Origin of the sequence: Streptacidiphilus neutrinimicus (assembly GCF_000787815.1) — a bacterium.
GTDB lineage: Bacteria > Actinomycetota > Actinomycetes > Streptomycetales > Streptomycetaceae > Streptacidiphilus > Streptacidiphilus neutrinimicus.
Window position 1 is genome coordinate 3,045 of record NZ_BBPO01000052.1, and the last position, 45,830, is coordinate 48,874.

A 45,830-nucleotide genomic window follows, 5' to 3' on the forward strand; every position below is an offset into this window, starting at 1 on the left:
GTACGGGGCGGTGCCGGGCCGCGGCCGGTGCCGACGGTCAGCGGCGGGGGCGGAGGGCTCGCCGCGGGCGAGGCGGCGGAGGCGGGCGGGGCGGTCGCGCCGCGGTGCCGCAGGGTGCTGCCGCGGTCGAGTTCCTCCATCAGGCGGCTGGTGCGGTGTTCGAGGTCGAGCTCGTCGAGGATGCGGTCGATCTCGGCCAGGAGCGCGCCGTGGAGCTGCCAGGCGAGCGGGTGGTCCTGGATCTGGCGCAGCAGGAGCGCGGCCACGTGGTCGCGGCTCGCCCACGCGGCGTGAAGTTCGGCGGCGAGGCGCTCCTCCGCGCCCTCGGCGTCGCGGCTGACCTGCGTGGTGACCAGGACGCCGAAGCTGACGAGCGCGCCTCCGAGGTGTCCCAGCACGTCGCGCAGCCCCGCGGCGATCTCCGCGTCGAAGAGGGGTTCGTCGGAGCTGCGCCGTTTGGCGAGGTCCGTGAGCGAGCGGGCGAGGACCCGCACGACCACGACGCAGATCTCCAGGGTGTCCAGCCCGGTGCGCAGCACGACGCGGGACAGCAGCGGCTCGCTGGCGCGCGGGTTGAGGCGGAGGCTGTCCTCCGCCTGGCGGAGGGCGCCGTCGACCTCGGCGATGTACTGGTCAAGGCGCCGCGCCTCGTGCAGCCGCTCCGCCGCCTGCGCCACGGGGATGGGACGGTCGAGCTCCTCCCCCAGCCGCAGTAGCAGCTGACGGACCCGCCGGGCGAGGTCCTCGATCGACTCCCCCGCGCTCTCCACCCAGACGGGCGGCGCGAGGAACAGGTTGAAGGCCAGCCCGACGCCGGCGCCGATCAGGGTCTCCAGCACGCGATCCCAGGCCTGGGAGGTGAGCTGGGTGACCCCGAGCACCAGCATCGCGCTGATCGCGACTTCCTGGACGAACTCACCCACCCGGATGAACTGTCCCAACGTCAGCGCGGCCAGGATGATCAGCCCGAGGCTCCACCAGGAGAGCCCCACCACGGAGCTGAACCCGATGGCCAGCACCACTCCGGCGACCACGGAGACGACGCGCCGGACACTCGTCGTCAGCGTCGAGTAGAGGGTCACCTGGACGACGAGGAGCGTGGTGAGCGGGGCGGTGAGCGGGGCCGGTTGGTTGCTCAGCCGCTCCGCGACCGCGTAGGAGAGCGTCGCCGCGACGGTGGCCCGCAGCGTCTGGACGACGACGGGGTCACGACGGGCTCGACTCAGCGCTCTCGGGATGCCGGACATCTCTTACGTATGCCCCCACCAGGCGATGCGATCCCGCTGGTGATCCCACTGACGACCCGCCCGGAGGCGTGGTGGACGGTGCGACGGCAGCAGCGACGAAAGAAGAAGGGACGAAAGAAGAAGGGACGTGGGGAGTCGGGCCCCGCCGAGAAGAGGCGAGTCGAACTGGCGGGGCCCGGGCCGACCCGCGCGGTCTCCGGTGCGCGGGCCTCCGAGCACCATCGTGCCCACTCGAGCGACCGGATCCGACGCAGCGCGCCATGGTTCACGCGTCCGCCACACCACCCACACCCCACCCCGCAGGAACACGCCCCATGTGTGTCGGACACAGATGCGGGCAGGCGCGGCTTTGATCGCCCGGCCCCCTGCGCACTGTGACGGGCGACGTTGCCAACGACTCACCTAAGAACGCGCAAGCTCGAGAAGGGAGCACGGCATGACCTCCGTCGCCACTTCCGCAGGCCCCGACGAAGCGCCGCTGCCGCCGCGGCCGACCAAGCCCGGTCCACCGTCGGTCCCGAAGCAGCCCACGACGCCGGACCCGCCCAGGCCGCCCGGCGCGCCGGACGCCCCGTTGCCCGACCAACCCCCTGGCCAGTCCGATCCGTCGCCGCCCTCGACTCCCGAGCCCGGCACGCCGAACCCGGAGGAGACGCCGGACTGAGCCGTATCCCTAAGCCCCTACGACGCGACGGTTTGCGGTCGCGGTCCCCCGGTTAGACGCGCCAACGTCCGATTTCTGGCAGCGGTGCCGAAGGGGGCCGGACCGGTCGTACCCCGGACCCCCGGACGGCCGCCACGGAGGGAGGGATGGCGTCGATGGGACACCCGAAACCGAAACTTCCGGGCTCCACGAGCTGGGCGTGGTCGTGGCAGGAGCGGGCGGCGTGCGCCCGCTTCGATCCACGGCTGTTCTTCCATCCGAGTGGGGAACGCGGCGAGGGGTCCCGGGCGCGGGAGCGGGCGGCGAAGCAGGTGTGCGCCACCTGCCCGGTCCTCGAACCGTGCCGGGTGTACGCGCTGGCCGTCCGGGAGCCGTACGGGGTGTGGGGCGGCCTCACCGAGGAGGAACGCGCCCACCTGCTGCGCCGCCGCCGTGCGGCGCGGGCGGCCTGACGCAGGCCGCACACGCAACGCCCGCACACGCAACGCAGGCGGCACAAGGGGCACAAGGGGCACAAGGGGCACAGGCAACGCAGGCTGTCACGGTTCGCGCCCCCAGCGGCGCTGTTCGCTCATCCTGCGCCGGATGACGAACAGATCCACGACCGCCACGACGGCGAACACCGCGCAGACGACGGCCGTGGCGACGTCGAACCCGACGTCAGCGGCAGGGTTCACCACCGCCAGGAAGCTGAAGAGGGCCGCGCCGGCGACGAAGAGGACGGCGAAGACCCTGGCGAGGAGACGGCGCGCGGGAAGGTCGCTGCGCGCCCAACGGGGTTCCTCGCCGGTGTGCCGCCAACGGAGGGCCGCCGCGCGCGAGCGGCGGTCGGCCATGCGCAGCCGCCACGCCCGTACAGGGTGTGCGTGATGCGCGTGGTGCGCACGGGGGACGACGGTGGGCGACACGGGCACGGCCTCCGATTCCCGCTGGCGGATTCCCTCTGGTTCCGGGCGAAGTCGAAGCGGCAACAAGTGGGCTTCCCGCGGGCCACCGCTTTACACCAGCGCAAACCCGTACACATACCGCCGGCTTAGCGGATGCGGCCGACCCTGCCCGCCCGGGCCTGGGCCTGGGACGGGCCGGGCTGCCCGTCCTCGGACGGCGCGGGCCCCGAGCCGGCGTCCGACCGCGCATCCGGCCGCGCGTCCGTGCGGGTGTAGCGGTGACGTCGCACGAGGAGCGGCAGGGCCACCCAGCACGAGGCGAACCACAGCAGCACCAGACCGGCGACGAGCCAGGCGCCCCAGCCCAGTCCCGCCACCCGCATGAGCAGGAGCAGTGCGCAGCCGATGGCCAGGGCGAGCAGGGTCACTCCCAGGCCCACCAGGCGGCTGACGGCGCGCACCATCCGGGGTTTGACGTGCTGCCCGGCGAGGATGCGGTGGTAGGTGACGGGGGCGATCAGGGTGCCGGTGGCCACCGCGCCGAGGATGACAATCGTGTCGTAGAGGGCGCGGTCGAAGCCGTGCATCCGGGCGAAGCGGTCCGTGAAGGCGACGGAGAGCAGGAACCCGAACATGATCTGGGCGCCGGTCTGGGCGATCCGGACCTCCTGGACGAGGTCGGTCCAGCGGCGGTCTGCCGACTCCTCGACACTCTCGTTCCGGCCTCCTGGCCGAGTGGTCATGATCGCCTCCCACCGCTCTCCGGTCGGCTCCCCTGTCCGCACATAACCGCCCGGGGCTCGGTCAAACCGGCCAGGGCCCGGCCGAACCGGTCGCCAGGCATGGCGCAGCCCGGCTCGCAGAGCGGGTCTGCTAGCGGGTCGCAGGGTGTGTCGCACGCACCCGGCTTGAACTTTCCGGCCAGCCCCGGAGGGCCGCCGGGTTCCCGTCGGCCACCACCGGTTTCAGGGAGTCGCCCTGGGTAGACGGCGCATATGGTCACCATCGGTATCGGTGTCGAGGCGGAGTACCTGCTGCTCGACTCCCTGACCGGTCTGCCGACGGCGGAGCGTCCGTGCGTGCGGGCCGTCGCCGCCGCGCTGCGGGGGTGGCCGACGAGCGCGCTGCCGGGGCTGACCGACGAGGCGGAGGTCGGGCCGGAGCAGCTGAAGGCCCAGATCGAGATCTCCACACCCGTGTGCGACGCCGTCGACGAGGTCGGCTCGGAGCTGTGCCGCCTGCAAGGGGCCGTACACGCAGCGGCGCGGGTGGTGGGGTACGAGGTCGCGGCGACCGGTGCCGCGCCGGCGCGCGGCGTCGCGGTGACCCCGGTTGGCCGGTGAGCGGGCCGCCGCCCGCCTTCGCGGACGCTGCGGCGTGCCCGCGACCGGCCGCGGCGACCAGGAACCCAGAAGCGAAAAGGCGCGAAGCCAAGCGAGAAGAGCGAGAAGAGCGAGAAGAGGATGGAGCAGCGCATGCACCACAACGGGCTCGACCAGCTCACCCAGGCCGGAGTGTCGGTGTGGCTGGACGATCTGAGCCGCGCGCGTCTCAGCGACGGCAGCCTGGCCGCGCTCGTACGCGACCGGCACGTGGTCGGGGTGACCACCAACCCGACGATCTTCGCGAAGTCGATCCAGGGCAGCGACCTCTACGATGCGCAGATCGCCGATCTGGCGCTGCGCGGCGCGACCGTGGACGAGGCGCTGCGCGAGATCACCGCCTTCGACGTGCGCTGGGCCTGCGACGTGCTCCACAAGGTGCACTCGGAGACCGGCGGACGGGACGGCCGGGTGTCGATCGAGGTCGATCCGCGCCTGGCCCACGACACGGACCGCACGCTCGCGGAGGCGCGGGCGCTGTGGTGGCTGGTGGACCGGCCGAACCTGTTCGTGAAGATCCCGGCCGCCACGGCGGGTCTGGAGGCGATCAGCGCCTGCCTCGCGGAGGGCATCAGCGTGAACGTGACCCTGCTGTTCTCGCTCGACCGCTACGACCAGGTCGTCGAGGCGTTCCTGTCCGGGATGGAGGCGGCCCGCGAGGCCGGCCACGACCTGAGCAGGATCTCCTCGGTCGCCTCGTTCTTCGTCTCCCGCGTGGACACCGAGGTCGACCGCCGTCTCGACCGGATCGGCGGCGAGCGGGCGGAGGCGCTTCGTGGCCGGGCGGGGATAGCCAACGCCCGGATCGCGTACGAGCACTACGCACGCGCGTTCGCGACCGACCGCTGGCAGTCGCTGAAGGACGACGGCGCCCGCCCGCAGCGACTCCTGTGGGCCTCGACCGGCGTCAAGGACCCGCGCTACGAAGACACCCGCTACGTCACCGGCCTGGTCGCCCCGGACGTGGTCAACACCATGCCGGAGGCGACCCTCGAAGCGGTCGACGACCACGGCAGCGTCCCGGTCTCGGACCTGCGCCAGGGCTACGAGGAGGCCCACAAGGTCCTGCGCGACCTCCCCGACGTCGGCGTCGCGTACGACGACGTGGTGCGGGTCCTCGAGGAGGAGGGGGTCGCGAAGTTCGAGGCGAGCTGGGAGGAGCTGAGCCGCGCGCTCGCCGTGCGCCTCGACACCCCGCGGCGGCAGGGCATCCGGCACGGCCGAGCCGCCTGAGCCGGAAAGCCGGAAAGTCGGAAAGTCGGAAGGCCACTGCCCCAGACTCGGATGACTGCGCTGCGGATGACCGCCTGAGTCGGCGAAAAGAAGCGAAGGGTGTCCCGGCCGTCCCCCCACGGTCGGGACACCCCATCGCTCCATCGCTCGCTGACGGCGAGTGATCGGAGCTCATCCTGCCCGCTGCGGCGCGCGGCCCAGTACCGCTGTCCGGAGGTAGTCGGCCCCGCCAACCAGGGGCTTCACCTGCGCGAACCGAGTACCCGCGAAATCGGGTACCCCCTCGCCCCCCGGACACGCACAATCACCGGCATGAGCGAACACGAGCGCACCGGCAATCCGACAGAAACCCCCGACCGCCACCGCGCCGACTTCCGGCGCAAGCCCACGCTCACCGGGGAGCTGGTGGTCCTCCGCCCGTTCCGGGTCGAGGAGGACGTCGAGGTGATCCGGGACTTCCTCACAGACCCCGAGGTGCTCCGCTACACCGACGGCAGCGCTCACGCGGAGCGTCCGGCGTGGGACGAGGAGCAGGAACGGCGGATGCTCGACTGGTACACCACCCGCGCCGCGCAGCCGGACCGGCTGGATCTGGCCGTGGTCGACCGGGCCACCGGACGCTGCGTCGGCGAGGCGGTGCTCAACGAGTGGCAGCCGGAGAACCAGAGCTGCAACTTCCGCATCCTGCTGGGAACGGCCGGGCGGGACCGCGGGCTGGGCAGCGAGGCCACCCGCCTGATCGTCGGATACGGCTTCGAGCGGCTCGGGCTGCACCGCGTCTCGCTCACCGTCTACGGCCACAACCCGCGCGGGCGGCGCGCCTACGAGAAGGTCGGCTTCGTCCACGAGGGCACCCGGCGGGAGGTGCTGCGGTTGGGCGGCGCCTGGATCGACGACCACGACATGGCGATCCTGGCGCACGAGTGGGAGCGGCACCGCGGTCGGCCCGGCGCGGTACCGGTGGTGCGGGCCGGGTGAGAGGATGTGCGGCATGCCTCGTTATGACTACCGCTGCCGCACCTGCGGCGCCACGTTCGAGCTGAACCGGCCGATGTCGCAGGCCAATGCGCCGACGGTGTGCCCGACCGGGCACGAGGACGTCGTGAAGCTGATGTCGATGGTCGCGGTCACCGGCACCGCGGGGGCCGGCGGCGGCGCGCCGCAGGCCGGTGGCGGTGGCGGCGGTTGCTGCGGCGGCGGTTGCTGCGGCTGAACGCGGGTGACCGCGGGGCGGAACGGGCTGACGGACGGGCTTTCGCACGCGTCTCCCCGGGTGCCCCGCGGCGCCTCCCCGGATGTTGCACGGGGTGGGGGCGGGTCGGACGATGGAAGCCGGAATGCCGTCACCGCCCACGCGCGCCCCAGGGAGGCGGCCATGAAACTCCAGGATCACCTGCCGGTCGACCACCGGTTGGGCCAGGTCTACCGGTACAGCGCCGGGGCCATCGGCCTGTTCCTGATCGTCTTCGGCATCCTCGGTTTCACCAACAACGTCGGGTTCTTCTCCACGACCGGCGACCACGTCGCGGGGATGACCAGCAACGGTGCCCTGAGTCTGGTGTCGGTGCTGTTCGGCGCCCTGCTGGTGGGTGGAGCGGCGGTCGGCGGGAACTTCGCCTCGACGCTCAACATCTGCGTCGGCATCCTCTTCCTGATCAGCGGCTGGGTGAACCTGGGGCTGATCGCGGGTCCGGACAACATCCTCAACTTCCGCATGCGGAACGTAATCTTCAGCTTCGCGGTCGGCCTGGCCCTGCTGCTCTTCGGCATGTACGGGCGGGTGACGCTGCACCTGCCACCGGACAACCCCTACTGGCGCAACAGGCATCCCGAGGCCGCCAAGGCCAATCCCCTGCCCCCACGCGCCCTGCCGCACGGCTGACGGCGCGACCCACCGGCTGACGGACCGCCCGAAGGCCGACGTCCGACTGCCGACCGACTGCCGTCCGACTGCCGACCCACTGCCGTCGGACCGCCCGGGAGGCCACGTCCGGTTCCGCCGCCACGCGCGGGTACGGCAGGATGTCGGGCATGACCGAGGTCATGCCCAAGGGCTCCAACGCGCAGCTTCCTGCCGACGTGGCGGCGGTCCGGGTGGTGCTGCGCTGGCAGTTGCTGCCCGGCACCCCGGACGTGGACGTGTCGGCCCTGCTGCTGACCGCTCAGGGCCGCGTTCGCGAGGACGCCGACTTCGTCTTCTACAACCAGCCCCGCCACCCCAGCGGGCTGGTCCGGCACCGGGCCAAGGCGCGGCGGCCGGGCGAGGCGAGCGACACCCTCGACGTGGACCTGGACCGGCTGCCCGGCTGGGTGGACCGCGTCGTGCTGGGCGCGAGCGTCGGCGACGGCCAGGACTTCGCCGCCGTCGGCGGCCTGCAGCTGCTGCTCTTCGACATCGCCGGCGGCCCGGGCGCCGCCGCGCTGACCCGGTTCGACCTGTTCGACGTGCGCGGATGCGCCGCGCTGCTCTGCGGTGAGCTCTACCGGCGCTCGGGCGTCTGGAAGTTCCGCGCCATCGGCCACGGCTACCCGTCGGGGCTGGGCGGCCTGGCGCAGGACTTCGGCGTCACCGTCGAGGAGGACGAGGAGGAGGCCCCCGTGCAGCCGCTGCTCCCGCAGACCGGGCCGACCGGGCCGACTGCGCTGAGCGCGCCGACCGGGCCGGTCTCCGCGGGCGGCCCCGTCAGTCCGGCGCCGCAGGTGGAGCAGTTGCTGCCGGAGCCGGACGGGTTCCGGCTCCCGCCGCAGGGGCCCCAGTTCCTGCGCGCGTGACGGTCAGGCGGCCGCTGGCTTGAGCGTGACGGTCAGGCGCCCGCCGACCTGAGCGTGACGGTCAGGTGCCCGCCGGCCTGAGCGTGACGGTCAGGTGCCCGCCGGCCTGAGCGTGACGGTCAGGCGCCCGCCGGCTTGAAGCCGCGCTGCCACTGGAGGCCCCACCCGTAGAGCCGGTCCAGCTCCGCCTGGAAGCCGTAGACGTAGCGGACCTCACGGGTGATCAGGAACTCCCCGCCGCCCTTGTTCTCCATCAGCATCACCGCGCACGAGCGCGCCTGCCTCTCCCGCTCGTCCAGACGCACCTCGATGCGCGGGCCGGAGGTCGGGAAGAGCGTCACCACCGCGTGGGCGCGGTCGAACGCCGGGGTGTCGTCGTAGATGTAGACGAAGATGAGCAGCCGCTTGAACTGCTCGCGCTTGTCCATGTCGATGTACATCATCTCGCCGGTCGGCGCGCCCGAGCGGTCGTCGCCGGTGAGCCGGATGTACGGCGCGTGCTGCAGGTCGCCCATATAGGGGCCGAGGGGCTGGATCACGCCCTTGCTGCCGTCCGTCATCTCGTACAGGCAGCCCAGGTCGAGGTCGACGGCCAGCGGTTCGGCCCCGGACTGACCGAGCGTCACCGGTCGGAACGGGTTCGGGTTCAGCAGAGCCCGAATCTGCTCGCGGGCGCTCTTGCGGGGCGCCTCGAACTCGCGGGCCGTCCAGTGCAGATTGACCTGCATCGTCCCGGAAAGCGCGCCTTGTTCGGTCAGCGAGTAGGTGCGGCGCTTGCGGTCCAACGTGATTCGCTCGATGCCGACATCCAGACCACGATCGGCCCTGCGCAGCAGGTCCAGCAGCCCGGCCATTCCAACCGCCCCCTCAATCAACCCGGTTCACCTGCGGGTATACCCACAGCGCCGGGCCGCATGCGAGGCAGTGGTGGCAAGCCTGCGGGTAACTGACGGGCCTTGACAAGACCCGGTCGATAACACACCTTGCTCACGCGTACGATACGGAGTCTCCTGCCACACACCCAAGCCGAGGCGTCCCCGTATGAACCTCTCCTCCATACAACTGGTCTGGCTGGTCGTCGGGTGCGCGCTAGCGCTCGTCGTCCTCGTCGTCATGAGCCTGCTGCGCACCAAGAAGCCCAAGCACGCCGCCACCGAGGACTCCTGGGAGCGCAGCGAGGAGCGACGGCGTCGTAAGGAGGCCATCTACGGGGCCGCCTCCTACGTGCTGCTGTTCGTCTGCGCCGCCGTGGCCGCAGCGCTCTCCTTCCACGGCCTGGTCGGCTTCGGCCGTCAGAACCTGGGCCTGAGCGGCGGTTGGGAGTACCTGGTGCCGTTCGGCCTCGACGGCGCGGCCATGTTCTGCTCCGTCCTCGCCGTGCGCGAGGCCAGCCACGGCGACGCCGCGACCGGCTCGCGCCTGCTGGTGTGGCTCTTCGCCGGCGCCTCGGCCTGGTTCAACTTCGTGCACGCCCCGCGCGGCGGCGACCACAACGGCGCCCCGCAGTTCTTCGCCGGCATGTCCCTCTCCGCCGCCGTCCTCTTCGACCGCGCACTGAAGCAGACCCGCCGCGCCGCGCTGCGCGAGCAGGGCCTGGTCCCGCGTCCGCTGCCGCAGATCCGCATGGTCCGCTGGCTGCGCGCGCCTGTCGAGACCTACAAGGCCTGGTCGCTGATGCTGCTGGAGAACGTGCGCAGCCTGGACGAGGCGGTCGACGAGGTCCGCGAGGACAAGCGCCAGCGGGAGGCCGCAGCCGCCGCCCAGCGCAGCGCGGAGCGGCGCGAGCGCGCGGAGCTGAAGGCGATCGCGCGCTCCGCGCCGGTCAAGGAGCTGACCGCGCTGGACGCCTCGGCCACGGCCGAGGGCTCCGGCGCCTCCGCGCTGGAGCCGGCCGCGCCGCGCGGCGTGCTGCCGCGCCGCCGCAACGCCAGCGCGCTGACCGGCGCCGCGCAGGCGGCCGGCGGTACGGAGGACGAGGACTCGACCATGTCGCGGCTCGACTCCCTGGACCGCAAGCTGAAGGACCTGGAGCAGCAGTTCGGCTGAGCCGCTGCCCCCGGCATCGGACGTCGTCCCACGGCGTCCGAGGCCACCCCGACGGGACCCGAAGCCGGGTCCGCGGTCGGACTGGGACGATTGCGCCCGGTTCGCCCCGGACCCGGCTTTGGCGTATCTGTGCAGGTCCTGGGCTCCCCGGCCATCGTGCCTGGCCAGACCGTACAGTGTTGACCATGCTCGCCACCCCGTCCGGCCCCTCGGGGCCCGCCGTGCCGTCCGGACCGTCCAGGCCGGCGACCTCCGCCACGCTGCGGGAGATCAATCTCCGCACGGTCTTCGACATGATCCGCGCGCAGGCGCCCATCTCGCGTGCCGAGGTGGCCCGGCAGACGGGCATCTCCAAGCCCACCGTGTCCGCGCTGCTCCAGGACCTGCTGGACCTGGGCCTGGTCACCGAGACGGACCGCGACGCGCAGAACCACGGCCCGACCTACGGCGCGCTCTTCTTCGCCCCGCGCCCGGAGGCGGCGCACGTGCTGGCGCTCGATGTCGGCGCGCGCCGCCTGCGCGGCGCGGTCGCCGACCTGGAGGGCCGCCAGATCGCCCGCGAGGACGTCGACGTCGCGGGCCTCGACGCGCCGCGCATCGTCGAGGCGGCGGCCGCGCTCGCCCAGGGGCTGTGCGAGGGCGCGAGCCTCCCGGCCGACCGGATCCAGCACGCCGCGATCGGCGTGCCCGGCGTGGTGGACCTGCGCGACGGCCGCATCTGGCAGGCGCTCAACATCCCCGCCCTGGACGGCTTCCCCGCCTACGAGCAGTTCGGCGCGGCGCTCGGCTGCCCGGTCACGCTCGAGAACGACATCCACCTGGCCGCCCTCGGCGAGCAGCGGGCCGGACGGGGTCGGGACGCGGCGAGCTTCTGCTTCCTCTCGGTCGGCACGGGCGTGGGCGCCGGTCTGGTCCTGCGCGGCGAGCTGCACCGCGGTTTCGCGGGCGCCGCCGGTGAGTTGGACAACGTCTTCGGCGAGGACGAGATCGACCGGAAGGACCCCTGCGCGGAGGCTCTGCTGCGGTGCGCCGCCACGCTCTTCCCTTCCGGCTCGGCGCCCGCCTCCACGGAGGAGCTGTTCGCGTTGGCACGCGAGGGGGACCCGGCCGCGCTCACCGCGGTCGACGAGGAGGCCCGCCGCATCGCCGGTTACCTCGCCCCGGTGGCGGCGGTGGTCGACGTCGAACTCGCCGTCCTGGGCGGCGGCATCGGCCTCAACGAGGACCTGCTGCTCGACCGCGTCGCGGACCGCCTCGCCTCCCAGGTCCCCTACCCGCCGCGGCTGGAGGTCTCCGCCCTGGGCGAGGCCGCGGTCCTGACGGGCGCGATCGCGGTCGCGACCCGGGAGGCCCTGGAGCAGATCCTCGCCGCGCGCTTCACCGCGGGCCACCGCCGCCCCTGAGGCGCCCCTCACCGCCGCCGACGCCGCAGACGGTCCCGACTGCGGCCCGGCACGCCCAGACGCGATGAGGCTCGATGAGACGCGATGAGGCGCGCGATCAGGTGCGGTCAGGCGCGGGCGACGGTGACCAGGCTGCGGCTGCTGTCCGTCACCGGCCCGCCCTCCCAGTCCCCCTCGCGGCGCTCGACGGTGAAGCCCGCCTCCGTCAGGAAGGCGTCCAGCCGGGCCTGGTCCAGGAAGCGGAGCGTCGTGCTGTCGACGGAGAGGACCGTGCCGTCCGGGGTCGCGGTGGTCTCGCTGAAGGTGACCAGGTCCCCGGTCACGGAGCGCACCTCGTGCCACTGGCGCAGGTCCCAGCCGTTGCCCGCGATCGTGTGTACCACCGACGGGTTCCAGCTCTCCCACGCCCGCGCTGCGGGGTTGCGGGTCTCGAAGGCGAACCGCCCGCCGGGGCGGAGCGCGCCGTGGAGCGCGGCGAGGGAGGCGCGCAGTTCCTCGTCGGTGACCAGGCACTGGAAGGCGTTGCTCGCCATGGTGACGAGGTCGAACTCGCCGTGCCAGCGCGAGGCTTCCGACGCGCCGCCCTCGATCCACTCGATGTCCGTACGCCGACGGGCGCGCCGCAGGGAGGCGGCGTCGGGGTCGAGACCGACGAGTCGGCCGGTGTGGCCGTGCGCGCGGGCCTGATGGAGCATCATGCCCGTGCCGCAGCCGACGTCCAGGACGGAGTCGACCGCCATGACCAGCTGGTCGTAGAAGCGGTCCGTCGCGTTGGCCGCGCCGTCCCACCGGTACATCTCGTCGTAGAGCGCGACCGAGTCGTCAGCGGTGAAGTCCACCCGGGAACGTTAGAGCCCGATCGATCGGGAGGCAACGGGGTTTCCGCCGATGCCGCCGTCCTCGCCGTCCTGCCCGTCGTCGCCCCGCCCGTCGTCGTCCTGCCCGGCGTCCTCGGCGTCGGCCGGGGCGTCCGCACGGCGGTTGCGCAGCACCGAGCCGTACAGCGCCAGCGCGATGAAGGCGACGCCGATCAGGCCGGTGACGACCTCCGGGATCGTGTACCTGATCGAGGCCATGAGGATGAGGGCCAGTGCGCCGATCGCGTAGTGCGCGCCGTGCTCGAGGTAGACGTAGTCGTCCAGCGTCCCCCGGCGGACCAGGTGGACGGTGAGCGAGCGGATGTAGAACGCGCCGATCCCGAGCCCGAGGGCGATCTGGAAGATGTTCTGGCTGACCGCGAACGCCCCGACGACGCCGTCGAAGGAGAACGAGGCGTCGAGGATCTCCAGGTAGACGAAGAGCACGAAGGCCGCCTTGCCGGCCACATGCAGCGTCGAGCGCCTCGGACGCGGGACGGGCACGGTCGGGTGGGCCGCGTCGTCGTCCTCGTCGGGGACGCCGACGGCCTCGAAGCGGTCCGCGAGGCCCGTCGCGAGCAGGTAGGTGAGCACCCCGGCGACGCCGGCGAGCAGGACGGTCTCGGCGCGGTCGCCGGCGAAGAGGCGGGAGGCGAGCAGCAGGGCCGCGAGCGTGAGGATCACCGGCAGACGTTCGAGTCGGCCGAAACGTTCCATCATCCGTTCCAGCGGCCCGAACCAGCGCTGCTCCTTCTCACCGCAGAGGAACTCCAGGAAGATCATCAGCAGGAACGCCGCCCCGAAGGCGGCGATGGCCGGATGGGCGGCGTCGAGGTGCTCAGCGTAGCTGAGGCCGTGGTACGTCCGCGAGGAGTCCACCGCCAATTGCAGCACCGTGAGCGGCGCGATGTGCGCGGTGAGGCCGACCACCAGCAGCGGGAAGACCAGCCGCATCCCGAAGACGGCGACGAGCACGCCCACGGTCAGGAAGATCCGCTGCCAGAACGGGCTCATCCGCCGCAGCACGGTGGCGTTGATGACGGCGTTGTCGAAGGAGAGCGAGATCTCGAGGATCGCCAGGATCAGGACGACACCGAAGCCGTCCGCCCCCCACAGGTATCCGGCCGCGGCCAGTCCCAGCAAGGTGACCCCGAAGGACCATCCGAAGGTGCGGAGAATCACCGCGCGCCCACCCCTCTCGCTCCCGCCGTCGGTCGACGCTCACCCGGCCGCCGGTCGGCCGGGAGATGCCCCCAGCATCTCATGACGGATTCTTACGAAACGTTCACCCCAAAGTCTAGGGCGATGCCTCGCAATCCGGTCGCGTACCCCTGACCGACGGCGCGGAACTTCCACTCCCCGTCGTAGCGGTAGAGCTCGCCGAAGATCATCGCGGTCTGGTCGGACGCCTCTTCGGACAGGTCATAGCGGGCGAGCTCGGTTCCGTCCTGCTGGTTGACCACGCGGATGAAGGCTCCGCGAACCTGGCCGAAACTCTGCCTGCGGATCTCGGCGTCGTAGATGGACACCGGAAAGACGATCTTGTCGACCTGGGTGGGCACCAGGGCGAGCTGGACGGTGATCACCTCGTCGTCCTCCGCGCCGTCCCCGCCGCGGATGTCGTCGCCGTGGTGCTCGACCGAGCCCTCGGGGCTCTTGAGGTGGTTGTAGAAGATGAAGTACTCGTCACCCAGCACGCGGCCGCCGGAGCAGAGCAGAGCGCTGGCGTCGAGGTCGAAGGGCGCGCCCGTCGCCGACCGGGCCTGCCAGCCGAGCCCGATCCGCACCGTCGTCAGGTGCGGTGCCGCCTTGGAGAGTGAGACGTTTCCGCCCTTGGCCAGCGTGACGCCCATGGCTCGTGTTCCTGCCCCTCTGCCGCGCCGATCTCTCGTTGCTGGGCTCGATCGTAACGGGGCATCAGCAGATCGGCACAGGGCCCGGGGGCCCCGACGAACGGGTTCCCTCGGGCCCTGTGCCGAGTCGGCGGATCAGGCTCAGATGCCCTGCAGCGCCTTCAGGTACTCCTGCTGGTCGCGCGCGTCCGGCAGACCGTTGACGACGGTCCAGCGGACGACGCCCTGCTTGTCGATGACGAAGGTGCCGCGGACGGCGCAGCCCTTCTCCTCGTCGAAGACGCCGTAGGCGCGCGAGACCTCGCCGTGCGGCCAGAAGTCCGAGAGCAGCGGGTACTCCAGGCCCTCCTTCTCGGCGAAGACGCGCAGCGTGAACGGCGAGTCGTTGGAGACGGCCAGGATCTGCACGTCGTCGTTCTGGAACGACGGCAGCTCACGCTCGAGGCTGCAGAGCTCGCCGGTGCAGACACCGGTGAAGGCGAACGGGTAGAAGACCAGCACAACGTTCTTCTCGCCACGGAAGTCCGCGAGCGAGACGACCTCGCCGTGCTGGTTCTTGAGCGAGAACTCGGGAGCCGGAGAACCGACCTCGATAGCCATGCGAATACCCCTCATTGTCGTGGGCCGTGCCGGCTCCATCCTGCCACCTCGGGACGTTGCACTTTCCAGGGGCGCAGCAGGTGAACGTCAGCGGAGACCTGGAAGGCGGCTCAGCAGGGACACCGCGCCGACGGCCTTGCGGAGCAGGGGGCCGCCCGGGAGGTTGGGGACCTGGTCGACGAGCGGGGCCAGCGCGAGAAGGCCGCCGACGCGGCGCATGCGGATCTCGCCGCGGGCGAGCATCGTCGGGACGGATCCCGTGGAGACCAGGAGGTGGCGGGCCGCGCCCTCGACGCCGGGGAGGTCGTCCCCCGCTTCGCGGCGCCGCACGCGCCAGCCGTCCGCGTCGGCGGCGAACACCCAGCCGAGGCCCCCGTCGGGCTCCCAGAGGCCCGCCGAGGCCGGGATCCTGGCCCGCCATGCCAGCGCCCCGACCACGTCGACCATCGCGGCCAGGCCCGCGTCCGCGAGCGACGGCGGGACGGAGCCGGAGGTGTCCAGGACCGCCTGCGCGGCCTCGTGGCCCATGGCGTGGATCTGCGTCAGCACCGGCAGCGGGCCGAGTGGGGAGTCCACGATGCGGCGGCCGAGCTCCGGCGCGGCCAGGACCTCGTCCAGCGCCGCCACGACCCGCTCACGGGCCTCCGCCAGCGCGTCCCTGACGTCCTGGGGCGAAGGGTCGAAGGGCTTGGGGCGCCGCTCGGGGGCCGGCAGGCCGTGTGCCGCGGCCATGACGGAGCCCAGGACCGGCCGTCCGGGCCAGGAGCCCAGCGCGGCGAGCGGCCGCAGATTCCGGGCCTCTGGCTCGCCCCCGCCGGCCGTGCTCGACGCGGGCGACGCGCTCGGCCCACCGGCCGCGGCCTCGAGCACCGCGTCCCAGCCGCCGAGGACGCGCGCCCGCAGGCTCTCCGGCGGCTCGTCGGCGACGCCGCGCGGCCCGTGCAGGACCGGTCGGTGATCTTCTGCCATGCCGCCATTCTGCCGCCGAGGCCGCAAGCCCGGCATTTCGGCGCTTTCGCGCCCTGCCCGCAACCCAACGCAACGCAACCCAGCGCAACCCAGCGCCGCCGAACGTGCGAAGCGGGGCCCGGACGGAGGATTCCGTCCGGGCCCCGCTCGTCAGCTCGGGATGCTCGGCGAGCGCGTCAGCGCTTGCCGGCCTTGGCGGCCTTGGGCGTGGCCAGACGGACCGCCGACCACTCCTTGCTCACCGCCGCCGTGCTGGTCTGCGACAGGCCGGCCGTCTGTGCGGCGTCGGCGATGTCGCTGGCCTCGACGTGGCCCTCGCGCCCGGTCTTCGGCGTGAGCAGCCAGACCAGGCCGCCCTCCACCAGGTACTCCTGGGCATCGACGAGGGAGTCGGTGAGATCTCCGTCTTCGCTGTCCTCGCGGAACCACAGCAGCACGACGTCGGCGACGTCGTCGTAGTCCTCGTCGACGAGCTCGGTGCCGGTGAGTTCCTCGATGGACTCACGCAGGACCTGGTCGACGTCGTCGTCGTAACCGAGCTCCTGGACCACCTGTCCGGGCTCAAGGCCCAGCCGACGTGCCTGGCTGGTCTTGTCCTCCGCGGGGTCCGCGGTCGCGCTCACGGGAATTGCCTCCTATATCCGACCCTGTCTTCTGGTACCAGGGCTGTGCCGGTAGTCCACACGGGCGGGGCGCGGAGCGCAAGTACCCGGCCTCCGATCAGCCCCTGGCTACGGTGAGTCGCGGTGCGACACGCCGTCGGGAGTGACCGGGATCACTCCCATTTGCCCCAGTATCACCAGCAAACGGCGTTCCGCGCAGCGGATCGAACTTCCCCTTACCCGCTGTAGGCGTCGCTCACTCCTCGTAGGGATCGCAGCACGGAGCGCCGCGGGGCACGTCTCAGCAGTCGACCGTGTGACCGAGTAGTCCTTGACCAGGCGTAGAGTCTCCTGTTGGCCCTCCCCAGCCTGCCCACTCCACAACGTTGTGGGGACGGGTCGGGCCACCTCGTCGTGCGACACCGCGCACCTGGCGAGAACCGGCTTGATTGCCCCTAAGGGATTACTCCCATCAGGGCACGAATCGGTTACTCATGGGTAGAGATGACGTTTCTCCCCCTGCGGTCCACGATGGAGGCGGCGCGACACACCCTCCGCAACGACCGACAAGTGAAGGAACAGCGTGGCTTCCGGATCCGATCGCAACCCGATCATCATTGGCGGCCTGCCCAGCCAGGTCCCCGACTTCGATCCCGAGGAGACCAGCGAATGGCTGGACTCCCTCGACGCCGCCGTCGACGAGCGCGGCCGTGAGCGCGCCCGCTACCTCATGCTGCGGCTGATCGAGCGCGCCCGCGAGCGGCGCGTCGCCGTGCCGGAGATGCGCAGCACGGACTACGTCAACACCATCGCCACCAAGGACGAGCCGTTCTTCCCCGGCAACGAGGAGATCGAGCGCAAGGTCCTGAACGCCACCCGCTGGAACGCCGCGGTGATGGTCTCCCGTGCGCAGCGCCCGGGCATCGGCGTGGGCGGCCACATCGCGACCTTCGCCTCCTCGGCGTCGCTGTACGACGTGGGCTTCAACTACTTCTTCAAGGGCAAGGACGCCGAGGGCGCCTCCGGCGACCAGATCTACTTCCAGGGTCACGCCTCGCCGGGCATCTACGCCCGCGCCTACCTGCTGGACCGGCTCTCCGAGCAGCAGCTCGACAGCTTCCGCCAGGAGCACTCGCGCGCGCCGTACGGCCTGTCCAGCTACCCGCACCCGCGCAACATGCCGGACTTCTGGGAGTTCCCGACCGTGTCCATGGGCCTCGGCCCGCTGGGCGCGATCTACCAGGCGCGGATGAACCGCTACCTGCTGAACCACGGCATCAAGGACACCTCCGACTCGCGCGTGTGGGCCTTCCTCGGCGACGGCGAGATGGACGAGGTCGAGTCGCTCGGCCAGCTGTCCATCGCCGCGCGTGAGGGCCTGGACAACCTGACCTTCGTGGTCAACTGCAACCTGCAGCGCCTCGACGGCCCGGTCCGCGGCAACGGCAAGATCATCCAGGAGCTGGAGTCGATCTTCCGCGGCAACGGCTGGAACGTGATCAAGCTCATCTGGGACCGCACCTGGGACCCGCTGCTGGCCCAGGACCGCGACGGCGTGCTGGTGAACAAGATGAACACCACCCCGGACGGCCAGTTCCAGACCTACGCCACCGAGTCCGGCTCGTACATCCGCGAGCACTTCTTCGGCGGCGACCTGCGCCTGCGCGCCATGGTCGAGGGCATGACCGACGAGCAGATCCAGCACCTCGGCCGCGGTGGCCACGACCACAAGAAGGTCTACGCCGCGTTCAAGGCCGCGACCGAGCACAAGGGCCAGCCGACCGTCATCCTGGCCCAGACCGTCAAGGGCTGGACCCTGGGCCCGAACTTCGAGGGCCGCAACGCGACCCACCAGATGAAGAAGCTGACGGTCGAGGACCTCAAGCGCTTCCGTGACCGGCTGCACCTGCCGATCACCGACAAGCAGCTGGACGAGGGCTACCCGCCCTACTACCACCCGGGCAAGGACTCGGAGGAGATCCAGTACATGCACGACCGCCGCGCGGAGCTCGGCGGTTACATGCCGACCCGCAAGGTCCGGCCGCGCAAGCTGGAGCTCCCCGGCGACGATGCCTACAAGGTCCTGAAGAAGGGCTCCGGCCAGCAGTCGATCGCCACCACGATGGCCTTCGTCCGCCTGCTCAAGGACCTGATGCGGGACAAGAACATCGGCAAGCGCTTCGTGACGATCGCCCCGGACGAGTACCGCACCTTCGGCATGGACTCGCTCTTCCCGTCCGCGAAGATCTACGACCCGATGGGCCAGCAGTACGAGTCGGTCGACCGTGACCTGCTGCTCGCGTACAAGACGTCCCCGCAGGGTCAGATGATCCAGGACGGCATCACCGAGGCCGGCTCCACCGCCTCGCTGATCGCCGCGGGTTCGTCCTACGCCACCCACGGCGAGCCGCTGATCCCCGTCTACGTCTTCTACTCGATGTTCGGGTTCCAGCGCACGGGTGACCAGTTCTGGCAGATGGCCGACCAGCTGGCGCGCGGCTTCGTGCTCGGCGCGACCGCCGGCCGCACCACGCTGACCGGTGAGGGCCTGCAGCACGCCGACGGCCACAGTCAGCTGCTGGCCTCGACCAACCCGGCGGCCGTCAGCTACGACCCGGCCTACGGCTACGAGATCGCCCACATCGTGCAGGACGGCCTGCGCCGCATGTACGGCAGCAGCGCCGAGCACCCGCACGGCGAGGACGTCTTCTACTACCTCACCGTCTACAACGAGCCGATCCAGATGCCGGCCGAGCCCGAGAACGTGGACGTCGAGGGCATCCTCAAGGGCGTCTACAAGCTGGCGGAGGGTCAGGGCGGCCAGGTCCCGGCGCAGATCCTCGCCTCCGGCGTGGCCGTGCCGTGGGCGCTGGAGGCCCAGCGCCTCCTGGCCGAGGAGTGGAACGTCAAGGCCGACGTCTGGTCGGTGACCTCCTGGAACGAGCTGCGCCGTGACGCGGTGGAGACCGAGGAGTTCAACCTGCTCAACCCGGACGAGGAGCAGCGCGTCCCGTTCGTGCAGCGCAAGCTGACCGGCGCGGAGGGCCCGTTCGTGGCCGTCTCCGACTGGATGCGCGCGGTGCCGGACCAGATCGCCCGCTGGGTCCCGGGCCAGTACCAGTCGCTGGGCGCCGACGGCTTCGGCTTCGCCGACACCCGTGGCGCGGCGCGCCGCTACTTCCACATCGACGCGCAGTCGATCGTGCTGGGCGTGCTGACCGAGCTGGCCAAGCAGGGCAAGGTCGACCGCACGGCGCTGAAGGCGGCCATCGACCGCTACCAGCTGCTGGACGTCGCGGCCGCGCACCCGGGCAACGCGGGCGGCGACGCGTGACCGCCTGATCCGTAAGCAGCAGGGGCTCGGTGACGATTCGTCACCGAGCCTCTCCGTTTGCTGTGGGTTTTTTCTGTGGATTCCGGCAAACCACTCCCCCGCGTGGTGTCACTCCTCTACTTTGGCCGAACGCCGACAACAGATTCGGCATTTCGTGCGAGAGGAGCTCCATGCGTACGACCCGTCGCACCACCGCTCTGTCCGCCGCCCTGCTGGCCGTCCTCGGGACCGCCGCACCCGCCTTCGCGACCGCCGCCCCCGCGATCGCCAACGGGACCGTGCACAACCTGCACATCCACCTGCGCAACAGCTCCAGCTCCAACTGGTCCGGCTTCGCCGCCACCGGCGGCAACTTCACCAGCATCTCCGCGAGCTGGGTGCAGCCGACCGGCAAGTGCACCAGCGCCACGAGCTACTCCAGCTTCTGGGTCGGCATCGACGGCGACGGCAGCAACAGCGTCGAGCAGACCGGCTCGGAGGTCGACTGCTCGGGCGGCTCGCCGCAGTACTACTCCTGGTACGAGATGTACCCGGCCTACCCGGTCAACTTCTCGAACACCGTCAGGCCGGGCGACCACTTCACGGGTTCGGTCACCTACAACGGCTCGGGCAAGTTCACGATGAAGCTGAGCGACACCACCCAGGGGTGGAGCCGGTCGGTCAGCAAGACCTACTCGCCGGCCCAGCGCTACTCGGTCGAGGTGATCGCCGAGGCGCCGTCCAGCTCCACGGGCGTGCTGCCGCTGACCGACTTCGGCACGGTGAACTTCACCAACTCCCTTGCCAACGGCCAGGCTCTGGGCAACTACAGCCCGGACCAGATCAACATGGTCTCCGGCTCCACGACGAAGGCCACCACCTCCTCGCTCTCGGGCGGCGAGAACTTCTCGGTGACCTTCAAGCACAGCTGACAGCGGGTTGACGACCGGCTGACGACGGTGGGTGACGCCTGACGGCGTGGCCCACCGTCCGTGTGTGAACGGCTCGTAAGAATCCCGGGCCAAGCCCGGTCGATTGACGGCCATTGTGATGGTTGTCGCAGTTTGCTCCTGGCTCGTACAGCGTACGCAGCCGGATGATGCCCTTACGCTTGCGCAAAGCGTCTCGCATGGCGGGCATGTCGCCCCACGCCGTGACGCCCCGCACCCGCGAGACCACTCGGGCTGATCGCGCCCGCACGACGGTCGCCGGCATCCCCGAGGAGACACCTGCATGCGGTTCAAGCGCACCCTGGTGGCAGCGTTGGTCTCCTTCACCTGCCTCGCCGGCACGGGTGCCGCGGCCGCGGGAGCGGCCGTCTCCACCGAGCAGATCGCCGTCACCACCCCGCCCGCGGGCAGCACCGCCTGGCTGCACGACCGCAGCCTCGGCGTGACCATGCCGGACCCCGCGACGGCGAGCGCGACCGAGGTCGCCGCGTTCTTCGCCGGGCTCACCGACGCCCAGCAGCAGCAGCTCGTCGCGAACTACCCCCTGGTCGTCGGCAACCTCGACGGCGCGCCCCTGGCGCTGCGCTACCAGGCCAACCACCTGGCCATGCAGGCCGAGCTGGACCGGCTGACGAAGCAGGACCCGCAGGCGACCGCGCAGATCGCGATGCTGACCCAGCTGACCCAGCCCGGCCACCAGGTCATCGCCTTCGACCCGCGCAGCCGGGGCCTGGTCGCCGAGGTCTTCGGCGACCTCGCCACGGCGGAGAAGGTCTCGGTCGTCGTCCCTGGTTCGGACATCGACCTCGCCCACTTCGCCCGCGTCCAGAGCGAGGCGCAGGCGCTGCGCGCAGAGGAGCAGCAGGTCTCCCCCGGCACCACCACGGCCGCCATAGCCTGGGCCGACTACGTCACCCCCGTGGGCCTCGGCGCCGACGCCGCGACCTCGCGCCTCGCCGACGCGGCCGCCCCCCGCCTCACCCGCTTCCTGGCGGGCCTCGCGGTCACCGCCCACCCGAGCACGCCGCCGTCGCTCTTCTGCCACTCCTACGGCTCGGTCGTCTGCGGCGTCGCCGCCCCCACCCTGCACGCGACCGGCACGGTCACCGACATGGTCGTCCTGGGCAGCCCCGGCATGGACATCGACGACGCCTCCGCCCTCGGCGACGGCGTCCGCCTCTGGGCCACGGTGCGCAACGCCACCGACTGGATCGGCAACGTCCCCTACCTCGAGTTCGCCGGCCTGGGCCACGGCCAGGACCCCACCAGCCCCGGCTTCGGCTCCCACCTGGTCGCCTCCACCGGCGCCGCCGGCCACAACGGCTACTACGCCCCGGGCACGGCCAGCCTCCGCAACTACGCGGACATCGCCCTGGGCCAGTACGGCGACGTGACCTCCTAGACGTGACCTCCTAAAGGGCGGGGGGCTCTGCCGATACGCGGCTCCGCCGCGTGGGCGCGAGCAACCGCTGACGCGCGGAGGGCCGCGCTCGGCGCTCCACCGGCATGGGCGGCTTGTCGCGCCCACGCCGCGGAGCGGCACGTCGGCAGGGCCCCGCGCCCCTGAAGGTGCGGTCACCCGCCGGAGCGAGGTGATCGCGTCAGCGCGAGATGCTGCTCATGTCCGCGTAGCGCTCCCCGGCGACCTGGGCGGCGATGGGCTCCAGGGTGGCGAGCTCGACGTCGGTGAGGACCAGCGACGTGGCGGCGGTGTTCTCCTCCAGGCGGCTGCGCTTGCGGGTGCCCGGGATCGGGACGACGGCCAGGTTGTGGACCTGGGCGCGCTGGTGGACCCAGGCGAGGGCCACCTGGCCCACCGTCGCCCCCCGGTCGGCGGCGATCTTGTGGACCGGGGCGAGCAGCGCAGCGTTGTGCGCGGCGTTGTCGCCGGTGAAGCGCGGCTGGTAGTTGCGGAAGTCGTCCGCCGCCAGCTCGCCGGCGTTGCTGAAGGAGCCGGTCAGGAAGCCGCGGCCGAGCGGGGAGTACGCCACGAACGCGACGCCCAGCTCCGCGGCTGCGGGCACCGCGCTGCGCTCGACGTCGCGGGAGAAGAGCGACCACTCGGACTGCAGCGCGGTGATGGGGTGGATCGCGTACGCCTCCCGCAGCTCCTCGCCGTTGACCTCGGAGAGGCCGAGGTGGCGCACCTTGCCCGCGGTGACCAGCTCCGCCATCGCGCCGACGGACTCGGCCAGCGGGACCTCGGGGTTGCGGCGGTGCATGTAGTACAGGTCGATGTGGTCGACGCCCAGGCGTCGCAGACTCGCGTCGACGGCCTGGCGGATGTACGCCGCGTCGTTGCGGACCGCGCGGTAGGTCGGGTCGTCCTCACGGCGCTCGATGGCGAACTTCGTCGCGAGGACCACCTCGTCGCGGTGGGCCTGCACGAACGGGCCGACGAGCTGCTCGTTGCGGCCGTAGCCGTACATGTCGGCCGTGTCGAAGAGGGTGACGCCCAGCTCCAGGGCCCGCTCCAGCGTGGCGCGGGACTCGGTCTCGCCGGTGTCGCCGAACTGGTCGCTGTAGAACTCGCTCATGCCCATGCAGCCGAGGCCCTGGACGCCGACGACGGGGCCGTTCGCGCCCAGCGTGGTGGTCGGGATGGTGCTCATGACTCAGTCCTGCCTCTCGCCGTACTGACATTCTTGGCCGTACAAGTCGATCTTGTAGTCCAGGACCAGAAGGTTCGCCTGGAGGTCGCGGATCCGCGCCAGCACCTCTTCGCGGTGCGCGATCAGCAGCTCGCGCCGCTCGGCGCGCGTCCCGTCGCCCGCGCGGACCAGCTCGGTGTAGCGCAGCATGGCGGCGACGGGCATGCCCGTCGCGCGCAGGTTGCCCAGAAAGCCCAGCCAGTTCAGGTCGGCCTCGCTGAAGCGGCGCTGCCCGTGGTGGGAGCGGGCCGGGTGCTCCAACAGGCCGATCCGCTCGTACCAGCGCAGCGTGTGCGCACTCAGACCGGTGCGTTCGGCCACCTCGCCGATGGTGTAGCGAGCCTCGAACTCGCTGCCCGCAACTGCGGCCTGCGACATCTCCGGCCCCTTCCGATCGTGTCGTGATCGACGCTACTGACTTCGAGTGCACTCTAAGCAAGCCTCACTCTCTAGACTCGGCCCTCATGGAGAGCCTGCGCCTGATCGAACAGTGGCCCGTCCCCACCGCCGCGGCCGTCGTCGTCCGCAGCGACGGCAGCGTGGCCGGCAGCCACGGCCCGCAGCGGCACCCGTTCAAGCTCGCTTCGGTGACGAAGCCGCTGACCGCCTACGCCACCCTGGTCGCCGTCGAGGAGGGCGCGCTGGAGCTGGACGACCCCGCCGGCCCCGAGGGCTCGACGGTCCGGCACCTGCTCGCGCACACCTCCGGCCTCGCCTTCGACGAGCACCGCGCGATGGCCGCGCCCGGCACCCGCCGCCTGTACTCGAACGCGGGCTTCGACGTCCTGGCCGAGGCGGTCGCCAAGGCGACGGGCATGCCGTTCCCGCAGTACGCGGCGGAGGCGGTCTTCGCCCCGCTCGGCATGGGCGGTTCATGGCTCGACGCCGCGAGCAAGAGCCCGGCGGGCGCCGGCGGCGTCTCCACCGCCGAGGATCTGGCCCGCTTCACCGCGGAGCTGCAGGCTCCGCGGGTGCTCCACCCCGAGACCGTGGCCGAGGCGACCCGGGTCGCCTTCCCCGGCCTGAACGGCGTCCTGCCGGGCTACGGCCACCAGAAGCCGAACGACTGGGGTCTGGGCTTCGACATCCGCGACCACAAGGCCCCGCACTGGACGGGCCTCACCAGCTCCCCCGCGACCTTCGGCCACTTCGGCCAGTCCGGCACCTTCCTCTGGGTCGACCCGGCGGCGGGCGCGGCGTGCGTCGTGCTGACCGACCGCGACTTCGGCCCGTGGGCGGCGGAGCTGTGGACGCCGTTCACGGACGCCGTGCTGGCCGAGCTGAACCAGTAGGGCCGCGCCGCCTCACCCGTAGACGACCGGTGAGTCCATCGCCCACACCAGCAGCTCGACGCCGTCAGGGCCCGCCGTCGGATCGACCGGGGTGTCCCCCTCCGTGATCCGCACCGCGTCGCCCGCGGCCAACTCACGGCCCCGGCCCTTCGGGCCGCCCGACTCGCGGAAGCCGAGGCCGCCGCGGGCGACGTGCAGGTAGAGGTACGCCGCCCGCGGCAGCTCGGGAACGGGCAGGTAGGCGCTGGCCCGCAGCAGGTGCAGGGCGGCGTCGTCGCGCCGCAGCAGGCCCGCAGGCGTCAGCCGCACCGAGCCCGCCTCCCCGTCCACCTCCCGCAGCGCGTAGTCCGGTTCGGTGCCGAACTCGCCCGGCTGCAGCCAGAACTGCAAAAAGCGGACCGGTTCACCCGGCTCGTCCGTCGCCGCGTTGACCTCGCTGTGGCTGACGCCCGACCCCGCGCTGAGGTACTGGAGCTGCCCAGGGCGCACCACCGCCTCATGACCGCGGTCGTCGCGGTGCGCCAGCGCGCCCTCCAGGACCCAGGTGAGGATCTCGGTGTCGCGGTGGCGGTGCGCGGCGAAGCCCGCGCCCGGAGCGAGGAACTCCTCGTTGCAGGCCAGGAGCGCGCCGAAGGAGACGTTGGCGGGGTCGTAGTGCGCGGAGAAGGAGAACGCGTGCGCGGTGCGGACCCCGGGCTCCGGCTCGGAGCGGTAGCGGTGGCCGGCGCGGCGGATACTGAGCGGCATACCGCCACAGTAGGCACTTGTGACGGGCGTCTCCCGCGCCGGGTACCTCCCCGTGCACGGATCCGCGCGGCGATGGTGCACGCTTAGTCTGTGCCAGACCCAGTCGCCCAGAACCCCGCGAACCAGGCCGCCGAGGCAGCCCCCGGACAGACCGCCGACACCGGGGAGCGCCCCTCGGTGCGACGCGGCTCGCGACGCGGGACGGCCTTCGAGCGCAAAACCGTGATGGCCACGGCCGAGCAGCACGCGCAGACGCTGAAGAACCTGGAACGCGCCGCCGGCAAGATGGCCACCGCCGCCATCGCCCGGATGGACGACAACCTCGCCTGGTACCGCAACATGCCGCCGGAGCACCGCTCCTGGATCGGGCTGGTGGCCCAGGCCGGTATCGCGGCGTTCACCGAGTGGTTCCGCTTCCCGGACGCGCCGCAGGCGATCAGCACCGACGTGTTCGGCACCGCGCCGCGCGAGCTGACCCGCGCGGTCACCCTGCGCCAGACCGTGGAGATGATCCGTACCACCATCGAGGTCGTCGAGGAGGCGATCGAGGAGGTGGCCGCGCCGGGCGCGGAGGAGGCGCTGCGCGAGGCGGTGCTGGTCTACGCCCGCGAGATCGCCTTCGCCACCGCCCAGGTCTACGCCCAGGCCGCCGAGGCCCGCGGCGCGTGGGACGCCCGGCTCGAGGCGCTGGTCGTCAACTCCCTGCTGTCCGGCGACGCGGACGAGGGCGTGCTGTCGCGCGCCGCAGCGCTCGGCTGGGGGCAGCCGGACCGGGTCATGGTCGTCATGGGCAGCGCGCCCGCCGGGGACAGCGAGCTGGTGGTCGAGGCCATCCGGCGGGCCGCCCGGCACGCCAAGCTGCACGTGCTCACCGGCGTGCTCGGCTCCCGCCTGGTCGTGGTCGTCGGCGAGAAGAAGCCGCGCAGCGGCGAGCGGCTGTGGGATCCGGTGGTCGCCGCCCGCGCGCTGATCGGGCAGTTCGCACCCGGCCCGGTGGTGATCGGCCCGACCGTCTCCGACCTGCTGTCCGCGACGCGGTCCGCGCAGGCCGCCGCCGCGGGCCTGCGCGCCTGCTCGGCCTGGCCGGACGCGCCGCGCCCGGTGCTCGCGGACGACCTGCTGCCCGAGCGCGCGCTCGCCGGCGACGTGCAGGCGCGCGCCCAGCTCGTCGAGGAGATCTACACGCCGCTCGACGAAGCGGGTTCGGCCCTGCTGGACACGCTCTCGGTCTATCTGGAGCAGGCTTCCTCGCTGGAGGGCGCCGCCCGGATGCTGTTCGTCCACCCCAACACCGTCCGCTATCGCCTGCGACGTGTGACCGACATCACCGGCTACGCTCCGTCCGACGTGCGTTCGGCGTTCACCCTCCGCATCGCCCTGGCCCTGGGACGACTTCAGTAGGGATGAGCTGCGCTGATGCACCGCTGTAGGGAATCCACAACTCCGCTCGTGGTTCTTCGTCGCGGTCCTCACCCGCGCAGCACCGGCTCGACAAGAGAAGGTTGATGACGTGCTCGTACTCGTTGCTCCCGGACAAGGCGCCCAGACGCCAGGATTCCTCGCCCCGTGGCTGGAGGTCCCCGGCGTCGCCGACCGGCTTCGCCGTTGGTCCGACGTGGCCGGGCTGGATCTGGTGCGCGCCGGGACCGAGGCGTCCGAGGACGAGATCAAGGACACCGCCGTCGCCCAGCCGCTGCTGGTCGCCGCGGGCCTGGTGACCGCGTCCGCGCTCTTCGGGGACCACGCGAACCTCGCCCGCCAGGTCGGCGCCGTCGCCGGTCACAGCGTCGGCGAGATCACCGTCGCCGTCGCCTCCGACGTGCTGAGCGCCGAGGACGGCCTGGCCTTCGTCCGCGAGCGCAGCCTGGGCATGGCCGAGGCCGCCGCCGCGACCGCCACCGGCATGGTCGCCGTGCTCGGCGGGGACCCGGAGGAGGTGGCCGCCAAGCTGGCCGCCCACGGCGTCACCCCGGCCAACAACAACGGCGGCGGCCAGATCGTCGCGGCCGGCACGCTGGAGCAGCTGGCCGCGCTCAAGGCCGATCCGCCGGCCGGCGCGCGGATGATCCCGCTCAAGGTGGCGGGCGCCTTCCACACCGAGCACATGGCCCCGGGCCAGGCCCGGCTGGAGAAGCTGGCGCCGACGCTCACCGCCGCCGACCCGACAGTCCCCTACGTCTCGAACGCGGACGGCCAGGTCGTCGCCTCGGGCGCCGAGGTGCTCGCCCGCCTGGTGTCGCAGGTGTCCAACCCCGTCCGCTGGGACCTGTGCATGGAGACCCTGGCCGGCCTGGGCATGACCGCGATGATCGAGCTCTCTCCCGCCGGAACCCTCACCAACCTGGTCAAGCGCAACGTCAAGGGTGTCGCGACGCTGGCCCTGAAGACCCCAGCCGACCTCGACAAGGCCCTCGCGCTCATGGCCGAGCACGGAGCCGGGGAGCAGAACGCATGACAGCCCAGGCTCATCAGACCGCGCAGATCAAGCCCAGCACGGGGGCCCAGTTCTCGCGCATCCACGGCGTCGGCGGCTACCGCCCGGTTCGGGTCATCCCCAACTCCGAGGTGCTGAACTGGATCGAGTCCTCGGACGAGTGGATCCGCACCCGCAGCGGGATCACCGAGCGCCGCTGGGCCGGCCCCGAGGAGACCGTCGCCGAAATGTCGGTCCAGGCCGCCAGCAAGGCGATCGCCATGGCCGGGATCGCGCCCGAGCAGGTCGGCGGCGTCATCGTGGCGACCGTCTCGCATCTGAAGCAGACCCCCGCCATCGCCACCGAGATCGCCCAGCGACTGGGTTGCGGCACCGCGCCCGCCTTCGACATCTCCGCCGCCTGCGCCGGCTTCGGCTACGGCCTGTCGCTGGCCGACGGCATGGTCCGCGGCGGCAGTGCCGAGTACGTCGTCGTGATCGGCGTGGAGCGCCTGTCCGACCTCACCGACATCCACGACCGCTCGACCGCCTTCATCTTCGGCGACGGCGCGGGCGCGGCCGTGGTGGGCCCGTCCGACACCCCCGGCATCGGCAAGGTCGTCTGGGGTTCCGACGGCTCGCAGGCCGACGTCATCAGCCAGACCGCCGCATGGGACACCGCGTTCGCCAAGCCCGACGCCGTCAACGGCGCGGGCGAGGAGACCAAGTGGCCGGCCCTGCGCATGGAGGGCCAGACGGTCTTCCGCTGGGCCGTCTGGGACATGGCGAAGGCCGCCCAGCAGGCGCTCGACGCCGCCGGGATCACCGCCGACCAGCTCGGCGCGTTCATCCCGCACCAGGCCAACATGCGGATCATCGACGCGATGATCAAGGCGCTGAAGCTGCCCGAGTCGGTCCCGGTGGCCCGCGACATCGCGGAGACCGGGAACACCTCGGCGGCCTCCATCCCGCTGGCCATGGAGCGCATGCTCCAGTCCGGCGAGGCGAAGAGCGGCGACCTCGCGCTCATCATCGGCTTCGGGGCGGGTCTCGTCTACGCAGCCGCAGTCGTTACCCTCCCGTAGGAAACACCGTTCACCACAAGAAGGAGCCTTCAATGGCCACGCAGGAAGAGATCCTCGAAGGTCTCGCCGAGATCGTCAACGAGATCGCCGGGATCCCTGCCGAGGACGTTCAGCTCGACAAGTCCTTCACCGACGACCTGGACGTCGACTCGCTCTCCATGGTCGAGGTCGTCGTCGCCGCCGAGGAGCGCTTCGACGTCAAGATCCCGGACGACGAGGTCAAGAACCTGAAGACCGTCGGCGACGCCGTGAACTACATCGTCGCCAACTCCTGAGCGTTCACACGCTTCCCCGGGGGGCGCCGCCGGCCGGTGGCGCCCCCTCCCCAAAGAACCACCCCGGACTTCCTCTCGGACGCCCCGGACTTCCCTGCCAGGAGACTCAGCAGTGACCAGCGACAACCGCACCGTGGTCGTCACCGGGATCGGCGCCTTCACGCCGCTCGGCGCCGACGCCGCGTCCACCTGGGAGGGCCTGGTGGCGGGCCGCTCCGGCGTCTCGACCCTCGACGAGGAGTGGGCCGCGGACCTCCCGGTCCGCATCGCCGCCCGTACCGCGGTCGACCCCGGCGAGGTGCTGCCCCGTCCGCTCGCCCGCAAGCTCGACCGCTCGGCCCAGTTCGCGCTGATCGCCGCGCGCGAGGCGTGGGCCGACGCCGGTTTCACCGCCCCCGCGACCGAGGACGGCTCCCCGATCGCCCCCGAGCGCCTGGGCGCGGTCGTCGCCTCCGGCATCGGCGGCGTGACCACCCTGCTCGACCAGTACGACGTGCTGAAGGAGAAGGGCGTCCGCCGCGTCTCCCCGCACACCGTGCCGATGCTGATGCCCAACTCCCCCGCCGCCAACGTCGGCCTGGAGGTCGGCGCCCGCGCCGGCGTGCACACCCCCGTCTCCGCGTGCGCCTCCGGCGCCGAGGCGATCGGCTACGCGATCGAGATGATCCGCACCGGCCGCGCCGACGTGGTCGTCGCGGGCGGCACGGAGGCGGCGGTGCACCCGCTGCCGATCGTGGCCTTCGCCAACATGATGGCGATGTCCAAGAACAACGACCACCCGCAGCAGGCCTCGCGCCCCTACGACAAGGCCCGTGACGGCTTCGTCCTCGGGGAGGGCGCGGGCGTCGTGGTCCTGGAGTCCGCGGAGCACGCGGCGGCCCGCGGGGCCCGCGTCTACTGCGAGGCGGTCGGCCAGGGTCTCTCCTCCGACGCCCACCACATCGCCCAGCCGGAGCCCACGGGCGCGGGCGTGGCCCGCGCGATCGAGCAGCTGCTGGAGTCCACGGACGTGAACCCGGCGGAGGTCGTGCACGTCAACGCGCACGCCACGTCCACCCCGCAGGGTGACACCGCGGAGATCAAGGCGCTGCGCCGGGTCCTCGGCGACCACCTGGACCACATCGCGATCTCCGCGACCAAGTCCATGACGGGCCACCTGCTCGGCGGCGCCGGCGGCATCGAGACCGTGGCCACGGTCCTCGCCCTGCACCACCGCGTCGCGCCCCCGACGATCAACGTCGACGACCTCGACCCCGAGGTCGACGCCGACATCGTCATCGCCGAACCCCGCGCACTCCCGGCCGAGGGCAGCATCACCGCCCTCAACAACTCCTTCGGCTTCGGCGGCCACAACGTCGTCCTGGCCTTCCGCACGATCTGAGCCCTCCGCTCCCGCAGGGGCGCGAGGCTGTGCCGATGTGCGGCTCCGCCGCGCGGGCGCGACAAGCCACCCAGTGTGGTGAGTCGCCCAGTGGGCAGGGCCATCCGCACAGGGTGGTCGCTCGCGCGGTTCCTCGCACCCCTGACGCTTGAACTGTCTCCGGGAAAGGACCCGACTCGCTCCTGCCCGCGCTGCGGAGCCGCGTGTCGGCACAGCCTCGCGCCCCTTCGCGTGCTGCCTGACTGTTGCAACTTCCTGCAGGAGCGGTGGGTTCGGGTCTACCCTCGGATTTGAGCGAGTGCTCAAGAACGGGGGTGGTGCGGCGGATGGCGACGGCGGAGACGAGGGACGCGCTGGTCGCAGGGGCGATGGCGACCCTGCGGGAGAAGGGGCATGCGCACGCCAGCGCGCGGGAGATCGCGGGGCGGGCGGGGTGCAACCAGGCGCTGATCTTCTACCACTTCGGCTCCGTGGAGCGGCTGCTGCTCGCCGCGCTGGACCGCGTGGCGGAGCTGCGGCGGGAGCGGTACCAGGCGCTGGTCGACGAGAGCCGGAACCTCAAGGAGCTGGTCGCCGCCGCGCGGACCGTGTTCGAGGAGGATCTGGAGCTCGGCCACACGGCCGTCCTCGTGGAGATGATCGCCGCGGCCCAGGCGAACGCCGCCCTGCGGCCCGAGGTGGCCGAACGGCTGCGTCCCTGGCGCGGCTTCGCCGCGGACGCGTTGCGCGGGACGCCCGCCGCGCGGCTCGGGCCGCCCGAGGAGCTCGCCCACGGGGTGGTCGCGATGTATCTGGGCCTGGAGCTGCTGGCCGTGCTCGACGACGATCCCGCCCCCGCCGCTGCCCTGTTCGAACGGGCGGACTCCCTCGCCACCCTGCTCGACCTTTTCTCACTGCGGAGGCGGTCATGAGAGACACGAGGCGTGCGTGGATCTGGTTCCTGTCCTGGGCGGCGGTCGGCGCCGGGGGTGTGACGGCGCTGCTGACGGTGCTGACCGTCGGGCCCTACGTCGCGGTGCTCACCCTCGTCGCCGCGGTCCTGCTCGGCAGGGTGCCGCGCTCGCACGGCGGGCTGCCGGGCCTGGTCGCGGGAGCGGGGGTGCTGCCGCTCGTGGTCGCGTGGCTCAACCGCTCGGGGCCGGGGAACGTCTGCTCGGGCAACGCCTGCACCGAGGAGTGGAGCCCGTGGCCGTGGCTCGCCGCGGGCGTCGTGCTGCTCGCCGTCGGAACAGCGATCTGGGCCCGGCGGGGAGCGAACTCCCGCACCGGGCCCAGGCCGTGGTGATGACGAGACGAAGCGTCAGCCCTTAGTGGCTGAGACCCGACGCCCAGTCCCCCCAGAGGAAGGACCGCAGGTAGGACGCGGTGGGCGAGCCGACGCCGGTGGCGTCGTCGTAGCCGCGGGTCGCCTGGAGGCTGGTGTCCTCGCCGAAGGCGACGAGGCGCACGCGCAGCGAGCCGCCGATGACGCCGAAGTCGGCGACGTTGCTCAGCGGGGCCTGGTGGTGCGCGGCGGCCTGGTTGATCACGTCACGGAAGGCGCCGAGGCGCGACCGGTTGTAGATCTCCGGGTTGGCGAAGCCGATGGGCCGGCCGTGCTGGGCCTGGATCGCGTCGGCCTGGACCGCGGCGAACTCCGGGGAGGAGACGCTGGTGCCGCCGTAGCCACCCTCGCTGTACACGCCGCCGGTGGTCATGCCGACCAGGACGGAGGTGTACAGGTCGCCGTTCATGGCGACGTCGGGGGTGACGCGCTGCGCGGTGGCGCTGTGCTGACCGGTCATCAGCGTGTGCGACAGCCTGCTCGGGACGATGCCCTTCTGGTAGAAGGGCTGGGCGAAGTCCTCCGAGGTACCGCCGCCGCCACCGAAGTAGAAGGTGCCGGGGAGCGGGTTCCAGGACTTGCCGTCGGCCGACAGGGCCGAGCGGAGGGTGCCCATGGAGGTCTCGAAGCCGTACTTGCCGCTCTTGTCGGCCAGGCCGAGCGCGGTGCCGCCGACGTCGGTGACCCACGGGTCCGAGGACGGGTAGCCGACCTGGGCGCGGGGGGTGTCCGTCTGGCAGTTGGCGCCGGTCGCCGCGGCGGTGGGCGACTGGTCGCCACAGTCGCCGGCGGAGAACCCGAAGCCGATGCCCTCGATCGCACCCTGCTCGAAGATCTGCTCGTACGCCTGGATCTGAGCCTTCGTCATGTCACCCTGGTCGGTGGTGTGCATGATCTCGCTCCAGGAGTTGGAGACGACATCCGCCAGGTGGTGATCGACGATGTTCGCGAGAGCCGCCGACAGGTCGGCGTCCTCGCAGGAGTTGGCGCCGACGTAGACGACCTTGGCGTCGGGCGCGAGCCCGTGCACCATCTCGACGTCGAGGGCCTCCTCGCCGGCCCAGCCGGCGGGGCCGCCACAGGCGTCCTGGTTCGTCCACTGCGCCGGGGTGACGTCCTCGGTGTACTGGCCCGTGCGGAAGGCCTTGTCACCGTGGGCGGTGGCGAACTTGTTGGCGTCCGCCTGCATCGTCGGGGAGCCGTAGGCGTCGACGATGGCGACGGTCGCACCCTTGCCGGTGAGGCCGGTGGCGGTGATGCCGTAGGCCTTGCGCAGCTGCGACGGGACGAAGGAGCACTGGTCGAAGGGCACGGCGCCCTTGACGTAGCCGGCCGGAGCGCCGGTGGCCTTCTTCTGGCCCCAGTAGTCCGAGCAGGTCGCCGTGGTGGGCAGGCCACCGCCGGTCTTGCTGCCCGCACCGGCCGCGGTGGTGTTCACCTTGACCGAGTCCGGCGTGGCGTGCGAGCCGATGTTGGAGCTCATGCCGACGACGCCGAGCACGTACGAGGCGACCTGGGCCGGCACGACCACGTTGGCGGCGGGGGCGTGCGCCTCCTGGCCCTGGACGCGGTACTCGTGGATCTGGGTGCCGAAGGCCTTCGCCATCTGGGCGCTGGTGCCCGAGACGGTGATGGCGTGCCAGCTGCTGCTGACGACGGACAGGCCGGAGCCGGTGAGCCAGCTCTTGACCTGCGCGACGGCGGCGTCGGTCGGGCCGTAGGTGGTGCGGACCCAGTCGGCGCTCTGGTACTTGCCGTACTGCGGGTTGGCCGGGTCCGAGACCGCCTGCGCGTAGGCGGCGAGGCCGGCCTGGTCGCGGGCGGCGAGGTAGACCGTGCCCGTGAAGCGGGCGCTGGTCGGTGCGGTGCCCTGGTCCGCGGCGTGGGTGGCCCACTCCGGGTGGGTGCCGGTGACCGTCTTGGCTGCGGGGGCAGGCGCACTGGCCTGCGAAGGAGCGGCGAGAGCCAGCGAGCCGGAAGCCAGCGCGAGTGAAGCGGCGGCGATCGTGGCTATCCGGGCGCGGCTGACGCGGGAGTTGCTGCTTGTGCTGATGACGACTCCCAGGATGAAGGTCCGTCAGAGGGAAGGGAGCGACAGAGTTTGTTCGAACGCCCCCGGGGGATGTCTACACGGGCTCGGAATTGCAACGCAAGGGTCCCTTGGGGGTTGTTTTCCACCTTGCCACCACCGGGAGTGAATACAGACTTCACTTCCTGGACGCGCCAAACTGACCGTCCGCCAAGTGAACGCGACGGTACGCATATCGGTCGGACACAGGTCATCCGCCGTGCGACATCGAGGGCATACCCGGGCAAGTCAGCCGCCATGAGCGGGCCTGGATCATCGGCGCACGGCGGGGGCGCGCGTCAGCGCGCACTCCCCCCGACCGGGGGCCCCCAACCGGGTGGACTTTCTGGAAGGGCTGTGAACAGTTCGACGTACCGGCCGCGGGATCGGTTCCGTCCGCGCTCAGACCACCTGGTGCAGCCAGCGCACCGGCGCGCCCTCGCCGGCGTAGCGGAAGGGCTCCAACTCGTCGTCCCAGGGCTTGCCCAGGAGCCGGGCGATCTCCTGCTCGAGCTCGCCCTCGCCGAGCCGCGCGCGCAGCAGCGCGGCCCGCAGCCGGTCCTCGGGAATCATGATGTCGCCGTGGACGCCGATGACGGCATGGAAGATGCCGAGCTCGGGCGTGCTGGAGAAGCGCTCCCCCTCGGTGCCCGTGGTCGGCTCGGCGGTGACCTCGAAGCGCAGCAGCTGCCAGCCGCGCAGCGCGGAGGCCAGGCGGGAGGCGGTGTCGGGCGCGCCCTGCCAGGACAGCTCGGCGCGCCAGGTCCCGGGGGCGGCCGGCTGGCGGATCCAGTCCAGGCTCACCCGCTGGCCGAGCACGCCGGCCACGGCCCACTCCACATGCGGGCAGAGCGCGCGCGGCGCTGAGTGCACGTAGAGAACTCCACGAGTCGTCACCGGACCTCCAGTGTGGTGCGAGGGGCGCCTTCCCCAGCGGTCTCGCGCCAGCCTGGTGACGGTGTGTCCGTTTTTTCCGCTTGTTCCTGCTATGGGCTGACGAGTACCCCTCACGGGCTGCGTTAAACACGCACGAGACCTGACCCGTCGTCGAGACCGGGGTCGTGTGGAGAAACGGTACCGCTCAGCCGCCTCGCCGGAGCCCTCGTCCAGCACAACCACCCGGACGGCACGCTGATCCGCCCGAGTGGTCGCATGGGATGACCGATAGTCAGACTTTTGGTCCGCTCAGCCCAGCCGGACCAGCATCTTGCCGGTGTTGGCGCCGCGCAGCATGCCGAGGAAGGCGTCGACGGCGTTCTCGAAGCCGTCCACCACCGTCTCCTCGAAGCGCAGCTTGCCGTCGCGCAGCCAGCCGCCCATCTCGGCGACGAACTCCGGCTGCAGGTCGTAGTGATCGCCGACCAGCATGCCGGCCAGGGTCAGCCGCTTGCCGATCACCTGCACCAGGTTGCGCGGGGCGGCCGGCGGGTTGGTGTCGTTGTACTGGGCGATGGCCCCGCACAGCACCGCGCGGCCGTGCACGTTCAGGGCGCCGATCGCGGCCTCGAGGTGCTCGCCGCCGACGTTGTCGAAGTAGACGTCGACGCCCTCGGGCGCCGCCTTGGCCAGCTGGCCGGCGATGTCGCCGTTCTTGTAGTTGAAGGCGGCGTCGAAGCCGTACTCCTCGACCAGCTTGCGGACCTTCTCGTCCGAGCCGGCGCTGCCGACCACGAGCGAGGCGCCGCGCAGCTTGGCGATCTGGCCGACGATGCTGCCGACGGCCCCGGCCGCGCCGGAGACGAAGACCACGTCGCCCTCCTTCAGCCCGCCGACCCGCAACAGGCCGGCGTAGGCGGTCAGGCCCGGCATGCCCAGCACGCCGAGGTAGGCCTGCAGCGGCGCGGCGTCCGCGTCGACCTTGACCGCGTGCGCGGCCGGGACGTCGGCGTACTCGCGCCAGCCGAGGCCGTGCAGCACCGCGTCGCCGACCTGGAAGCCCTCGGCGTCGGAGGCGACCACGCGCCCGACCGCGCCGCCCAGCATGGCCGCGCCGAGCTGGTACGGCGGGGCGTAGGACTTGACGTCGTTCATCCGGCCGCGCATGTAGGGGTCGACCGAGAGGAACTCGTTACGGACCAGGATGTGCCCGGGGGCCGGGGCGGTGACGGGCTTCTCGACCAGGGCGAAGTCGGCGGGCGTCGGCCAGCCCTGCGGGCGGGCGGCCAGCTGCCACTCGCGGGCGGCGGCGGGGAGGGTCTGCTCGGCCATGAGGTGATCGCTTTCAGGATGGAAGTTTGATGATCTCAAGTAACGGTGAACGAGAAAGGTTCAGCTTGTCAAATATTCAGGTAGCCTAGGAGGCATGCAAGAGGAGCAACCCGATCCGCTCACGCCCGAGGTCGTGGACCTGATGGCCTCGCTGGTGGGCGTCTTTCACAAGGAGTACGAGGAGGCGGCCGCCGCCCGCTCGCTGACCGGCGCCCAGGCCAAGGTGCTGGGCCTGCTGCGCCGCGGCCCGCTGCCGATGCGCCAGATCGCCCAGACCCTGAGCTGCGAGCCCTCCAACATCACCGGCATCGTCGACCGCCTGGAGGCCCGCGGTCTCGTCGAGCGGCAGGCGGACCCCGAGGACCGCCGGATCAAGCGCGTGGCCGCCACCGAGACCGGCAGCGCCGCCACCGCGGAGCTGCGCGCCTCGCTCAACTTCGCCCGGGAGCCGCTGGCCGCACTCAGCCAGGACGAGCGGCTCCAGCTCCGCGATCTTCTGCGGCGGATGCTCGACCAGGCGCGGCGTCAGGACTGATCTCGCTCCTGAAGGATGGAACCCCGCGCGCACGGACAACGTCTCACCAGCTATGCTGCGGCGAGCGGCCCCTTCGCAGGGCCGCTCGTGCTGGTGCATGGAACACGGTGCAGGAAACCACCATGCACGGAACGAGGGGCTGTAGCTCAGCCGGTTAGAGCAGGGGACTCATAATCCCTTGGTCGTGGGTTCGAGTCCCACCGGCCCCACTCCCACTCCGCACAGATGGAGGGGCAGGCGAATGAGACCTGCCTGTACGTTAGCGAAAACGCTCCGTGGTGCCTGCACCACGGAGCGTTTTTCACTCGAACGGGGCCCTGCCAGGGTGATTGAACGGGTCAGCCGGGCAAGGTCCACTGCTGGTTGGCCCCGCCGGTGCAGTCCCAGATCTGCAGCCGGGTGCCATTGGCCGAGCTCGGACCGGTGGCGTCCAGACAGCGGCCCGAGTGCGGATTGACCAGCGAGCCGTCCGACCTGGCCTGCCACTGCTGCGCTCCGGTCCCGTTGCAGTCGTAGAGCTGGACCTGCGTCCCGTTGGCCGTGCCGCCGCTGGCGACGTCCATGCACTTGCCGAGCGCCTGCAGCGACCCGTCGGTGGCCATCGTCCAGTTCTGGGCGGCCGTGCCGTTGCAGTCGTAGAGCTGGACGGCGGTGCCGTTCGCGCTGTTCGCGCCGGCGACGTCGACACACTTGCCGCCGTAGCCGGTGATCTGCCCGCTCGGCGCGACCCCGGCCGTGCCCGACCAGGTGAACGTCGCACTGGTCTGCGCGGGCAGGGTGTAGGTGAAGTGCTGCCCGCCCCAGTTGACCGTGAACGGCTCGGAGCCCCCGGTGGCGTTGTAGGCGACGACGGCCTTGGAGCCGTCCGGGTTGAGCCAGGCCACGTTCGGCACGGCGGTGCTGGCGGTCGAGTCGATCCGGTAGGCCCCGGGCTTGACGAACTTGGTCAGCTGGCCGAGGTCGTAGTACTCGATGTTGTAGTCCACCTGCCCGCTGCGCGCGTCGCCGTTGTGCACGGTGATCAGCCCGGTGCAGGTGCCGCAGCCGCCGTTGTGCGGGCCCATGTTCTGGTCCACGGCGAGCGACCACTTCACCACCGACTTACCCCAGTTCCGGGTGTAGTCGACGATGTTCTGCATGTCCTCCTGCTGCTGGTCGGCGATCCAGGTGCCGCCGGAGTGCTCGGTGTCGAAGGCGTCGACGGCCGGGTACGCGTTGTGGACGGTGGTCTGCTCGCTCGGGTCGCCGCTGTAGCCGTGCCAGGCGATGCCGCCGAACAGCGGGTCGTTGCGGATCGCGGCGTCGTTCACCGTCTGCGCGGCGTAGCTGTCGTAGTCGTCCCAGTTCCAGTCCAGCGCCAGGACCTTCGTGGTCAGCCCGGCGGCGTGGAAGGCCGGCAGCAGGTCGGTGCCGGTGAAGTAGTCGAGCCCGCTGGCGTTCCACTGCATGGAGGGGTAGCCGCTGCAGCAGGTGGGCTCGTTCTGCGGGGAGACGTAGTCGATGTGGACGCCCTGGGCCTGGTACGCCTGGATGTACTTGACGAAGTACTGCGCGTAGGCGGCGTAGTACTGCGACTGCAGCCACCCTTGGCCGTAGGCGCCGCTGTCCTTCATCCACGGCGGCGCGGTCCACGGCGTGCCCATCACCTTGAGGTTCGGATTGAGCTGCTCGGCCTGCTTGGTGAGGGGCAGCACGTCCGCGAGGTCGTGGGCGATGGAGAAGTCCGCGAGCGAGGGGTCGGTCTGGCCGCTCGGCATGTCGTCGTAGGTGTAGTTGTACCGGGCCAGGTCCGAGGCGCCCATGGGGTTGCGCAGGAAGTCCAGGCCGATGCCGTTGACCGGGTCGAACAGGTTGGTCATCACGGAGTTGCGGGTGGCGGTGCTGAGCGCGCCGCTGCTGTTCATCAGCCAGGCGGCGGTGTCGGTGAAGGAGGCCCCGGCACCGGTGAACTGCTGGTAGCGGGTGTTCTCGTCGACGCTCACGGTGGCGGCGGAGCTGCCGGACCCGGCGGAGAAGGCGATCGGGGTCTGCTGCTGCAGCCCCCGGGTGACGGTCCGTCCTCCGGAGTCGGAGGTGGTGGTCAGCCAGATGTTCACGGTGGGGCCGGCCGCTTGGGCGCTGGGGGTGGCGGCGGGCGAGGCGAGCAGGAGTCCGGAGGCGGCGAGCGCTCCGGCGAGCAGGGCGGGCAGTCTCTTGGACCGCACGGACCGCATGGACCGCATGGGCGAAGCCCTTCGCGTGGGGGCGGATGGACTGGGACGCCGCCGCATTCAACTCCCGTATGGTCTAGACCGTCAAGAGGTTCGAGAGCGCTCTCCTGTGTCCACTTGTTGGAACGCAGGTCGGACAGATGCACCTGTTCTCCCGTGCCCTGCCTGCACTTGATGAACTGTCATGATCGGACGTCGCCGTGGCCCCGTCAGGGCCGCACGTACCATGCCGGGTAGCCGAACGATCGGGGATCCGACGTGGAACTGCGCCAACTCCGCGCCTTCGAGGCCGTCACCGCGCACCGCACCGTCGCGAACGCGGCGAACGCGCTCGGGCTCGCGCCCTCCTCGGTCGCCGAGCGGATACGGGAGCTGGAGCAGTCGCTGGACGTCCCCCTCTTCGCCCGCACCCCGCGCGGGATGACGCTGACCCCGGCCGGAAAGCGGCTCCTGCCGTGGGCGCGGCACCTCCTGGACGCCGCAGAGGAGGCGCGGCAGGAGACGGTGACGGAACGGCCGGAGCTGCGCCTCGGTGTGCTGGAAGCCGTCTCCGCCGCCGGCACGAGAGACGCGTCGGCCGGGCTCGCGGAGCGGCGGCCCGACGTACGGGTCGCGCCGCACACCCTCCCCGAGCGCGACGGGCTGCTCACCGCGGTCGCGGCCGGGGCGCTGCACGCGGCGGTGATCCTTGACGCCTCGGGGCCGCTGGGCGGGCTCGGCTTCGCCCTGCCGCCCGCGCCGCTGGACCACCTGGACCTGGAGGACGTGCCGCTGACGCTTGTCGCCGCCCCCGGTCATCCCCTCCAGGGACGCGCCGAGCTGTCAGCCGAGGACCTGCGCGGCCAGCGGCTGCTGGTGGGCGCCCCCGCCTGCTCCTTCTTCCTGGCCGGGCAGCGGCTGCTGGGCGACGCGGTCGAGCGCGTCCCCACCGGCGGGATCGCCGTCACCCGCGCCTGCGCCGAGCGCGGACTCGGCGTCGCGCTGCTGCCGCACTCCGCGGTCCGGCAGGAGCTGGCCACGGGCACCCTGGTCCGCCTGCACGCGAGCTTCATGGAGCAGCCGCTCCGCCTGCGCGTCGTCTGGCGCGCGGACCGCGAGGCCCTGCCGGGCCTGTGGGAGATGCTCCACGCGCTCGCCCCGTGACCTCCAGGGGTCACGGGCTTAGGGGGGTCACGGGCTCACGGGGCAGGGGTCACGGGGCAGGGGTCACGGGGCAGGGCTCATGGCCCGCGGCTCACCGCCCGCGCAGCCAGGCGTCGACACGCGCGAACGCGTCCTCGACGGCCGGGGAGTCGGAACGCAGGAAGCTGTGGCCGACGCCCGGGTAGGCGACGAACCTGTGCCGCTCCCCCGCCGCCTCCAGCGCGGCGGAGATCTCACGCTGCTCCTCGGCGCCGATGACGTGGTCGTCCGCGCCGACAAGGTAGAGCAGGCGGCCGGAGATCTTGGGCGTCAGGGCGAGGGTCGGCTCCGGCCCGGTGACCGGCAGGTCCGGGTTGCCCGTCAGCCAGCCGCCGTAGCAGACGACGGCGTTCGGCACGTCGAGGGCGGTCGCGGCCAGGTAGGTCAGGTGGCCGCCGGCGCTGAGGCCGAGCATCCCCGGCCCGGGGGCGCCGAGCGAGTCCAGCACGGCGAGGGCCGCGGCGGCGTCGGCGATCACGTCCGGGCGGGTCAGCCGCGGCAGCAGCTCGAATCCGCGGTCGCGGCCGGCCGCGTCGTGCGGGAGGTCGGCGCCGGGCTGGACGCGGTGGTAGAAGTCGGGGGCGAGGGCGACGAAGCCGCGCCGGGCCAGGTCCTCGCAGATGCCGCGCACGTGCGCGTCGACGCCGAACAGCTCCATGGCGACGACCACTCCGGGGTGCTCCCCCGTCCCGGCGGGCCGGGCCAGGTACCCGCCCATGGACGTGCCGTCGGCGACCGGGATCTCGATCCGGTCGGTGGTGATCTTCTCAGCGGTCATGCCTCGAGGCTAGGTCGCGCCCCACGGCCCAGCCAGAGGCTTTCCATCCTGGTACCCGGGCCACCCGGGTACCAGGACCCAGCGGCCGCCCGGCTTACATCCCCTCGGGGATCGACTTCGCGCCGTGGTGCACCTGGAACGCGGTGACGATCTCGATCAGGCCCATGACCAGCAGCCAGATGCCCGTGAACACGGTGAGCACGACGATCGAGTGGAAGGGCCAGACCAGCACGACGACGCCGCCGATCGCGGTGAGCAAGCCCGCGAAGATCTGCCAGCCGCGGGCGGGCATGCCCGGGTCGGAGGCGGCGGCCATCAGGTGCGTGATCCCGCGGAACAGCCAGCCGATGCCGATCCACAGCGCCAGCAGCAGGATCGACTCCAGCGCGCCGCGGAAGCAGAACAGACCCAGCAGGATCGAGAGCGCACCGCTGATGAAGGCCATCACACGCAGGCCCGTCGAGACGTGCGTGCCGAAGGCCGCGACGAGCTGCAGCACACCCGCGATGACGAGGTAGAGGCCGAACAGCACGCCGACGACGGTCAGCGTCGCCTTGGGCCAGGCCAGCACCGCGACGCCGAGCAGCATGGTGAGAACGCCGAGCACCAGCAGCACCTGCCACGCGCTGCGCGCGAGCTGCTGCAGGGGGCCGGGCAGGGTTTCCGTCATCTGGTCCATGAGGACCAGGATCGGAGGCAATCGCGCGCCACGCGCGCTGAGGAGAGGCTCCCCCAATTGGACTCGAACCAATAACCTGCCGATTAACAGTCGGCTGCTCTGCCAATTGAGCTATGGGGGACTGCACTTGGGCACCGCATTGGTGCCGCGCTCCCCCAATTGGACTCGAACCAATAACCTGCCGATTAACAGTCGGCTGCTCTGCCAATTGAGCTATGGGGGATCGTCTGTCGCCGCCGCGTCGCTCCCGGGGACCGGCGCGGCGCTTGCTGCGGGTCATACATTAGCGCACGTGGGGGGGTGCTCCGCCAATCCGTTGCGGTTCGGGGACCGGAGCGAGGGGTAGGCGCTTGTGACGGGACTCTCGCCGTCACCCGGCGGCGCGCCGAACGAGCAGGTCCGCGCCGCCGCGCCTAGGCTCCATCCCGGCAGAGCGGCAGGCGGCCGCAGAGCAGCAAGCAGAAGGGCGGAGGGGTATGCGCAAGCTCACTTTCCTGGCGGGCCTGGCCATCGGCTACGTGCTGGGGACGCGCGCCGGACGGGAGCGCTACGAGCAGCTGCGCCAGACGGCGCGGGACCTCTCGCAGACGCAGGCCGTCCAGTCGGCGACCCGCAACGCCAAGGCCGCGGCCGGCACGGCGGCCTCCAAGGCCGGCCACGCCGTCGCCGACAAGGTCGGCGACCGCCTCCCGAACACCATCACCGCTCGCATCCCCTACCTGAACGGCAAGGGCGCCACCCTCGACGACTGGGACAGCACCCGCAGCTGAGCGCTGCACTACCCAGGGGCGCGAGGCTCCGCTGATCGGCGGCTCCGCCGCGGGGCGCGACAATCCCCCAGCCTTCGGCCGGGAGGAGCCGCAATTCAGCCGAGCCCCCGCCCCTGACGTTTGCGCTGCCTGCGAGAGCGTCGCAGACCCTTCGGGCGGACGTACCCCCGCCGGGGAGGGGGGTTGGTGGTGATCCCCCGCCGGGAGGTGGCGGGATGAGGCATGATCTCGGCATGGCCATCGCCGCGGGCATCGACTGCTCAGCACAGTTCACGAAGATCGCCGTTTGTGACACCGAGACGGGCGCCGTGCTGCGCGAGAACCGTGCGCCGCATCCCGGTGTCGCCGCCGGGACCGCGCCGGCGGAGATCGATCCGCAGGCGTGGCTGCACTCACTCGGCGCCGCGGCCGAGGGCGGGCTGCTGGAGGGGATCGCCGCCATCGGGGTGTCCGCGCAGCAGCAGGGGCTGATCGCGTTGGACGCCGGAGGCGTCCTGGTCCGGCCGGCCATGCTGCGCAACGATCCGCGGGCGGCGTCAGCCGCCGTCGCGCTGGTGGAGGAGCTGGGCGGCCCGGCCGCCTGGGCCCATGCGATCGGCGCGGTGCCGCTCGCCTCCGCGACGATCGCGAAGCTGCGCTGGCTCGCCGACCGCGAGCCGCAGTCCGCCAAGCGCGTGGCGGAGGTGCTGCTGCCGCACGACTGGCTGGTGTGGCAGTTGCTCGGGCAGTCCGCCCGCCGGACGACCGACCGCGGCGACGCCTCCGGCACGGGGTACTGGTCCGCCGTCGAGGAGCGCTGGCGTCCGGACCTGGCCGCGCTCGCGCTCGGGCACGAGCTGCAGCAGCTGCCGACCGTCCTTGGTCCGTCCGAGGCCGCCGGGCAGAGCCCGGAGGGGCTGCTGATCTCCGCCGGGACCGGGACGACGATGGCCACCGCGCTCGGGCTGGGGCTCGGCCTCGGTGACGTGATGGTCTCGGTCGGCAGCTCCGGGACCGTCCACGCCGTGCACGACCAGGCGCTCAGCGAGCCCGCCGTGTCGACGTACGCGGACGGGACGGGCCGCTACCTGACGCAGGTCGTCACCCTGAACGCGGCGCGGGTGCTGCGCGCGACGGCGGCGATGCTGGGCACGGACCTCCAGGGGCTGAGCGAGCTGGCGCTCCGGTCCACGCCGGGCGCCTACGGGCTGGTGCTGCTGCCGTTCCTGGAGGGCGAGCGCACGCCGCCGCTGCCGCACGCCGCGGGGACGTTGTCGGGGCTGCGGGTGGAGTCGATGAAGCCCGAGCACCTGGCGCGCGCGGCGGTCGAGGGCATGCTGTGCGGGCTCGCGGAGGCGCTGGACGTCCTGCGTGCGAACGGGGTCGCGGTGGAGCGGGTCTTCCTGACCGGCCCCGCCGGGCGGCTGCCGGCCGTCCAGGCGTCCGCCCCGGCCATCTTCGGCGTCCCGGTCGTGGTGCCGGCGCAGGCGGAGTACGCCGCGATCGGCTCCGCCCGCCAGGCGGCCTGGGCGCTGGCGGGCACCGCGGAGCCGCCCGTCTGGCAGCCGCCGTCCCCGCACACGGTGCTGGAGCCCGGCGAGGAGGCCGCCGTCGGCGGAGCCGTGCGGGCGCAGTTCGCGGCGGTGCTCAAGCGCACGCACCCGGAGCTGGGCCGGTAGACCGCTGGGGCTCAGGCCGCCAGGCTCAGACGGCGTCGGGGCCGCGCTCGCCGGTGCGGACGCGGACGATCGTGTCGACCGGGACGGCCCAGACCTTGCCGTCGCCGATCTTGCCGGTGCGGGCGGCCATGGTGATCGCGTCCATGACGGCGTCCGCGTCGGCGTCCTCGACGACGACCTCGAGGCGGGCCTTGGGGACGAGGTCGACGCGGTACTCGGCACCGCGGTAGACCTCGGTGTGGCCGCGCTGGCGGCCGTAGCCGCTGGCCTCGGTGACGGTGAGGCCGTGGACGCCGAGTCCGATCAGCGCCTCGCGGACCGCGTCCACGCGGAACGGCTTGATGACGGCGGTGATCAGCTTCATGCGACGGGCGCCTTGTCGGACGAGTGCGGGAGCGCGGCGGAGTGGTGCGCGGACGCGCCGTGGCTCAGGACCCCGTGATCGTACGCGGTCTCCGCGTGGACGGCGAGGTCCAGTCCCGTCAACTCGTCGTCACGGGAAGCCCGGAAGCCCATCACCCGGTCGATGGCCTTGCCGACGGCCCAGGTGACCGCGAACGCGTAGAGGGCGACGACCAGGACCGCGAGCGCCTGCTTGCCGGTCTGGGCGAGGCCGCCGCCGTGCAGCAGGCCGTTGACGTGGCCGGTCATCGTCGCGGTGGCGAAGACGCCGATCAGGACGGTGCCGATGACGCCGGCGACGAAGTGGACGCCGACCACGTCGAGGGAGTCGTCGACGTGCAGGCGGAACTTCCAGCCGACCGCGAACGAGCAGACCACGCCCGCCACCAGGCCGATCACCAGCGCGCCGAGCAGGTCGACGCTGCCGCACGACGGCGTGACGGCGACCAGGCCCGCGACCGCGCCGGAGGCGGCGCCGAGGGTGGTGGCGTGGCCGTCGCGGCGCTTCTCGACCACCAGCCAGCCCAGCAGGCCCGCGCAGCCCGCGATCTGGGTGTTGAGCAGGACCGCCGCCGCGACGCCGTTGGCGCCGAGCGCGGAGCCCGCGTTGAAGCCGAACCAGCCGAACCAGAGCAACCCCGCGCCGAGCAGGACGAGCGGGAGGTTGTGCGGGCGCATGGCCTCCTTCTTGAAGCCGACGCGCGGGCCGAGCACCAGGGCCAGCGCCAGTCCGCTGGCGCCGCAGTTCACCTCGACGACGGTGCCGCCCGCGTAGTCCAGCGCGCCCAGGTGCGCGGCGATCCAGCCGTCGGGCGCGAACACCCAGTGGGCGACGGGCGCGTAGACCAGCACCGTCCACACGACCGTGAACAGCACCCAGGCGCCGAACTTCGCCCGGTCCGCGATCGCACCGCTGATCAGCGCGGCGGTGATGACGGCGAAGGTGAGCTGGAACCCCGCGAAGAGCAGCGTCGGCACATGCCCGGTGAGGCTGCTCGGGGTGATCCCGGACATACCGAGGTGGCTCAGGTTCCCGATCAGGCCGGCGCCCGCGTCCGGGTCGAAGGCGAGCGCGTAGCCCACCGTCAGCCAGACCACCGAGACGACCGCGATGGAGACGAAGCTCATCATGATCATGTTGAGCACGCTCTTGCTGCGGACCATGCCGCCGTAGAACAGGGCCAGGCCCGGCGTCATCAGCAGCACGAGCGCGGTACTGGCCAGCAGCCAGGCGGTGTCGCCGGTGTCGAGACCGGACGCGGGGGAGGCGAGGAGCATGCGGCAGTTTTTCCCGCCTCCGTTACCGTCGTCGGACAGCGATGTTTCGCAGACGTTTCGTGTTGCGCTGATGTTTCGCACATCTCACGTCATGAGCCGCCGCTAGGCGCAACTAA

General features: G+C 71.8%; 45 protein-coding genes and 3 tRNA genes. 25 read left to right on the plus strand and 23 right to left on the minus strand.

The annotated features are described in order from the left end of the window. Positions 1-1,247, minus strand: a 1,247-nt coding sequence (locus TR48_RS27360; RefSeq protein WP_084729809.1) for an FUSC family protein, incomplete at its 3' end; no start/stop codon positions are given. Between the two features lie 819 nt (positions 1,248-2,066). Here TR48_RS27360 and TR48_RS27365 point away from each other — a divergent pair. Continuing rightward, positions 2,067-2,363: a WhiB family transcriptional regulator gene (locus TR48_RS27365; protein WP_152628213.1), complete on the plus strand. Its 297-nt coding sequence runs from the start codon at positions 2,067-2,069 to the stop codon at positions 2,361-2,363. Between the two features lie 87 nt (positions 2,364-2,450). Here the strand turns inward: TR48_RS27365 and TR48_RS27370 are convergent, their stop codons facing one another. Next, complete coding sequence (locus tag TR48_RS27370; protein WP_042372160.1) at positions 2,451-2,747, minus strand: DUF6343 family protein; 297 nt, start codon at positions 2,745-2,747, stop codon at positions 2,451-2,453. 197 nt (positions 2,748-2,944) lie between these two features. Next, positions 2,945-3,541: a DUF6328 family protein gene (locus TR48_RS27375; protein WP_063771076.1), complete on the minus strand. Its 597-nt coding sequence runs from the start codon at positions 3,539-3,541 to the stop codon at positions 2,945-2,947. Between the two features lie 252 nt (positions 3,542-3,793). On the opposite strand from TR48_RS27375, the gene TR48_RS27380 reads away from it, so the two are divergent. The 6 genes from TR48_RS27380 (at position 3,794) to TR48_RS27405 (ending at position 8,185) form a co-directional block, all read left to right on the plus strand. After that, positions 3,794-4,141 (plus strand): glutamate-cysteine ligase family protein, encoded by a 348-nt coding sequence (locus tag TR48_RS27380; RefSeq protein ID WP_042372161.1) that lies wholly within the window; start codon positions 3,794-3,796, stop codon positions 4,139-4,141. A gap of 132 nt (positions 4,142-4,273) precedes the next feature. Continuing rightward, complete coding sequence (tal, locus tag TR48_RS27385; protein ID WP_042372163.1) at positions 4,274-5,413, plus strand: transaldolase; 1,140 nt, start codon at positions 4,274-4,276, stop codon at positions 5,411-5,413. 312 nt (positions 5,414-5,725) lie between these two features. Beyond that, positions 5,726-6,391, plus strand: coding sequence for a GNAT family N-acetyltransferase (locus tag TR48_RS27390; RefSeq protein WP_042372164.1), 666 nt, complete (start codon positions 5,726-5,728; stop codon positions 6,389-6,391). 13 nt (positions 6,392-6,404) lie between these two features. Next, on the plus strand, positions 6,405-6,626 hold the full coding sequence (locus TR48_RS27395; RefSeq protein WP_042372166.1) for an FmdB family zinc ribbon protein: 222 nt from the start codon (positions 6,405-6,407) through the stop codon (positions 6,624-6,626). 162 nt (positions 6,627-6,788) lie between these two features. Further along, positions 6,789-7,295: a DUF4383 domain-containing protein gene (locus TR48_RS27400; RefSeq protein WP_042372168.1), complete on the plus strand. Its 507-nt coding sequence runs from the start codon at positions 6,789-6,791 to the stop codon at positions 7,293-7,295. A 149-nt stretch (positions 7,296-7,444) separates the two neighbouring features. Beyond that, positions 7,445-8,185 (plus strand): TerD family protein, encoded by a 741-nt coding sequence (locus tag TR48_RS27405; protein ID WP_042372170.1) that lies wholly within the window; start codon positions 7,445-7,447, stop codon positions 8,183-8,185. A gap of 119 nt (positions 8,186-8,304) precedes the next feature. Here TR48_RS27405 and TR48_RS27410 read toward each other — a convergent pair whose 3' ends face one another. Then, the gene (locus tag TR48_RS27410; RefSeq protein WP_052443098.1) at positions 8,305-9,039 is read right to left on the minus strand and encodes a Tellurium resistance; all 735 of its coding nucleotides are present in this window, start codon (positions 9,037-9,039) and stop codon (positions 8,305-8,307) included. Positions 9,040-9,226: 187 nt separating this feature from the next. Between TR48_RS27410 and TR48_RS27415 the strand changes: the two genes are divergently transcribed. Together TR48_RS27415 and TR48_RS27420 are read left to right on the plus strand one after the other, a co-directional pair. Then, positions 9,227-10,231, plus strand: coding sequence for a DUF2637 domain-containing protein (locus TR48_RS27415; protein ID WP_042372171.1), 1,005 nt, complete (start codon positions 9,227-9,229; stop codon positions 10,229-10,231). A 185-nt stretch (positions 10,232-10,416) separates the two neighbouring features. Next, on the plus strand, positions 10,417-11,634 hold the full coding sequence (locus tag TR48_RS27420) for an ROK family protein (RefSeq protein WP_052443100.1): 1,218 nt from the start codon (positions 10,417-10,419) through the stop codon (positions 11,632-11,634). Between the two features lie 107 nt (positions 11,635-11,741). Here the strand turns inward: TR48_RS27420 and TR48_RS27425 are convergent, their stop codons facing one another. From TR48_RS27425 to TR48_RS27450, 6 genes are all read right to left on the minus strand, one after another. Continuing rightward, positions 11,742-12,473 carry a class I SAM-dependent methyltransferase gene (locus tag TR48_RS27425; protein ID WP_236652358.1) on the minus strand — a complete coding sequence of 244 codons (732 nt, stop codon included), beginning with the start codon at positions 12,471-12,473 and terminating at the stop codon, positions 11,742-11,744. Between the two features lie 9 nt (positions 12,474-12,482). Next, on the minus strand, positions 12,483-13,673 hold the full coding sequence (locus TR48_RS27430; RefSeq protein WP_042372174.1) for a DUF475 domain-containing protein: 1,191 nt from the start codon (positions 13,671-13,673) through the stop codon (positions 12,483-12,485). A 92-nt stretch (positions 13,674-13,765) separates the two neighbouring features. Continuing rightward, on the minus strand, positions 13,766-14,344 hold the full coding sequence (locus tag TR48_RS27435; protein ID WP_042372175.1) for a TerD family protein: 579 nt from the start codon (positions 14,342-14,344) through the stop codon (positions 13,766-13,768). Between the two features lie 141 nt (positions 14,345-14,485). Then, positions 14,486-14,944 (minus strand): peroxiredoxin, encoded by a 459-nt coding sequence (locus TR48_RS27440; protein ID WP_042372178.1) that lies wholly within the window; start codon positions 14,942-14,944, stop codon positions 14,486-14,488. 87 nt (positions 14,945-15,031) lie between these two features. Further along, positions 15,032-15,913: a DinB family protein gene (locus TR48_RS27445; protein WP_042372180.1), complete on the minus strand. Its 882-nt coding sequence runs from the start codon at positions 15,911-15,913 to the stop codon at positions 15,032-15,034. A 176-nt stretch (positions 15,914-16,089) separates the two neighbouring features. Beyond that, positions 16,090-16,536 carry a DUF3052 domain-containing protein gene (locus TR48_RS27450; RefSeq protein ID WP_042372181.1) on the minus strand — a complete coding sequence of 149 codons (447 nt, stop codon included), beginning with the start codon at positions 16,534-16,536 and terminating at the stop codon, positions 16,090-16,092. A gap of 562 nt (positions 16,537-17,098) precedes the next feature. On the opposite strand from TR48_RS27450, the gene aceE reads away from it, so the two are divergent. From aceE to TR48_RS27465, 3 genes are all read left to right on the plus strand, one after another. Then, positions 17,099-19,849, plus strand: a complete 2,751-nt coding sequence (gene aceE / locus TR48_RS27455) for a pyruvate dehydrogenase (acetyl-transferring), homodimeric type (protein WP_042372184.1) — start codon at positions 17,099-17,101, stop codon at positions 19,847-19,849. A 170-nt stretch (positions 19,850-20,019) separates the two neighbouring features. After that, positions 20,020-20,760, plus strand: coding sequence for a G1 family glutamic endopeptidase (locus tag TR48_RS27460; protein WP_042372186.1), 741 nt, complete (start codon positions 20,020-20,022; stop codon positions 20,758-20,760). 301 nt (positions 20,761-21,061) lie between these two features. Continuing rightward, a complete protein-coding gene (locus TR48_RS27465) occupies positions 21,062-22,180 on the plus strand; it encodes an alpha/beta hydrolase (RefSeq protein WP_042372188.1) in 1,119 nt (372 codons plus the stop codon). Between the two features lie 199 nt (positions 22,181-22,379). On the opposite strand, the gene TR48_RS27470 is transcribed toward TR48_RS27465, so the two are convergent. Together TR48_RS27470 and TR48_RS27475 are read right to left on the minus strand one after the other, a co-directional pair. Then, complete coding sequence (locus tag TR48_RS27470) at positions 22,380-23,390, minus strand: aldo/keto reductase (RefSeq protein ID WP_042372190.1); 1,011 nt, start codon at positions 23,388-23,390, stop codon at positions 22,380-22,382. A 3-nt stretch (positions 23,391-23,393) separates the two neighbouring features. Beyond that, on the minus strand, positions 23,394-23,807 hold the full coding sequence (locus tag TR48_RS27475) for a MerR family transcriptional regulator (protein ID WP_042372192.1): 414 nt from the start codon (positions 23,805-23,807) through the stop codon (positions 23,394-23,396). An 86-nt stretch (positions 23,808-23,893) separates the two neighbouring features. Between TR48_RS27475 and TR48_RS27480 the strand changes: the two genes are divergently transcribed. Next, a complete protein-coding gene (locus TR48_RS27480; RefSeq protein WP_042372194.1) occupies positions 23,894-24,721 on the plus strand; it encodes a serine hydrolase domain-containing protein in 828 nt (275 codons plus the stop codon). Between the two features lie 12 nt (positions 24,722-24,733). Here the strand turns inward: TR48_RS27480 and TR48_RS27485 are convergent, their stop codons facing one another. Continuing rightward, positions 24,734-25,468, minus strand: a complete 735-nt coding sequence (locus TR48_RS27485) for a pirin family protein (RefSeq protein WP_042372197.1) — start codon at positions 25,466-25,468, stop codon at positions 24,734-24,736. A 225-nt stretch (positions 25,469-25,693) separates the two neighbouring features. On the opposite strand from TR48_RS27485, the gene TR48_RS27490 reads away from it, so the two are divergent. The 7 genes from TR48_RS27490 (at position 25,694) to TR48_RS27520 (ending at position 31,907) form a co-directional block, all read left to right on the plus strand. Beyond that, a complete protein-coding gene (locus TR48_RS27490) occupies positions 25,694-26,869 on the plus strand; it encodes a PucR family transcriptional regulator (protein ID WP_042372248.1) in 1,176 nt (391 codons plus the stop codon). Positions 26,870-26,978: 109 nt separating this feature from the next. Next, the gene (locus tag TR48_RS27495) at positions 26,979-27,923 is read left to right on the plus strand and encodes an ACP S-malonyltransferase (RefSeq protein ID WP_042372198.1); all 945 of its coding nucleotides are present in this window, start codon (positions 26,979-26,981) and stop codon (positions 27,921-27,923) included. After that, complete coding sequence (locus tag TR48_RS27500) at positions 27,920-28,966, plus strand: beta-ketoacyl-ACP synthase III (protein WP_042372200.1); 1,047 nt, start codon at positions 27,920-27,922, stop codon at positions 28,964-28,966. Before TR48_RS27495 ends, TR48_RS27500 begins: the two co-directional genes overlap by 4 nt. A 32-nt stretch (positions 28,967-28,998) precedes the next feature. Beyond that, on the plus strand, positions 28,999-29,241 hold the full coding sequence (locus tag TR48_RS27505) for an acyl carrier protein (RefSeq protein ID WP_042372202.1): 243 nt from the start codon (positions 28,999-29,001) through the stop codon (positions 29,239-29,241). A gap of 112 nt (positions 29,242-29,353) precedes the next feature. Then, complete coding sequence (fabF, locus tag TR48_RS27510) at positions 29,354-30,622, plus strand: beta-ketoacyl-ACP synthase II (RefSeq protein WP_042372204.1); 1,269 nt, start codon at positions 29,354-29,356, stop codon at positions 30,620-30,622. A gap of 326 nt (positions 30,623-30,948) precedes the next feature. After that, positions 30,949-31,533, plus strand: coding sequence for a TetR/AcrR family transcriptional regulator (locus TR48_RS27515; RefSeq protein WP_042372206.1), 585 nt, complete (start codon positions 30,949-30,951; stop codon positions 31,531-31,533). Beyond that, positions 31,530-31,907: a hypothetical protein gene (locus TR48_RS27520; protein WP_042372208.1), complete on the plus strand. Its 378-nt coding sequence runs from the start codon at positions 31,530-31,532 to the stop codon at positions 31,905-31,907. Before TR48_RS27515 ends, TR48_RS27520 begins: the two co-directional genes overlap by 4 nt. Before the next feature lie 22 nt (positions 31,908-31,929). Here TR48_RS27520 and TR48_RS45835 read toward each other — a convergent pair whose 3' ends face one another. The 3 genes from TR48_RS45835 to TR48_RS27535 all read right to left on the minus strand — a co-directional run bounded on the left by TR48_RS45835 (position 31,930) and on the right by TR48_RS27535 (position 36,222). Continuing rightward, complete coding sequence (locus TR48_RS45835) at positions 31,930-34,014, minus strand: S53 family peptidase (protein ID WP_369405618.1); 2,085 nt, start codon at positions 34,012-34,014, stop codon at positions 31,930-31,932. A 402-nt stretch (positions 34,015-34,416) separates the two neighbouring features. Continuing rightward, entirely contained in the window at positions 34,417-34,911 is a 495-nt protein-coding gene (locus TR48_RS27530) for a DUF3145 domain-containing protein (protein WP_042372211.1), read from the minus strand. Positions 34,912-35,199: 288 nt separating this feature from the next. Further along, positions 35,200-36,222: an NADP-dependent oxidoreductase gene (locus TR48_RS27535; protein WP_042372213.1), complete on the minus strand. Its 1,023-nt coding sequence runs from the start codon at positions 36,220-36,222 to the stop codon at positions 35,200-35,202. Positions 36,223-36,316: 94 nt separating this feature from the next. Between TR48_RS27535 and TR48_RS27540 the strand changes: the two genes are divergently transcribed. Both TR48_RS27540 and TR48_RS27545 read left to right on the plus strand, forming a co-directional pair. Beyond that, a complete protein-coding gene (locus TR48_RS27540; RefSeq protein ID WP_042372215.1) occupies positions 36,317-36,757 on the plus strand; it encodes a MarR family winged helix-turn-helix transcriptional regulator in 441 nt (146 codons plus the stop codon). A gap of 135 nt (positions 36,758-36,892) precedes the next feature. Beyond that, positions 36,893-36,966 (plus strand) — tRNA-Ile (locus TR48_RS27545). 129 nt (positions 36,967-37,095) lie between these two features. On the opposite strand, the gene TR48_RS27550 is transcribed toward TR48_RS27545, so the two are convergent. Next, the gene (locus tag TR48_RS27550) at positions 37,096-38,970 is read right to left on the minus strand and encodes a ricin-type beta-trefoil lectin domain protein (protein WP_084729810.1); all 1,875 of its coding nucleotides are present in this window, start codon (positions 38,968-38,970) and stop codon (positions 37,096-37,098) included. 255 nt (positions 38,971-39,225) lie between these two features. Between TR48_RS27550 and TR48_RS27555 the strand changes: the two genes are divergently transcribed. Next, positions 39,226-40,110: a LysR family transcriptional regulator gene (locus tag TR48_RS27555; protein ID WP_042372217.1), complete on the plus strand. Its 885-nt coding sequence runs from the start codon at positions 39,226-39,228 to the stop codon at positions 40,108-40,110. 91 nt (positions 40,111-40,201) lie between these two features. Here TR48_RS27555 and TR48_RS27560 read toward each other — a convergent pair whose 3' ends face one another. The 4 genes from TR48_RS27560 to TR48_RS27575 form a co-directional block, all read right to left on the minus strand. Beyond that, positions 40,202-40,927: a dienelactone hydrolase family protein gene (locus TR48_RS27560; protein ID WP_042372219.1), complete on the minus strand. Its 726-nt coding sequence runs from the start codon at positions 40,925-40,927 to the stop codon at positions 40,202-40,204. Between the two features lie 94 nt (positions 40,928-41,021). Further along, a complete protein-coding gene (locus tag TR48_RS27565) occupies positions 41,022-41,606 on the minus strand; it encodes an HdeD family acid-resistance protein (protein WP_042372253.1) in 585 nt (194 codons plus the stop codon). Between the two features lie 48 nt (positions 41,607-41,654). Further along, a tRNA-Asn gene (locus TR48_RS27570) sits at positions 41,655-41,727 on the minus strand. A gap of 29 nt (positions 41,728-41,756) precedes the next feature. Beyond that, positions 41,757-41,829, minus strand: a tRNA-Asn gene (locus tag TR48_RS27575). A gap of 253 nt (positions 41,830-42,082) precedes the next feature. Between TR48_RS27575 and TR48_RS27580 the strand changes: the two genes are divergently transcribed. Together TR48_RS27580 and TR48_RS27585 are read left to right on the plus strand one after the other, a co-directional pair. Continuing rightward, the gene (locus TR48_RS27580) at positions 42,083-42,376 is read left to right on the plus strand and encodes a hypothetical protein (protein WP_042372221.1); all 294 of its coding nucleotides are present in this window, start codon (positions 42,083-42,085) and stop codon (positions 42,374-42,376) included. 233 nt (positions 42,377-42,609) lie between these two features. Continuing rightward, complete coding sequence (locus tag TR48_RS27585; RefSeq protein ID WP_042372223.1) at positions 42,610-44,034, plus strand: FGGY family carbohydrate kinase; 1,425 nt, start codon at positions 42,610-42,612, stop codon at positions 44,032-44,034. Between the two features lie 25 nt (positions 44,035-44,059). On the opposite strand, the gene TR48_RS27590 is transcribed toward TR48_RS27585, so the two are convergent. Next, complete coding sequence (locus tag TR48_RS27590; protein ID WP_042372225.1) at positions 44,060-44,398, minus strand: P-II family nitrogen regulator; 339 nt, start codon at positions 44,396-44,398, stop codon at positions 44,060-44,062. Then, positions 44,395-45,714 carry an ammonium transporter gene (locus TR48_RS27595; RefSeq protein WP_042372228.1) on the minus strand — a complete coding sequence of 440 codons (1,320 nt, stop codon included), beginning with the start codon at positions 45,712-45,714 and terminating at the stop codon, positions 44,395-44,397. Before TR48_RS27595 ends, TR48_RS27590 begins: the two co-directional genes overlap by 4 nt. Between the last annotated feature and the right edge of the window lie 116 nt (positions 45,715-45,830).

Coding starts and splice junctions, on each gene's coding strand:
- TR48_RS27365 (WP_152628213.1), top strand. CDS start 2,067: ATGGGACACCCGAAACCGAAACTTCCGGGCTCCACGAGCTGGGCGTGG.
- TR48_RS27390 (WP_042372164.1), top strand. CDS start 5,726: ATGAGCGAACACGAGCGCACCGGCAATCCGACAGAAACCCCCGACCGC.
- TR48_RS27375 (WP_063771076.1), bottom strand. CDS start 3,541: ATGACCACTCGGCCAGGAGGCCGGAACGAGAGTGTCGAGGAGTCGGCA.
- TR48_RS27440 (WP_042372178.1), bottom strand. CDS start 14,944: ATGGCTATCGAGGTCGGTTCTCCGGCTCCCGAGTTCTCGCTCAAGAAC.
- TR48_RS27540 (WP_042372215.1), top strand. CDS start 36,317: ATGCAAGAGGAGCAACCCGATCCGCTCACGCCCGAGGTCGTGGACCTG.
- TR48_RS27500 (WP_042372200.1), top strand. CDS start 27,920: ATGACAGCCCAGGCTCATCAGACCGCGCAGATCAAGCCCAGCACGGGG.
- TR48_RS27595 (WP_042372228.1), bottom strand. CDS start 45,714: ATGCTCCTCGCCTCCCCCGCGTCCGGTCTCGACACCGGCGACACCGCC.
- TR48_RS27475 (WP_042372192.1), bottom strand. CDS start 23,807: ATGTCGCAGGCCGCAGTTGCGGGCAGCGAGTTCGAGGCTCGCTACACC.
- TR48_RS27470 (WP_042372190.1), bottom strand. CDS start 23,390: ATGAGCACCATCCCGACCACCACGCTGGGCGCGAACGGCCCCGTCGTC.
- TR48_RS27590 (WP_042372225.1), bottom strand. CDS start 44,398: ATGAAGCTGATCACCGCCGTCATCAAGCCGTTCCGCGTGGACGCGGTC.
- TR48_RS27460 (WP_042372186.1), top strand. CDS start 20,020: ATGCGTACGACCCGTCGCACCACCGCTCTGTCCGCCGCCCTGCTGGCC.
- TR48_RS27520 (WP_042372208.1), top strand. CDS start 31,530: ATGAGAGACACGAGGCGTGCGTGGATCTGGTTCCTGTCCTGGGCGGCG.
- TR48_RS27465 (WP_042372188.1), top strand. CDS start 21,062: ATGCGGTTCAAGCGCACCCTGGTGGCAGCGTTGGTCTCCTTCACCTGC.
- TR48_RS27405 (WP_042372170.1), top strand. CDS start 7,445: ATGACCGAGGTCATGCCCAAGGGCTCCAACGCGCAGCTTCCTGCCGAC.
- TR48_RS27420 (WP_052443100.1), top strand. CDS start 10,417: ATGCTCGCCACCCCGTCCGGCCCCTCGGGGCCCGCCGTGCCGTCCGGA.
- TR48_RS27380 (WP_042372161.1), top strand. CDS start 3,794: ATGGTCACCATCGGTATCGGTGTCGAGGCGGAGTACCTGCTGCTCGAC.
- TR48_RS27480 (WP_042372194.1), top strand. CDS start 23,894: ATGGAGAGCCTGCGCCTGATCGAACAGTGGCCCGTCCCCACCGCCGCG.
- TR48_RS27515 (WP_042372206.1), top strand. CDS start 30,949: ATGGCGACGGCGGAGACGAGGGACGCGCTGGTCGCAGGGGCGATGGCG.
- TR48_RS27485 (WP_042372197.1), bottom strand. CDS start 25,468: ATGCCGCTCAGTATCCGCCGCGCCGGCCACCGCTACCGCTCCGAGCCG.
- TR48_RS27400 (WP_042372168.1), top strand. CDS start 6,789: ATGAAACTCCAGGATCACCTGCCGGTCGACCACCGGTTGGGCCAGGTC.
- TR48_RS27535 (WP_042372213.1), bottom strand. CDS start 36,222: ATGGCCGAGCAGACCCTCCCCGCCGCCGCCCGCGAGTGGCAGCTGGCC.
- TR48_RS27585 (WP_042372223.1), top strand. CDS start 42,610: ATGGCCATCGCCGCGGGCATCGACTGCTCAGCACAGTTCACGAAGATC.
- TR48_RS27415 (WP_042372171.1), top strand. CDS start 9,227: ATGAACCTCTCCTCCATACAACTGGTCTGGCTGGTCGTCGGGTGCGCG.
- TR48_RS27370 (WP_042372160.1), bottom strand. CDS start 2,747: ATGGCCGACCGCCGCTCGCGCGCGGCGGCCCTCCGTTGGCGGCACACC.
- TR48_RS27565 (WP_042372253.1), bottom strand. CDS start 41,606: ATGGACCAGATGACGGAAACCCTGCCCGGCCCCCTGCAGCAGCTCGCG.
- TR48_RS27435 (WP_042372175.1), bottom strand. CDS start 14,344: ATGGGCGTCACGCTGGCCAAGGGCGGAAACGTCTCACTCTCCAAGGCG.
- TR48_RS27410 (WP_052443098.1), bottom strand. CDS start 9,039: ATGGCCGGGCTGCTGGACCTGCTGCGCAGGGCCGATCGTGGTCTGGAT.
- TR48_RS27580 (WP_042372221.1), top strand. CDS start 42,083: ATGCGCAAGCTCACTTTCCTGGCGGGCCTGGCCATCGGCTACGTGCTG.
- TR48_RS27505 (WP_042372202.1), top strand. CDS start 28,999: ATGGCCACGCAGGAAGAGATCCTCGAAGGTCTCGCCGAGATCGTCAAC.
- TR48_RS27490 (WP_042372248.1), top strand. CDS start 25,694: ATGGCCACGGCCGAGCAGCACGCGCAGACGCTGAAGAACCTGGAACGC.
- tal (WP_042372163.1), top strand. CDS start 4,274: ATGCACCACAACGGGCTCGACCAGCTCACCCAGGCCGGAGTGTCGGTG.
- TR48_RS27445 (WP_042372180.1), bottom strand. CDS start 15,913: ATGGCAGAAGATCACCGACCGGTCCTGCACGGGCCGCGCGGCGTCGCC.
- TR48_RS27550 (WP_084729810.1), bottom strand. CDS start 38,970: ATGCGGTCCGTGCGGTCCAAGAGACTGCCCGCCCTGCTCGCCGGAGCG.
- TR48_RS27560 (WP_042372219.1), bottom strand. CDS start 40,927: ATGACCGCTGAGAAGATCACCACCGACCGGATCGAGATCCCGGTCGCC.
- TR48_RS27395 (WP_042372166.1), top strand. CDS start 6,405: ATGCCTCGTTATGACTACCGCTGCCGCACCTGCGGCGCCACGTTCGAG.